Origin of the sequence: Citrobacter sp. UYEF32 (assembly GCF_040546205.1) — a bacterium.
In the GTDB taxonomy this organism is placed as follows: Bacteria; Pseudomonadota; Gammaproteobacteria; order Enterobacterales; family Enterobacteriaceae; genus Phytobacter; species Phytobacter diazotrophicus.
This window is the reverse complement of the sequence record NZ_JBEPNI010000003.1, coordinates 288,091-345,761: the sequence shown is the minus strand read 5'-3', so window position 1 is coordinate 345,761 and position 57,671 is coordinate 288,091. Positions and strand designations below refer to the sequence as shown.

The following is a 57,671-nucleotide window of genomic DNA, read 5'->3' as shown; positions in this document are numbered from 1 at the left end:
CTTGCAGGAATGGTGATGGCGGAGAACACATCGGCCAAGTACACCCATCCTGCATCCATTTACGTAAAAAACAATCACCAATCGAAATGCTCTACTCCAGGCAACACATCACCAGCCGCATCGAAATGGATGGAGGTGATCGCATACTGGTGGCATAACGCCAGGATCAATCGACGACACGCTTTCGAGAGGCCAAGTCGTTTCAACCGAAGCACCGGGTATTGCCAAGCATCGAGCCGAATTAAATATCCCGTCCCCGTGAAATGTACCCACTCTGCATCACCATACTCTGCCATGTCATGTGAGAGTTGATACAGGCGTTCGTTGTCCTGGTCCGTTATGTGCGCAGTGCTGCACTGTATGCCGGTAAAGATACAGTGCAGCGGAAGTGCTGGAGTCATTAGCGTCATCCCCTGCCCTCCTTAATGTCTGGTTTTGCATAAGCTACTTTTAGCCCCGTCGCGTAACTTGCCCGCAAAACTTCCAGTGTGGTTAAAAACGGCGACTGTTCCAGCCATGCGAATCTATGCCTGTCGATACGCACCAGTTCATATCGTTCAACCAGAAAATTCACCGCATCGACTAAGGCAACGCCTGCCTCAATATGCTCACTGATAACGTTGCCATCATGAAAAGGTGTATCATCCAGAGTAAGCCCGTAGTGTTTATTCAGCAGATAAGTGAGTAAGGTCTGCCATACCTGCACGGGAGACAGACATGGTGAAACCGGCACCGTAACCGGCGAAGTTAACTGTTTCATACGTGATCCTTAATGAGTAATTTCAGGAGGAATGATGTGTCGGTATGCCGTAAAGCTTTTGGGCAACGATGAACTCGTTATTACTGATTTCGAACCAGATCCAGATATCGGAAACAGGTGTTCCGGCGGGAAAGTGGATAAAAGGCTCACTGATGTTCAGCGTACCTTCTTCTTCGGCTACGACAATATTTCTCAGTTCGAGCCATAAATCATTCAAGCGTTCAATGGGGACTGGCATATCTGCCACCTTTATTCTGGCTGTGGAGCCGGATAAACAGAAACGTAAACATAGCCACAGCTTCCCAGCATGTCGGCTTCGCAAACGAGACCTTTATTTTCCAGTCTGATGACATGAGTGTTATGCGGGTCCAGTCCGCCGGAACGCAGCGCGGCTTCCATCTGTCTGATAAATGTCGGGAAGTTGCGGTCCAGCGCACGTAATTGCACGGAGGAGAACGTGCCGTAAAGCCCGGGCCTGTCCCCCAGATAATGCAGGCGGTTTCCCTCCTGGACCAGGCGGGCACCAAAGCTGGGTGTGATGTCATGGCGCAGCCCCCATAGAGGGGAGGCAGGTGTGGCCATTATGATGTCTCCGGTGTGGTGTTCACTGTTCGTCTTCCTCACATCAGTCCGTGCTCGGCAAAGGACAGAATGTCACCGCGACCGGCGATGAGGTGGTCCAGCACGCGGACGTCAACCAGCCCGAGGGCCTGTATCAGTCGTTGCGTGATGGTTCTGTCAGCGTGGCTCGGGTCGGTGCAGCCGGAAGGGTGATTATGAGCCAGGATGACGGCAGCGGCGTTGTGACGCAGTGCCCCTTTGACGATTTCACGTGCGTGAACTTCAGTCTGGTTAATTGTGCCGAGAAAGACCGTTTCGCTTTCCAGCAGGCGGTGCTGGTTGTCGAGGTAAAACACCATAAAGACCTCGCGCTCAAGCCCGGCCATCTGCAGACGCAGCATATCCCGGACGGCATGGCTGGAGGTCAGCGTCTGACCGGGTGTTCTGAGATGCCGGTCGAGCAGGCGTAAGGCGAGTTTTACAATGCGCCGGGAAGCCGGGGGCATGTCCGGCGGGGCCGTCAGTAATAATTCAGGCATGGCAGGTTTCTCAGTCGGTGAGGGTCAGGATACCCCGGGATTCAGGGTGGATGAGTGCATAGTCGCGAAGGTGGTAATACTGTTCCGCCATGTCACCATGGGCGGTGATAAAGGACAGGTGGCTGTACGTCATCAGGCAGGCGGCAATGCCTGCCGCTTCGGCACCGAGCGTGGCGCGGTTATCGTTTGACTTACAGTACAGGTCATACGTCTCCTGGCTGTCCGGCGCCATAAATACACCACCGTTGCTGAGGGTGTAAAAATGCCAGTTGCTACCGCTGTATTCCCGGCACAGGCGGCTGAACCAGCTCAGGATAGTCAGCTCCGGCGATAACCACGGCGGGACGGTCCCGAAATGGAGCCGCCAGAAATCCAGGCGTTCATGTTCAGGGACAACAGAGACATAAAGTGCAGACAATTCGCGGCAGGCGGTATCCGCCGGAAGGGCATGCCCGGTTTTGTTCATGGTGTTTCTCCGTAATATGTAAAAAATCAGCAGGTCAGGCAGATGCAGAGCGGGATGGCAGGGTTAAGGAACAGTGAAGACGCCGGGGTGGCTATGAGCACAGTGACAGCATGTTTTCCGCCATCACCCACAGGGCCCGGTTAAGCTTTACATCGCCATCGATACCTTTCACGGCCCGGGTGTGCATGCGTTTACCCTGCGTGTTTTTCCCGTACAGTCCACCTTTCATCAGGTTTTCCTGTATGCGCTGGTAGGTGGTCCACAGGTCGTGGCTCTCATCCTGCCAGCGGCGTGGCGACAGGATTTGTGCTTCAGTCACTGGCCGGTGCTCCTCCCCGAACCGGTACGTGATGGCGGCTTTCGCCAGAGCCTGCTGTGCGGGGGGCGGCAATAGCAGTGACTGCATCGCATCCCGCTTCTCCTCCACCCGGTCAAACACCCCCAGCACTTCATAAGCCCCTTCAATGACTTTCCCGACGACATCCCCTTTATGGGGCACACGGACTTCGCCAAAACTTTCACCACAGACAAGCCCGTTCTGGCAAACAAAACGGAACAGACCCGGCAGCATCTGGTAGCTGCTTGAGCCGTCATGGCTGTTGAGCAGAATAATTTCCGGCACCTGTTTACCCGTAATCTGGCCTTCACGGCGCAGACGCAGCATGTGCTTCGTGTGCTCGCGTTTATTCGGGTCACGAACGCGGGTCTGGCAGGCAAAGAACGGCCGAAAGCCTTCACGCTGCAGGTTATCGAGCAGGGCGATGGTCGGGATATATGTGTATCGCTCTGAGCGTGATTCGTGCTTTTCTTCACTGAACACGCTGGGCACATAGTGCGCCAGTTCATCACGGGTTAACGGACGGTCGCGGCGAACAAGGTTCACCGCGCCAAAGCGGCTGGCTAAACGGCTCATAACGGAACTCCTTTAAATAGCGGGCATAAAAAAGCCACCCCGAAGGGTGGCCTGGACTGGAAAGCGGCAATATTCAGGGGATTACCGGAGGCTGGTTTTCCGGCTGTTCTTTATCGGGCAGCGCGGTAGAGTCTGCTGACGTGGTTTTCCCGGCACGATAAACCTGCAACTGTGCCAGAAGGGGAGCCTTACGCGACTGAAGGTAGTGCAGACACCACTCCCGCTTCACCACCATTCTTACCGGTGCCGGTAAAAGCTCCCAGGCTTTACTGAGCACTGATTCCACAAAAACATCGTCATTTAATTTATCTTCCGCAATATTCAACAGGCCATTAATAACAATGTTCTCCAGCAATGGCTTATATTTCGCAAAACCGGAGCTTGCTGATTCATCGCCGCTTATATTCCCGTTATCCGGAAATGCGGCGTCCGTATTATCAGCCTGTGATTTTTTACGAAAAGATGAGAACCTGTCTTTAATGACGTTAAATTTTCCTCTCGTTATTTCTGACATAACGCTTCCATCCTTATGGCATAACGAACTTTATCCTGCGAGAGTGGACAGCTTTTTCACTAACCGCAGCACGCTGAAGGTAGTAAGACCGGCCCCTAGGGCTTTTACTGCGACAGACGTACTGCGCATCAGTACCGTGCCGGTGACGCAAAGTACGATGTCCAGGTTGTAACTGAATGCGTGTGGCTGATTATTTGTTTTCATTCCCTTCACGCTGTCAGTGGCAGCGTCCCCCTTCGCCCGTGCAGACCCATTTCCCTTCTTTCCAGGTCTGGGAATAGAAGGTGCCGCCGGGACGGGCTGTCACGGAACGCGTCCTCATATTACCGGTGGGGGCATCCTCCGAGATTTCCAGTACACCGTCCTGACCGGATGTGGTGGTGAACGATGCCCTCTGATGACGCGGACTGACTGACTCAATACGGGTAATAGCCTTACAGGTATCCGTTTCCCCACCGAGGCGAAGGGACTCGTTCGCCAGCGCGCAGCCCTGGCTTTTAAGATCGTCAGTTCCCCCGTTACCGCCCGTCTCTTTAGCAGTACGGGCAGACCGGAAACGCACTGAATCATTGCGGACACGCGGGTCATCGCCCTGAAGTGACAGGTATACCGGGCAGTCGTTGTCACCCACGCGGCACGCATGGGCCACGGCATCCTGCACCGGCCAGCCTTTGAAACCGATATACTCTGCCCCCACCTCATCCACACACCAGGTACGGTCCATTTTGCCATTGATGGCCGGAACCGCCGTCATCACACAGGTGACCGCTTTTACTGGCTTGCCATCATCACGCAAAGCCCTGTTCTGAGGATTGCTGTTGTAATAAGGGGCAATGCCGGTCCGGCTGTAGCCTTCATTCTGCACGGCATTGATATCAACCGGGCCTTTCAGGCCGGCCATTTTGTTATTGACCTGCATCAGCGCATTACCGCCCTGTTCGGTCAGGAAAAAGGTGTAACGCTCCTGGTAAAGCTTTCCGTAGACCTCCAGCGCGGAGGAAACAGCGGGTGCCAGCAGGCAACCGGCACTGACGGTGAGTAAAAGTATTTTTCGCATGAAATATCCTCTGTCAGAAAATTAATGGTTAATACAGTCCTGCCACGAAACATCCCGGAGGGCTTCAGAAAGCCTGGAGGTACTGAAGTCTTTTGAGATGGCGGAATTCATTGAAATGACCCTGATGGCACCGCCATTGCCCGTGTTCTTAAGGGCGTTAAAGGCGGACTCATTCAGGGAATAGTTCTGATGGTTAATGCTCAGACCGGGCTCAGACAGTCCACTCGCGGATGACACCCGGTAGTTTTCATCCGGTACGCTGTAGGACACGGCCAGATGGCCACTGCCACAGCTCAGAGTGATGACCTCACCTGAGGGGTTACGGGCGTTCAGTTCGAACTCCATGCTGCTGATATTCCCGTACCATTCGCCCCACTGCTGGTCAGCCACTACCGCCAGCGCACTGAAGCTGAACAGCAAAGAGCCTGCCAGAACGCCTTTTTGAAGACTGGACATGCGTCCTCCTTATTGGATGATTTAAAAGAAAAAAGCCGCTCTCCCGGTAAGCAGGAGAACGGCTTATCGTAGTAATTTATGTGGTCAACGGATAATCGCTAATACAGATCGATAAACCGAAACCGATCGTTTTTATCTATTACAAAAACGATCAATAACTTAATATTGATAGATTAAAACTATCATTAATTTGTGTATCGATCGGTGTTATAGATCAGTCGAGTACATCAACCCAGCAGACATTTGTCAGGTTGGTTCGCTGGTGTAATATAGGTGTGAAATTTTCTGCAATAGAGCGGATATATCAGGACTGCCAGCGATAGCAGCCCCAGGATAACTGAGTTACGATAAGAATATTAACAAGTTATTTATCCCTGTTTTGAGAATTATATGCCCCTTCAATAAGGTAGCTCACCATTTCAGCAATACTTTTATTATACTTCGCGGCCATAAAATCCAGCTTCTCTTTTACATTTTTTGGCAGTCTGGTATTCAGTACACTGGTGTTTTTGCTATTATCCCTGAACTTTTTTTGACTCCATGCTTTTTTAAATTCAGACATGAAGTACTTTTTCCCAATGCCATCATCAGGTGCAGTATCCCATACACCGTACATTGCCAGTTCGGTTTCTTCCTTTGATACCGGGGTTAGATTTCTATGTTCAAACAATGCATGGGGATAGTTTTTTATGTAACGCCATGCCCATGCAATATTTTCATCCGTTCTGTCTTTTATAAATCCAAAAGGATCTTTCTGATTGTATATTTCTGACCATCTTTCCTTTAGCTGAATAATAATCTGAGATTTAATTTTTGCGGGAGTAAAACCTTGCGCAAAAACCTGGGCATCTATATATCTGTCAATTATCCACTGGTCAAAATACTGGACAATAGCCTCCAGTCGCATTTGATGGGATGAATTAACACTGAGGGGAGCAATGCTTCCTGGTGGTGTAACCGGATAGGGCATGGTTAATTCAGGGGTATTTACTGACGAGGCGGCCGATGGAATATTAACAGTCATCACCTCAGGCTTGAGGAAAAAGTGCCAAAACCAATAAGTTGCTCGTTTGCTTTTATAAAGCCAGTGAAATTCTTCTATTCTCACCAGCGAATAGTCACATATTTTTTTCATGTTACTGATAAAATCAGCCCGCTCCACTGAAGATTTAAGATAATAGCTAAGCGCTTTATTAATGGATCGACACACCTCATCAGAACTATAACCTTCAGAGTCAACAATGATTCTCTTTTCTCTCAGATGTCGAATATAGAAATGACATCTTCGCATATCTCTCTCTGAAATATTGTCACCAGATACTTTCATAAAGTGTGATACTCCGTCGGTTATGATTACTACGTAATGATTACGTATAAATTACGCTTCATTGTACATGATAAATTATGTATTTTTACATAGTAAATACGCTATTTTTTACAAAAGTAAAATACATCACAGATGCTGTCTTTACTGGATAGTGACTGTGAATCTCCACATTTTCACAGGAGGAATCGGGCTCATGAGCATATCTTCCTTCACTGTATTACTCGAATGCGAGTCGAGAAGAGAGCTCTTCCTTTGTTCCTGCTTGTGAACCTCATTCCGGAATGCAGACTAGTATCAGTCCCTGTGAATATACCAACAGCCGTATATTGCATGTAACGAGTTTTATATGAATATCTATATACCACTAGCCAAATATAGAAATGTAAAGCCTGACATAATCGCTCCATGACATGAAAGGATGCCGACCGGTGTCCTCCGGAATATACTGGAGACCTCTCATGAGCATGATTGATATTCACAACGATAAATTTGTAGATATGGCATTCATTACTGCGTTAACTGGTTTATCTGACAAGTGGTTCTATAAACTGGCACAGGAAGGTAAATTCCCTAAACCGATTAAATTTGGTCGTAGTTCCCGATGGACTGAACGTGAAGTGACTGAGTGGCTTGAGGAAAAAATACGGTCATCAAGAGAAGAGAAAAATATGGGTGATTAATATGAGAATAGTCACTAACTTTACAATGTGTTTTTATACCCTCATCCCTTGTGATGTATGAGATTGGTGTTTATTACAATGTCGGTTCTTATTTTATTGTAATTATACACTCATAATACATCACTGATATATCCCTTCTACAAGTCATCAATCAATATTAAGCTATCCCATAAACACATATCAGAGCAACTCCGACATGGAATCAGGAACATATCAACATGGAATTATCAGAGTCATTCTTATCATCGCATGCTGAATTGCACCCCCAACACATAGAGGTATCCAGCGACAATGATGCCATATACAAAACAGAGCAACTGGATGCTTGTCTTAAACTTATTAGTAAAGGGCAGTCATTGCCCTTTACTGTTCTGTATAACCGGGTTGGCTACCGACAAAATGACAATGCTCGCATGCTTCTTGATGCCATTCGTTATCTGGACATGATACAGAAAGAATATCTTGAAATGCGGACAGTCAATCCTCGCATTGCTGTCTTTCAGCGGTTATTAAATGACTCGAACTTATCTTATCGTATTGTGGATGGGAAAATAGCTGGTACGGATCAGGTAACAACCGCTGAGATGCTCAATAAACTCACTCAGGATTATCGCCATGCCACTAACACGTCAGAATTTAAACAAGAGTACAGGAAACATAAACGAGCTTCGGTGAAAAACCTTAAAGGGGTACAGAATTATATCCGGCATCTGCAATCCCGCCATGCACGGTTGTTAGTTCTGAGGGTTGATCTATCCTGGGCCAGCGAATATGCCTCAGATATCACTGCTAATATGGCCCGGGAACATCGGCAGAAGCTTTTTCTTGATATGAAAAAGAACCCTATATTCCGTCATGTCCTGGGAACAGTATGGAAGCTGGAGTATGGCCCATACCGTAAGTTTCACTATCATGTACTCTTCTTCCTGAACGGTGACAAAGCACAGCAGGATGTCAACATAGCCAGAGCATTTGGTGAATGCTGGAAAACCACCATCACTGCTGGTAAAGGCATTTATTACAACTGCAATGCCCATAAGGAACGTTACGACAAATGTGGTCTGGGGAAAGTGCATAGGGACGATGCTAACGCGCAGGAAGGGTTACTGAGGGCGGTGGAATACATAACCAAGATTGATGCCTGTGCACGGCTGTTGTTGCCGGATAATGCCAGGACCTTTGGACGAGGGGAAATCAAATCGCTGAAAGCCAGAAAGAGGAAATCGCCAAAGCAGAATCAACCGGATACCCAAATTTAGGCATTTAGTTAACTGCCAGGCCAAGCATCCGGGATGCCTTCTTTGCCCAGGAAGTGAATGCGTAAGAATTTTTTATATTCAATATGCTGCAACTCGTACTGAGGATTGATTAAGTCAAAACAGTAAATACGCTTACCTCTCAAAATGAAGGAGTAGTAAATGTCAGCGAGAAGTTCTATTTTCATTTATTACCTCCAATCCTAGGTAGATTGACGTTAGCAGGCGGTCAATCAAAGATTCGCAGAGTACCTCAGGCATATCTCGCATTCATGGAACCAGTTGATACAATAACCTTAACTTTTAGGTGGAGAAAGATACATGGCTTACGAAGCTCAGATCAGCCGAACTAATCCGGCAGCGTTTCTTTTCGTCGTCGATCAGTCAGGTTCAATGTCCGACAAAATGTCCTCCGGCCGCAGCAAAGCTGAGTTCGTCGCCGATGCGCTTAACCGAACTTTAATGAACCTCATCACTCGCTGCACAAAGTCGGAAGGCGTGCGTGACTATTTCGAAGTTGGTGTTTTGGGTTACGGCGGTCAGGGGGTTTCTAATGGTTTCTCCGGCCCGCTGGGAGGACAAGTCCTCAATCCCGTTTCTGCTCTCGAACGGAATCCGGCCAGAGTAGAAGATCGCAAACGGAAGATGGATGATGGTGCTGGCGGAATCATCGAGACAGCGATTAAGTTTCCAGTTTGGTTCGATCCGATTGCTAGTGGCGGCACACCTATGCGTGAAGCCCTTACCAGAGCAGCAGAGGAACTGGTGACATGGTGTGATTCCCATCCGGATAGCTATCCACCGACTATTTTGCATGTCACTGATGGAGAATCTAACGACGGAGATCCAGAAGAGATTGCAAGCCATCTGCGACAAATTCGCACTAATGATGGTGAGGTTCTGATTCTTAATATCCACGTCAGCGCCCTCGGAAATGATCCAATCAGATTCCCCTCCTCTGACTCTGGCTTACCGGATGCATATGCTAAGTTGCTTTTCCGCATGTCCAGCCCTCTTCCGGAGCACCTGGTGCGTTTCGCGCAGGAAAAAGGCCATACCGTAGGTATCGAATCTCGTGGTTTCATGTTCAATGCTGAGGCTGCAGAACTTGTCGATTTCTTCGACATCGGAACCCGCGCTTCTCAATTACGTTGAGTCAACAATGAAACTGGAATTCTCAGGGACAGTTCCAAAAGATCCTGAATGCCCTGAAGCAAATGAGGATAAATTTGCCTTCTCTGAAGACGGAAGAAGGCTTGCTCTCTGCGATGGGGCGAGTGAGTCCTTTAACTCAAAGTTATGGGCGGATCTTCTTGCTCGTCAATTTATTGCAGATCCGAAAGTCAATCGTGAATGGATAGCATCTGTTTTAGCAGAATATTCTGCCGTACATGACTTTCCCTCTATGTCTTGGTCCAAACAAGCGGCATTCGAAAAGGGCAGCTTTGCGACGCTGATAGGTGTAGAGCAATTTGAAGAGCATCAGGCGGTGGAAATTCTTGCTATCGGAGATAGCATCACCATGCTGATCGATTGTGGGAAACTCATTCGGACATGGCCCTTCGATAATCCTGAAAAATTTAAAGAGCGCCCGACACTTCTAGCTACGCTCACTGCTCACAACGATTTCGTCAGCGGAAGTAGTTTCTGGACACAGCATGGGAAAACTTTTTACCTTGAAAAATTAACTCAGCCCAAACTCCTCTGCATGACCGATGCGCTCGGCGAATGGGCACTGAAACGAGCGCTGGCAAATGATCCTGGTTTTATCGAATTACTTTCGCTACAAACGGAGGAGCAGCTAGCAGAAATAGTCCAGAAAGAGCGTGCAAAAAAACGTATGCGTATCGACGACTCAACGCTACTTGTACTATCGTTCTAACGCGGAAATAAAAATGCCTTACCCGTCTCTTGAGCAATACAATTTGGCATTTCAAGCGCATAGCAGAGTGCTAGGCGATCCTGAATTAAGGTCAGGTACAGTCGCAACGACAGGATTGGGGCTGCCACTCGCCATTAGCGGCGGCTTTGCACTTACTTATACGATCAAATCAGGCGTTAAGAAGTACGCGGTTCGTTGTTTTCACAGGGAATCAAAAGCGTTAGAACGCCGTTATGAGGCAATATCCAGGAAGATATCCAGCCTTCACTCCCCCTATTTCCTCGACTTTCAGTTTCAGCCACAAGGGATCAACGTTGGAGGAGTATCTTATCCCATAGTCAAGATGGCATGGGCTAAGGGGGAAACTCTAGGAGAGTTCCTTGAGGTCAACAGGCGCTCTGCGCAAGCAATAGTAAAACTATCTGCATCGATTGAAAAACTTGCCGCCTATCTTGAAAAAGAAAAAATTGCACATGGAGATTTCCAGACCGGAAATCTGATGGTTTCTGACGGAGGAGCAACCGTCCAGCTAATCGATTATGACGGAATGTTTGTTGATGATATTAAGACATTAGGAAGCTCAGAGCTGGGGCATGTAAATTTTCAGCATCCCCTTCGTAAAGCAACGAATCCGTTTAATCACACCCTGGACCGTTTCTCGCTGATTTCATTTTGGCTGGCCCTTAAAGCGTTGCAAATCGATCCGTCCATTTGGGATAAATCAAATTCTGAACTGGACGCAATCATTTTTCGAGCTAATGACTTTGTAGACCCGGGGTCATCATCTATCCTGGAAATGCTATCAGGCATTCAACAGCTTTCCACCTTTATAAAAAATTTCGCTGCAGTCTGCGCTTCACCGATGGAAAAAACACCCTCCCTTGGCGACTTCATTGCCGGTAGAAACATTCCCGTATCGCTAACCACGATTAGTATGAATGGTGATAGATCCGTCAACAGGCTGAAACCAGGTTACATCGGTGCCTACGCCGTATTATCAGCTATGGAGTATAGCGCCTGTCTTCAGCGAGTCGGCCATAAGGTTGAAGTTATCGGGAAAATTTTCGAAGTCAGTTTGAAGACAACGAAATATGGCAAACCATACATCGTCATTAACTTTGGGGATTGGCACGATAATATATTTAAAATATCCATATGGAACGAAGGCCTCAGGGTTTTGCCTGTCAAACCTGACTCCTCATGGGTGGGAAAATGGATTAGTGTCATCGGACTTATGGAACCGCCCTATCCTACCGGGAAGAACAAATATTTACATCTCTCAATAACTGTAACGACCATCGGTCAAATGACCATTCTTTCCGAAGCAGATGCCCGCTGGCGTCTTGCCGGACCAAATAATAACCAAAAAACGCAAACGTCTACAAAAAGCAATCAGGAAATTAGGGAGCGCATTAAGGGTAAGAGCACTACTGCAGCACCTCAACCTATGAGCGCCAAGACCACGTCTGCAAACCAGGCAATCCTCGACAAGATACGAGCATCAGCGCAACCTCCTACGCCAGCCAGAGTGCAAACACAGCATGTGGTGTCTGGTAAATCATCAACTCATTACGCAACACCGGCAAGAACTTCCGCTTCACAGCAGGTATCACCAGCTCAAAACACCCCGAGTAAAACTGTTACTTCAAATCAGCAAACCTCTAAAACAAATATTGTCCTAAAAATTTTAAAACGGCTTTTAAGATGGTTACATTAATCACAAAACGGACGACCTGCTTATTAAGATACTTATTTCCTAACCATCCCCAAAAATAAGGCAAAAAATGGGCGCAGAGAAAACTCTGTCAGTTATCGATGATCTTTTGACATACATGAAGGATGACATGGAAAACCTCGGAAAACGATCAAAACAGTTTCATTTGGATTCGATGTAAACCAGACTGCTCGCATTGCTATTGACGAGCAGCTTCACTGGTCTGAAGAGTGAGATATATATGACGGCATTTATGAGAATTGTGGCAGCAATATTAGTCGTAGTCTTTACTTCTCCGACGTTCGCGGTTGGATTTGACTACCTGTCAATCTCTGATGACGCAGGAAGGCCAATTGAAATAGGGATTTGGTATCCTAGCAAATCGGAAGCGCAACCGACCACGGTTGGCATGATCTCACAAAATGTTGCCATTGATGGCGAGGTAGACGGAAGCAGTTTGCCCTTAGTGATTTTCTCACACGGTAACGCGGGCTGGTACGGCGATCGATCAGATACGGCCCTATTGTTAGCCCAGCGCGGAATCGTAGCAATTTCTCTGACTTATCCAGGAGATAATTACAAGGATAGCAGAGACCGAATTAAGCGCTGGTTGATAAGCCGTCCCGAGGTCACCAGTCTGGTGCTAGATTATGCTTTGAACACTTGGAGTGGTCATGATCACATTGATAAGTCGGCGATCGGTTTTTATGGCTTTTCTGCTGGTGCGTATACAGGGCTTGTTGAACTCGGAGGAGTGCCGGACTGGACACTATTCGCTCAACATTGCTCCAGTCACCAGAATGAGATGATCTGCCAGCAGGGTGGCGCTGCCTATTTGTCCAGTCCACAAGCAGCAATCCTTCCGCCATCAACATGGCATCATGATCCGCGTTTTAAAGCAGCTGTTCTGGCTGCTCCAGCATTTGGCTTCGCTTTTGACCCGAAGTCGCTTCAAGGAATTACTGTGCCTGTCGAACTATGGGGCGGTAGCAAAGATGCTAATGTGTCCTTTGCAAGCACGGTTCCATATCTCAAGGACCACATGTCTAATGTCGTAGCAGTACACGAGGTTGCGAATGCTGAGCACTATTCGTTTCTACGGCCTTGCAGCGACGCATTAAAAGCAAAAAAACTCGAAACATGTTCCGACTTGCCGGGATTTGATCGATCCAAGTTCCAGGAAGAACTCAACCAGGACCTGCTTCATTTTTTTCAGTCAAAGTTGCAGAAGAACCTTTGAAGTAACTTTTTTAATTTTGATTGCGTTTCCTTTAGCCCCAGTCGCAAAACATTTTAAATAATGTGAGAAAAACCATAAACGGCCCCCTGATCGTTCCGAGCATCCCTAACGGTCAGGAGTTTGTACTCAATAGGCGAAATCACCTAGCTGTCTGGTCGGTTGTTTCCTTTGCCGAGCAGCAAGTGTTATCAAAGCAGAGGAAATAGATGAAGGCAGCCACTTAATAATGGCTCTTTTAGTTCATTGGTAGCATGGAATCGTGTAATCTGCAGGCAGATAAACTGCGACTGTCGATTCGCTGCTTATTCCTTTAAGCATTTTTTTCGTCCCGTCCTTTGGTGATGTACAAAACCGTCCGGTTTCGGTTATTAATTTCCTGTGGAAAATTACGGTATGTCACACGTTTTTGTCTACTACCGGAAGTCCGGCACAGAACAGATCACTGAGAACCAGCAACGAGAAATTGGAATCCCCGCTTTTATCGCGGTTCAGTGGTCGCTGGGGAACGACCTGGTTTTGCCCGTCTTCTTGATCGTATGGAAAATGGCGATGCGCTAATTGTCATCAGACTGGAGCATCCCGGTCGCGATGGGAGGGATGTACGAAAAGCTGTAGAGCCACAGGCGATATAATATATCCAGGGTCACTGTCTGGATCTAGGCGGTGTTGGCCTTACCAGTCCAGCAGTAAAAATGTCAATGCAGGTCATTTCTGCTTTTCCGAGTTCGAACAGGACCTGTTGCTTGAGCGTATTCCCGCTTCAGGTTAAGGTTGCGGGCTTTCGCCTGCACTGAGTAAGAAACAAAAACACACAGCTACTGAACATCTTAATGCCGGAATAAGTATCAGCGTAATTGCCCATATCAGAATGAGCTTTTCCTGGTCTGTTTCAATCATTACAAGACGGTTACTTGTGTTAAATCAAAATTTATATTTTAAAGTGCCGTTTTATATTCTTTCTGTACTTGTGTTATTTATTCATTTGATATTTTCTCTTTCTTTTTTATCTATTATCAACTATATTAAATGAGACATTCCACTTTGTAATACGGTGAGTAAAATTATTAATATAGATCAGCCGTACTAATCCCGAATCAACCAGCTTTCTTACTTAATATCAGTCATCAGTACGCGTAGTCCGGATGTGAAAGCCAGACCGTCATGAGCACGGTGAAAACATCTCCGAAGGATTTTCCGGAGACATGTACCTTCCTTTTACGTTATGGTTCCGCTCCTCGCTTATAACAGACCTAGCAGTTCTTAGGTCTGTCCGCTCTGTTCCAGAAGCGGAAGTGATGACCAAGTTTAAGCATCATTCTTGGCTTGTATAAGAATGGCACTGATCTGGCGGTCAGTAAAACTCCATCGCTTCATCGAAATGCCCTAAAACCTTAGATTAGGAGAAAGTTCTATTTATGCCAGCAGTGATATTTCGGGGGGATTACCTTTGCGCTAAATAAACCGAAAACCGATGCTGATGAATCTCTAACTCGGTGGTCAATTTTTGTTGACCACTACACAATGGTCTGAATGAAGCATCAGATGTATCAGGAGGACCATCCTTAGACACGACAAAACCTGTGATACTTACCGTGGATTCCTCGATGAAGGAACGGTAGTATAGCTATTTTGGGTGATACACACAGTGAATGTCATTGCTGTAGTTGAAGTGAGTAAGAGCGCTTAAGATTAAGTTGAGAAAAAATGAAACTACTTGATAAAAAGTATTACAACCTCGAACCCAAATATGAGTACCTTAAGGACTCATTTATTTTAGGACTAGCATGGAAAAAAACAGATAGTTTTGTAAGAACTCACAATTGGTATGCAGATATTTTAGAACTGGACAAGTGTGCGTTTGATATTAGTGATGAAGTCAATAATTGGTCAAACGAGATCTCAAAGGACGCTCTTTCCAAAAGTGATATTGAATTGATACCGGCTCCAAAAGGAGCAAGCTGGTTCATTAATGAAGGTAAGTGGACTACCAATAAAGATAGTAGAAAGATAAGGCCTTTGGCTAATATATCTATTAAGGATCAGTCTGTTGCTACAGCAGTAACGATGTGCCTTGCTGATGCTATAGAAACAAGACAGAAAGACTGTTCATTGAGCAATCTTGGCTATGCCGAGCATGTAAAGAACAAGGTTGTTAGTTACGGAAATAGGCTTGTCTGTGATTGGGACAATGAAAGGGCAAGATTTCGTTGGGGAGGAAGTGAGTATTATAGGAAGTTCTCTGCCGATTATCGAAGCTTTCTACAAAGACCTATCTATATAGGCAGGGAAACTGTAAATAAAGTTAGTGGAATTGATGATGTATATATTATCTGCTTGGATCTAAAAAATTTCTTCGGCTCTATAAAAATAAATCTTCTGTTAGAAAAAATAAAAAAAATATCCTCTAATCATTATGGATCTAAATTCATAAATGATAATGAATTTTGGACTTTGGCGAATCGTATTTTAAGTTGGAATTGGCCTGAGGAATCTTTATCTTTACTTAAGAGTTTGGATATAAAAGAAGAAAATGTTGGCCTTCCCCAGGGATTAGCTTCTGCTGGTGCTCTGGCGAATGCATATCTCATTGAGTTTGATGAATCTTTAACTTCTAAGCTTCGTACTAAGATAAAAGATAGCCAAATAATACTGCATGATTATTGTCGATATGTTGATGATATTAGATTGGTGATTTCTGGAGAGGCACTAGAAAGTAATAAGATTAAGGAATCTATTCATGTATTCATTCAGAGCATTCTCGATGACACATTGGATCAAAATCAGTCAGATAACGAACCATACTTAAAAATTAACGATAGCAAAACTTATATTCTTGAGCTTTCAGATATTGACAACGGAAGTGGGCTTACAAATCGAATCAATGAAATTCAGCATGAAGTAGGAGCTTCGAGTATCCCAGAGCGTAACGGACTCGATAATAATATACCGGCACTTCAACAATTATTAATGACCGAACAGGATAATTTTTCAGAGGATGTTGATAGTTTATTTCCTGGTTTTAAAAATGATAAGTCGATAAAAGTTGAATCTGTACGTAGATTTTCTGCCCATAGGCTGGAAAAAAGTTTGGCTAAAAAAAGCAAGCTAATTTCACCTGAGGAGAGAAAGCAATTTGATAATGAATCTTCACTGATTGCAAAAAAATTATTAAAAGCCTGGCTAAAAGATCCATCGATTATGGTTATCTTTCGCAAAGCGATAGCTATAAATCCTAATCTAGATGCTTATAGCGCCATTCTTGGAATTATTTTTTCAAGAATACAACGCAATCGTGATAAACGTGATAAATATATAATGTTGTATCTTCTTTCTGATATATTTCGTAGCGTCGTTGATGTCTATCGGACCCTACAATCAGAATACGTCGCCGATTATCAAAAATTGATGGGTGAAGTTACATTATTTGCCCAAAAAATACTTTCCTGCAAATCTTTTATTCCAAACTACGCATACCAGCAAGCATTACTTTATCTCGCAGTGATCAATAAACCGTTTATAGCTAGTAATAAAGCCTCTTTTGATCTTGCAAGGCTTCAAAGCGTCTTAATTAAACAGCATTTAGAACCGTTGAATAGTAGTGATGGATACCTATTTGAGGTATCTGCTCAAATCAGTAAAGACTACCGAGCAAATGCTGCTTTTCTACTTTCTCATACAAATAATAACAAAGTAGTAGACTTAATTATAAAAAAATTTGCTTTCCGAGGAGGTGAATTCTGGAATACCATTTGGAAAGAAATTGTAAGGATGCAAGATAAAGAAAGGATTAACGAATTTAGATGGGCCATAGCAAAATATGAGTCAAAACCAAATAGTTCGGAGCACTATCTTTCATCAGTGATCAGTTTCAAGGAAAACCCATTTAGATACGAACATGCCCTTCTCAAGCTAGGTGTAGCATTAGTTGAACTTTTTGATGATACAGAGAAAAACGTATGGCAACCTGATGGTAAGCAGTATTCCCCACATGAAATAAGAGTAAAATTAGACGGTAACTCAACCTCATGGGGTGAATTATGGCGTCCAAATATTAGTATTTCATGCTCGATAGATAAAAAAGGTGAACCTGGTAAAGACCCACGCTATGTAAGCCCTGAGTGGTTGGCAAATTATCCACAAACTCAAAATGATGAACAAAAACTCTATTGGGTTTGCAGTGTGCTAAGAAGTGCAGCTTTAGGCAATGTAGATTATACACAAAGAAATGATTTAAAACTTGATAAAGCTAATTATGATGGTATCCATTCTCAGTTTTACAAGCGACGTATGGGAATGTTACATACACCAGAGTCAATTGTTGGTTCATATGGAACTATAACTGATTGGTTTGCAAGTTTTCTTCAGCATGGATTGCAATGGCCAGGTTTTTCTTCTTCGTATATAAACCAAGATGATATATTGTCAATTACTAACCTTAGTGAGTTTAAAAACTGTTTGTTGGAAAGGCTAGGCTACTTAAATACGCAGATATGCATTTCATCGAATGTTCCAACCTTACCGACTGTTGTCAATAGGCCTGAATTAGCATCCAACCATTTTAGAATTGTTACGGTTCAGCAGCTATTTCCTAAGGATAATAATTTCCATCCTTCTGACGTGACATTGGCTAATCCCGATGTGCGCTGGAAGCATAGAGAGCACCTTGCGGAAATCTGTAAGCTAACGGAGCAGACTTTAAATGCAAAACTTAAAACTGAGTCTAGAGATCATACAAGCACAGCTGATCTGATCGTTTTTTCTGAGTTGGCAGTTCACCCAGAAGATGAAGATATAGTTAGAGCGCTGGCATTTAGAACCAAAGCCATCATTTTTTCCGGTTTTGTCTTCTGTGAACAAGATGGCCGAATCGTTAACAAAGCTCGTTGGATTATTCCAGACTCTTCAGAATCTGGGACCCAATGGCGTATCCGTGATCAGGGGAAGCATCATATGACCAGTGATGAAGTGGCTCTTGGCGTTCAAGGATATAGACCATCCCAGCATATTATTTCAATTGAGGGTCACCCTGAAGGACCATTTAAATTAACTGGTGCGATTTGCTACGATGCAACAGATATAAAGCTTGCGGCAGATCTGAGAGATTTGACTGACATGTTTGTCATTGCAGCATACAACAAAGATGTAGACACATTTGATAATATGGCTTCAGCACTACAATGGCATATGTATCAGCATATTGTTATTACGAATACGGGAGAGTATGGTGGTTCAACTATGCAAGCCCCGTACAAAGAGAAATATCATAAATTGATTTCTCATGCTCATGGGACTGGTCAAATAGCAATTAGTACTGCTGATATAGATTTAGCAGCATTTAGGCGGAAGCTAAAAATATATAAAAAGACCAAAGCCCAGCCTGCTGGATATAATAGAAAACATTAAGGGTTATTATGGATACGTTAGTTAAGTTAGCTACGATTGTTTCTCCATTAGTTAGTGCTGGAGTAGCTATTTGGGCAATTTTGGTTGCTAAAACAACCATCAGTGAAAGCAAAGAAATTGCCAAGAAAACCATTGCTGATACGGCCTACCAGGCATATTTGCAATTAGCCATGGAGAACCCGCAGTTTTCGAAAGGCTACAGTGCAGATTGCAGACAGGAGCGAGACCCTATGTATGACCAATATGTTTGGTACGTGGCCAGGATGATATTCTGTTTTGAGAAAATCATTGAGGTTGAAGTAAACTTAAAAGATAGCTCTTGGGCAAATACGTTGGAAAAACATTTGAGGTTTCATTCTGAACATTTTAAGAAAACTAATGTTATCGAAGAGGCTCTCTATATTCCCCCTATTTTGGATCTCATAAGATGTGCGGCTAACTAAGAACCTATCCCAATAGGAGTGTATTCTACACTATAAGCCCACTGGAAAATGTAACATCCCAAGATAGTTTTTGGGGTTGTTTCCCAGTGGGTGGTAAGTGTCATGATAGTTTTCACCCCCGGTGGGGCTGCAGAGCATTTTATGGGGCGGGTGTTACATTGCGCGATAAATTTGGAATCGTGGCTTTAATTTCCGCTCCTCGCTCTTCTCTGACCTCGCGGCGTTTCAGGCGGCCCGCTCCGTGCAAGGAGCGGGCGTTAACGACCAAGCATCGGCGGCAATTGAGCGCAGCGGAATTGCCGTCCGAGTGCAACTCCTTTTTATGTGATTACTGCATTGATTCGTTTATATCTTTGGGTAAAGGCCTCTCTGCCACCTTCCATCACTCGGCATATCTCATCGCGTATGGAAGGCTCTTGAAGCCCCCCTTGCGTCACAATTCTGGTTTGGCCAGACCGAATATCAAGGGCAATGACGTTTTCCGCGTCACCATTCACGACGATGTTGGCGTTGTGCGTGACCACTAAAACCTGCCGTTTTTGTTTGATCTCCCTCAATTGCGTCACGATCAGATCATAGATTAAGTGGTTGTCAAGATCGTCCTCAGGCTGATCAAGTACGAGAGGCTCATTGCCATATGAAAGGATAAAAGCAAGGAGAGCAGCCGTTTTTTGACCCGGAGATCCTTGCTCTACGGGTTTGAAAGTCTCTCCGTTCTTAAGGCTATATCTGATATCCAGAGAATCACCTGGAAACCAGCACTGAATCCGATCTATCTGTTCCGGAGATAACCCCTGAATGTGGGATACAAAACGTCGATCTTTGGAGGAAGCCACCGCTAAAATATCGTTTTCATGGATTGCAAGTAGCGATGATTTCAATGACTTAATTTTATCATCCATAGTTTTGGATTGGTCTTGCGTTAGATTAGCCAGCAAGCCCTCATCCCCGTCAACTACCCCAATGTCGCGGTCAAAGCCGCCACTGCCTCGGCCGATCAGGTTACGGAATTCTTCCTCAACCGTGAGCTTGTTTCCAAACGGAACGACATTGATCTGTACATATGAATTGCCGACGAGGGTCTCCTTGAGGAAGTCCTCACGAAGCTTGGTTATCATGGCCCGATGCTCATGGAGCTTGACCAAGTACTCTTCCGCGCTCTTCTGATGCTGCGCAAGGGTTTCTCTCTTTTTGTTGAATCCCTTGAGCTTATCTTCGAAATCTTGTCGCTGCTTAACCAGAACACCATATGCAGATGGATCTCCTGCATCTGCTGCGCTGAGTTGACCGAGGAGGCCGGTGTATTCCTGGTTCGCCGCTGTGATTCTTTTCGATATTCCCAAATCTGTCCGCGCTTGATTCCACGAGTTATTCGCATCATCAATCCGCTGCGCTATTGAGCTCATCTCTATCTGGAGCTTCTCAAACTTCGCACGGATGCCCTCGACGGTATCGATGAGTTCTTTGTCATCCGCATTCCCAACGTCGAAATATTGTAAATCCAATTCTGGTGGCAATAGGCTTCCTGAAATATCCCGGACCAGTTCAGCGGAACCTTCCCAAGTCTTTACCCAGGAGTCCATGGCCTTACTCTGGTTCTGTCTGAGTTGGTAAGCCTTAAGGACATCCGCGTGGCCCGCCTTTTCAAAAACATCGAGCTTGCGTTTAACGTCCTCAAGCTGACCTTTGGTTACCGATTCCTCCTGAAGTCCGGCCTGAACTTCACGCTCCTGGGCGCGAAGCGAGAGATATTTGGAAACCAATTCATCCCACTTAAGCTGCCAATCACGATGATTGACCGCCGGGGCATCATCGACAACCTGCAAGAGTGCCTGGGGATGCTTCGCCAATTCGAATATCTGTTTCTGGCTGTAAATCCTGACAGGAAATCGCTGTGCTATGTCTCCCTCGGAAGCGCTCCAGATTCCGGGAGCGGTCTCTTCCTCGATGCCGTATATGTCGTCGGTGTTAGACCAGGTTATTCGGAAACGGCCACCGTCTTTTCGAAAACCGACAGTAATTTTCGTGGAATCTTTTAACAGCCCTTCATCCTGGCGGTCTTTCGACGTTTGACTGTATTTGGTAAATTCCTTTTCAAGACTCTTGGGGATTTCTCCCTTTCGTTTGAGAGCAATCCGCAGGAATTCCAACGAAGTCGATTTTCCAGTGCCCCGTCCACCAATGATGGTGTTGAGCCACGGGTTCAATTGACAAGATAAGGATTGCCCTCGCCCCAAGTACTTCGCATCGTCAACCACGATACTTTCGATGGAGAGTTGTCCATGGATATTGGGGTCACCAGTGAAGTTGTCCGATCGCTTCAGTGAAAGAGCCCCATCAATGAGCGCCAGCCGTAATCCGTCATAAGATGGCTCCGACATTTTTACCCAAGTGAAATGGCTACCAGGGTAGCGTTGATCTCCGGTACCGGATGGATGATGGGAATCGCTTCCAAGAACCTCTGCCCAATTCAAATTCTTGCCAATGTAGAGCTGCGGTTTTGCCTGAGCAAGGTCCGTTACCTCCATGGCAAAAACACATTTTTTATCAAGCACCTGTTCCAGTGTGTTGCCGGTACAGACCGTAAAAAGCCCGCTGGACTGATCTACATGAGCAGGTATTGCAAGCCCACCTGACCTGGCAATTTCGTCAATCACCTCAACTGCCGAGCATTCAGAACAGCCGTCGCTCTTTCCTTTGGTGGCGCGATACCTGACCGCACCAAGCAGTGAGTCGATATCAGAGGTTGTCTTGTCTTGGCCGAAAATGGCCAGAATATGGATATTCCCCTGAACGGTAAGCTCAATGCCTGGGAATAAGTAGAGTGGTCGATAATCTTCATGACCTTCAGATGCCAATTCCTGGAGTGCCAGCTTGAGTGGATCAATCCAGGCGCCTGAATTATGGTCCGTTATAGCGACGCAATCGATGCCTTGTCGCATGTAGTTGAGCAGCCAATCTTTATGAGTAATCTGTTTATACTGAGCTTGGTTAGGCCCTTTCCCATAATCGTCCGATGTCGGAGTGTGATTATGGAAGTCGAATTTCCACCACCGAGAACCAATCCAGTTCATTTGTACTGTTCCTGTTCTTTTTATTAGTACGGCTGTGCAAGGTCGCTAACTTTGCAAACTAGATTACCTTGTAAGGTTGGAAAGTCCAATGTCCGCAATTCGCTCTCAGCAAACCTATAGTGAGAAACTGACCGTTTTGGTCCAGAGATGACGTTATGACACGGTTGGCAGGATATCTAAACATGCTTGGTGCGCTCAGACGGGATACTTACACTGGCACCGTGCCGCTGTTCTGTCAGTTGTTTTCCGTCACCGTTATATTGCGGCTTTGCATCTGATCTGTTTGGTCAGCGAACGTCAATCGCCGCCGCTCAGCACGCGCCCGCCGGTAGTCGTGGAGAAGTTAGCGCCGTCCCGGCCCAAGGTATCGTTACCCTGCAACAGGTCGCTAATGATCATTGTTTCAGCCCATGCTAGCAACAAGTTGACTCTTACAAAACTAGGGAATAACATAATAACCTTACATTTTATGAGGATAATATGTATGAGTTATTCAAAACCGGCAGTTTTAGCGAAAAGTTCTGCATACAAGGCGGAATGCCGTCCTAACAATAAACCCAGCGGCAGACCCTGCAACCCTCCAGGACCTGGCAATCGTTAATTTCGCACTCTGACATACAGCGAAGCGGCGACAGTTTTCGTCGCTTCTTTATTTATATACAGCCGGAATATAATCTTATGTATTTTAAACTCAAATCAAATGTACTATTCAGGAATTACGGTCATTATGGCTATATTACGGATGATAGAAACTACAGATATGTAAAAGATGAGGTGATAGGGGAACGGATTGTTTCAGAAAGTGGAGCTGTGTTTTTATCTACTTTAAATAAGACGCCAAAATCTACTCTTGATATATGTACTGAACTACTTGATAAGTTCAAGGATGTCAGCATTGAAATAATAAGAGATGATGTCGAAGAGTTTTTCTCTGAGTTAGTTTGTGATGGTTTTTTGTGTAAAGGGGAGACTTCTGCTGAATGTAACAGCAATGATTATGTTTTTACATATAAAGATATAAATAGTAAAGTAAAAATCGACATAAGTAAGGATGATACATACAATACAAATGAGTTCCTTGAAAAGCATGAAAGCGAAGTAAACCGCTTGACCAGCGTACATATAGAAATCACCAGTAAGTGTAATGAGCGATGTATTCATTGTTATATCCCTCATGAGAAAAAAATAAAAACACTGGACACAAAAAATATCTATGCTTTGTTGAAACAATGTAAAGACATGAATGTGCTGCATATAACTCTGAGCGGAGGGGAGCCTATGTTGCATAAAGATTTTTGTGACATATTAAAGCAATGCAGGGAGTATGATTTTGCTGTCAGCGTTCTTACTAATCTCACGTTCCTGACTGATGAAGTCGTGACTGAGATGAAGCTGAATGGATTGTTGGGGGTTCAGACATCGCTGTATTCAACAGATCCGGTCATTCATGATTCAATAACAAAAATGAAAGGAAGTTTTAAAAAAACTAAATCATCAATACTTAAGTTGGTCGAAAATGATATACCGTTACAGATCAGCTGTCCAGTAATGAAACAGAATAAAAATTGTTATCACGATGTCATTGAATGGGCAAAAACATATGGGGTTGCTGTCAGTTATGATTATGCTTTGATTGCCGAATATGATCATTCAAATAAAATCATCTGTAATCGACTCTCATTAAATGAAGTCAGTAAAATTATCAAGGATAAACATTCTGATGATAAAGCTTATCTTGATAAATTGAAAGATGACCTAGTTAATAAGAGTCATGTTGATCCAGAAGATCCTATCTGTTCGATTTGTAGTGTATCTGTTTGCATTGCTGAGAACGGAAACGTTTATCCCTGTGCTGGCTGGCAGTATTGTGTTTTAGGTAACATTCTGGAAACATCATTAAATGATGTCTGGCATTTTTCTAGGAAAATAAATTTATTAAGAATGATAAAAAATAAAGACTTCCCCGAATGTATGCAATGTGATCTTAAAGGTATCTGTTCAATGTGCATGGTAAGAAACGCAAATGAAGATTGTAATGGTGATTATTTGAATATCAATGAATATTTTTGCAATATAACAAAAATAAAAAAAGAACTGTTAAACTAAAATCCCCCTAAAGATGCTGATAGGATCGATCCATACGGCCCTTAGCCTAAGGCAATAGGCACAAATTAGTTTGCTCCCGAGTGCTGAAAGAATCTGCGGGGGAGCAGATTGCCCTTATTACGTAGCTAATTTACTGAAGGTACTGATTCAACCAGATACGAGTGCCTTCAATATCATACGCTTTTTCCCCATACCCTTTCGCAAGCAGGGACTCTGGTAAATACTCGTCATATTTATCCAAATACTTTTCTGGAACATCTGTGGCAAGGTCAAACGCTGATGGCAAGCCTGATAACAGCATGGCTTTAAGCGCGTGTTGAACGGTGGCTACACTTGAATTGTCGATCTCTATAACACCAGCAAATGAATTGGCTTTAAAGCCACAACGTATAAGCAAGGCTGTAATCGTATTCACAACTTTATCCCCCATCCAGGGGATTACGTAACAGTGTTGCCCACTCGTAATAAAATACTCATTTTGCAGGTTATAACGCTGGAAGTTACTACAGCCTTCTGCAAAGAGGCCTCTGGCGGTAGAGTCGGCATAATCTACTCTCTTGCTACCTATCGCTATGCGGTAATCATTTTCCCTATAGATAGCGAGCATCTCCTGACGAACGGCATCATGAACAGACATTCCTCCCCCACTAAATTGTGGTGGCTGACCGCCTTTGGTTGCCTCTACATAGATAACTTTTTTCTCTGTATCGATCTCTGTAACTTTCCAGCGCCGCCCACCGAAGATTATGTGTTGGTCTGGTAGCAGTGGTGAGTCCACAGGCACTGTCCCAAGGGTTCTGTTTCCTGTGACAATGCGGAATTCTTCTGGTGTATTGAACACGGCATAAAATGTGTAATGGTTAGTCAGTTTTTCCCCCTCTGCCCCAACAACCATTTCGCCGCTAGCAAGTTGAGTGAGCAGGCCACATGTTCCCATATGCTTAAGCAGGCTTTTGAAATCGCTTAAATCTACATTTCTAAACGGCCCTGTCTGGCATAGTTGTGACCAGAGCTGATCGGCACGAACTCCGCCCCATTGTGCGGTAATAGCAAGAATCTGGTGTAGCAGCGTGGAGTAATGCATCTGTCGAGCATCAGCTGGTTCAAACCATTGTTTAGAGATCATCAGTCTGATCATGGCCATCGACTGGACCAACTGCAGCCGTAGGTGGTCAACGATACTGCTAGTTACAGTAAGCTCATTTTCTGTAATTAGCATTCTCAGAACTGATGGGGAGTCGCGTCGCCCAGAACGCCCCATACGCTGACGCAAACTGGAAACAGAATGCGGAGGCGTAACTTGTATAACCGACTTAACCTTACCGATATCAATACCCAACTCAAGCGTCATTGTACAAATAGCTGTGGTGGGCAAATTTCCTTTCTGAAGACGAGTTTCAAGCGCCTCACGTAATTCCTTGGCAAGGGAACCATGGTGGGGAAAGAATTCATTGGGAACAATATGTTCTTCACACATGTCGCTCAGCGTTGCCGCAATACTTTCAGTACGCTTTCGACTGTTTGCAAAGACCAAATGAGAATCGCCACGGCAAAGTCTAAAAATGTCAGCGCAAACGTCATGTTCAGCTGGACTCTGAAGTTCTTCCCCTTTTTGAAGCACTTGCTCCAGATAACCTTTGACCTGGACCTGAAGAGTGGCTGTGCTATTACTATCTGTAACAGTTACGCAGGATAGTCGTTTGTCCGGGCGCAATAGTTCGGGCACTTTCTCCAGTTCCCCCAGAGTGGCACTCAACGCTACGCGGAGAATTGGATTTACATGGCGTCCTAGCACATGGTCAATTCTATTGAGCAGAGAAAGCAGCTGTACGCCACGCTCTGAGCCAATAAAAGCGTGAAACTCATCAATAACAATGTATGCAACTGAAGAAAACGCCTGTTTGAGCCAGCCCATTGAGTTTATGAGCAAAGACTCAAGTGACTCAGGTGTAATAAGTAAAATGCCAGCCGGGTTCGTCCGTACCTTCTTTTTTTTGCTTTGTGGTACATCCCCGTGCCAGGGAGTCACTGGCATTTTCAATGCATCTCCAAGGCTCTCAAGACGACGGTGCTGATCGTTAATCAATGCTTTCAACGGGCTGATATAGACGATGCCAAATCCATTAGTGATATCTGCAACCGCCGAACAGGCAGGAAGAAAGAAAGCCTCTGTTTTACCCGCTGCTGTACCTGCACTAATTAGCACGTCTCGATCACGGGCTAAAATTGCCGGGATAGCACTCTCCTGCAAGGGCCTTAATGTAGACCAGCCCTGCTTGTAAACCCACTTACGGACGCGGGGATCGAGACTATCGTAGGCACTGCTCATAGCTTAAAGTTCGCCAGGCCGTCGTCATCGCTTTCCTCCACAATGGCGTCATCCATATCGCTGGGTCTGTCCTCTTCAATCGCCACACCCTCAATTAGTGCTTGCCAGTTCATCGTTCTGTTTTGTTCCAGCACGGCCAGCATATCCAGGAAACCTTTTATGGTATTACGGGGGGTACGGAAGTAAGCGTCTCCAATGGTTTTACTGCAGTGATGCAGAAATCCAGTTAGTGCCTCATCTGGTACCAGATAATTATCTGGCTCTCCGCCTGCATAAACATGGCGAAGATTTTTCAGTAAAATATACAGTTCCTCAGGGGTGAGGCTGGCGAGATGTAGAGTTGGAGATGAGTAGTCAATCACTCCTGCTTTTTGCGCGAACCGGTTTTCCGCCAAACGCGATTGGAGCGCCTCATAGCTGTAAAGACCTTTACGCGGATCGAAAAGAAACTCTGGAGTTCCCCCGAGGATAAAACCTATGTTCTCGGCGGAGCCTTGCAGGCAATCATTCAGGATCCGCAAAATCTGTTCGTAGTTCGCTGTTCTTGCTTGCGTATTATTCAGCTTAAAGAGGTTTACCATTTCGTCGAGGCTGACCAAAAGACCGGCATAGCCTGCCTGGCGGACAAAAAGGCTCATCAGCTTCAAAGAATCATAGAATGAAGCGTCTGAGATAATAGTCCGAACGTCGAGATCGTTACGGGCATCAGTTTTGGTGGTGTACTCTCCCCGCAACCAGCGAATGGCATTGGATTTTAGCGTTTCGTTATCCTGCTCGTGCCCGCGCCAGAATGCATCAATGACCTTCGCAAAGTCATATCCGCCCACCATATCTGACAGAGCTGCCAGACGTTTATGAATAACTGATGAAACCTCGGAGCCGTCCGTGTCAGCTTCCTTTCGTGCCTCCGTAACGAACCTTTCAACAACGCTAAGTAACGCATTACCATCCGGCTTGTTTCTGGTGGACATGTTTTTCATAAGCTCTGAATAGAGATTACGAGCCTGACCTCCCGATGAGTGAATACGTCTGTCAGGAGAAAGGTCAGCACTGACTGACACCAACTTCTTCTCCAGCGCAATAGAGCGCACAACACTCAGAAAGAACGTTTTACCTGAACCATACTCACCGATGATAAGTCTGAAGCTTGCGCCACCGTCAGCAATCCTCTCAATATCCTGATGGAGAGCGGTTATCTCATTCACGCGGCCAACCTGGATATGCTGAATGCCTATCCTTGGCGTTACACCTGATTTAAGTGACTGAATAATAGCGTCGCGTTCTTTCACTCTTATACGTGTTACAGACATTCACTATCCCTCTAATTCTTTGGCAATTTCCAGATCAACCCAGATATCATCATCGGCATCGTCCAACACCGGAGCATCAACCACCGCATAGGACCAGTCATTGATCACCTCAAGCGCACCGCCGAGCATCAAATTCAAATTTCCGCACAGCTCTGTCGCCTCTTTCCGGGACCACTGTTCTTTCTCCAGCAAACTGCGATAAAGCTGGCTATGTGCGGGGTCAAGGCCTCCCTCCTCCGTTAATGAGGCTGGAGCGCTTTCTGATTCTTCCGGTTCTTCTTCGGTGAAAATCGTGTTCAGTAATTTACGAACATCATCCGTGGCAGATTCGTGGTGGGCAAGTACATTAGCATCCAGTCTGAACCCTGCCGTTGGCTGCTCAGTTGGTACAGACGAAACGAGATCATGTTCAGTTGCGGAATGCTGATGGATATTGCTTGATACAGATAATGGATCCAGACCCAGGCTTGAATAAATCTTCTCAAGCTGTTTGATTTCGGCAGGCGCTATTGTGCCATCCGAGCAGGCAACACTAACAATAACTTTACCCACTGCTGATTTTTCCGCAGCCCCCATCAACTCAATCCTGCTTTTCATTCCCGTCATATTGGCAGGGGTATGTAACTGCCACGTTAAATATGCGTGTAGAGAGCGCTTTTCATCATCAGTGAAGCCAGTATTGTTGTTGATAGCATTCTCAAGCACTTTCTGTTCGGCTTGATCAAGAGAATTATCAATCAAGGCGACCATCGCCCCTAATCTGAGCGTCATTACTGCTGAGATAAATTCAGGAGAAGGTGAGAAGCGTCCATCTTCACCGGCAGGGAACAGAACAAGAGCGCCATCGACGTCTGCCTTCACATGGTGGTAATACGGATCAGGTGCCAGGCAGTAACCCATTTTCTGTGCAAAGGCCTGCATCAAGTCGGCCTCTTTTTTATTAATCTTCGCTGGGCAGCTGGCATTCATATGGGCCCAAAAATCAGCAACTGAGACTAACCCCTCCTTATTGAGGATCGCCTCATCAGCCCAGAGTTTGAATGAGTTTAATATTTTTTCTGCACTTTCATTAACGATCTCTGAAGGCAGCAACATAATTGCAGCAGTATCATTTACTGAGGTGCCTTTCCTACCAAGGTAGCGACTATATGCATCAAGTTCATCTGTACATATATCGGCAAGGGCAATAATTTTCTGAACCGGGCCCTTCAATGCACTTGGGTCAGGCAAGTCAGGAACAGGAAGACGAATGCCTCGCAAACTGGGGCTTGCAGGTGTGTAATCTAACCGCAGACGTGTTTTATTCGCCTTAACGACCATCCCTTCACCATATTTGAGGGTGTAACGCCGTTTGAAAAGCGCAGCAAACTCTTTGGCACATCGGCGAGCGGGGGTACGCAGCGCATATTCGGTATGGTTTATTACCCAAGCCAACGCCAGTTCGGCTGATACAGGCATTCCCTCATGTACAGTTTTAGCCAAAGCCAGTTTAAATTGCATGCCATTACTGAAACCTGATGCACTATCGAGATCTGTGGCTAAATCCATGTCCGGCCGCAGAATAGACATGGCTTCGAGTAATTGGGTCGAATATCCACGGAAGGAACGGTTCTCACTGAATACCGACCTTAACCGACCGACTTCATTGAATAGGTTACGGAATTCAGCATCAGGGAAATTTTGTTCTGTGGAATCTACAAGCGCTTTTCTTTCCAGACCGTAGAGATATATGAAAACATAGCCTATTGGACACGATGGGTCAGACCTGTCACTGGCAATCCAACTGATATACGCACCACGTGCTTCTGGGGAAAGAGAGGAAAAACTTGGCCAGTATCCTAATGAACTGTCTTCGTAAAGATAAGAAGTGGGTTGTATCTTACATGTGTCATCAATTAATGATGCCTCACTTCCCTCGTCATAATAGCCGTTTAGCTCCTGTCCAGTGGGCTTCATACGTTGCCCCAGATAAATGTGACCACCGGTGATTGTTACACCAGCTACAGTTATCATCTCACCCGGAAGAACCCATCGAGCCAATGCACCTGCTGACTTTGAGGTATTCCGGTAATGATTGGTTGTCACCCGAAATTCGACACCCCGCCCGCTGCTCAGTGTAAAAGTTGCCAGGTTGTCATCTTCGCTATCATCTTTTTGCACAACCGTCTCTTTTTTCTTGGTGTCAGCGCTCCATTCTGTTGCTTTTGGTAGTGCTTTGACGGTTCTGGAAACTGGAGATCCTGCAGATTTATGCTTTTTCTTTTTGAAAAACAAAAAATAAATAACATAAATCGCTGCTAAAAATATCCATAACTCCATGAGCATTAACCTTAAAAATGACTTTTCACATGCACCGACCGAATGGCGAGAGAAAGTAGGGGCAAGGGGAATATTCTTAAAATAATACTTCTAAATTGCGAAGGTTAAAAGCAAATCGCAATAAAAATCAACTCACTGATTCAAATAATAAAAATCATTGAATAGTATGCCAACAATCTACGTCAATGTGGTAAGAGATCAGACAACCGCAACCAATTAACTTAAAATTAATTGTCGGAAAATCATCTATTTCACGCAAAAGAAATATCAAAAAGAAAACCTGCACACTTTTTTGCGCAGGTTCCTTTTCTTCTACGCCTCTTTTCTGCGAGGTAAAGAAGAGCCGTTTGTTAATGATTCTAGATAATCAGCATACCACTGTAGCATCCCTCTCCTGTTCTCTAAATGCTGTGCATGGTTATAAGTCCCACGAATGGTATTTTTATCCACATGCGCAAGCTGCAGTTCAATCCACGCAGTGTTAAATCCTTCCTCATGAAGAATCGTACTCATCGTATGCCTGAACCCATGTCCAGTTGCTCTTCCATGATAACCAATTCGTTTTAGTACCTGATTTATGCTGGCTTCACTTATTGGTTTAGCAATGTCGTTACGTCCCGGGAAAACCAGATTATACCTGCCAGTTATCATCTGGAGTTCACGCAATGCCTCTATAACCTGATCAGATAAAGGCACCAAATGAGGACGCCGCATCTTCATCCTTTCGACCGGAACCTCCCAAACTCGCTTGTCAAAATCAAACTCTTTCCATTCAGCCAGACGAAGTTCAATGGTACGAACCCCCGTTAACATCAAAATGCGGGTCGCAAGCCGTGTTATTGGACTTCCCGAATAAGCCTCTAAAGCCTTCAAGAAATCTGGCAACTGGTCAGACAGTAGATGAGGATAGTGAGTTGATTTCGCCGTAGTTAGGGCACTAGCAAGTTCGGCAAAGGGATTGGTTTTCGCTCTACCCGTAACAATGGCATAAGTGCAAACCTGTTTGCAGGCCTGACGAACCTTCCTCAATTTATCGAGTACGCCACGCTTTTCAAGTTTGCGTAATGTGGTTAGAGCTTCTAACGGTTCAATCTCTGCTATTGGTCGTTTGCCGAGGTCAGGAAATATATCGTTCTCAAATGCCTCCATCAGATCTTCGGCATACCCCTTTGACCAATTGGGGTGCTTGTATTCATGCCATTCCAGTGCAACAGATTTGAACGTATTTTCTACAGCGACTTTACGCGCCTGCTTCTCTACTTTTTTCTTCTCACTGGGATCAATGGAATTGGCCACTTGCCGTTTTGCTTCATCTCTGCGCTGCCGGGCCTCGGACAACGAGATTTCCGGGTAAACACCGAGTGCCAACATCTTTTGTTTCCCATCGAAACGATATTGCAATCGCCAGTATTTAGACCCATTGGGATGGACCAGCAGATGCATCCCTTCCCCATCAGTAAGCTTATAAGGCTTGTCCATTGGCTTCGCACTTCTTACCTTCACATCGGTTAATGCCATTTGAGGCCCCCATGCTGGCTGTTGGTACAAGATTTTATCGAACGGGGAGATACCATCACATATACCAACAAATACTACTTGATGTACGTTGATACGAGTAGAGCTCGGTAGAATAACGACGCGCTAAATTCAGCCAATACCTTGAATTTTAGGCATAAAAAAAGACGTCGGTTGACGTCCGTTTACTTGAAAAAGGTACGCCCTACAGGGTTCGAACCTGTGACCTACGGCTTAGAAGGCCGTTGCTCTATCCAGCTGAGCTAAGGGCGCACTGATATCCCTTACGGGAGAGTTGCGGATCGGGATTATACGGTCAACACCTGTCGAGTCAATGACTTTGCTCTCAGATGCTCGCGAAGTGAGCACCATTGCGCACTTTCACCGCCCTGCCTTTACGCACGAAACATAAACGGTAACTGACAGCGCCGCCCACTTCTGACAAAATATACACATCCCCACTTCTTTTTAGTTACAGATGGAATCTTCTCTCTGATGGCAGCAAAGATTATAGATGGTAAAACGATTGCGCAGCAGGTGCGCTCTGAGGTTGCTGAAAAGGTGAAAGCCCGCCTGGCAGCCGGAAAACGCGCCCCTGGTCTGGCCGTTATCCTCGTCGGTAGCAACCCTGCGTCGCAGATTTATGTCGGCAGCAAACGCAAAGCGTGTGAAGAGGTGGGTTTCATCTCCCGCTCCTACGATTTGCCGGAAACCACCACCGAAGCCGAACTGCTGACGCTTATCGACAAGCTCAATGCCGATAACGAAATCGACGGTATTCTGGTTCAGTTACCGCTGCCTGCCGGTATCGATTATGTCAAAGTGCTGGAACACATTTCGCCGGATAAAGACGTCGACGGTTTCCACCCGTATAACGTTGGCCGCCTGTGCCAGCGTGCGCCGCGTCTGCGTCCGTGCACCCCGCGCGGTATCGTGACGCTGCTTGAGCGTTACAACATTGATACCTACGGCCTGAACGCCGTGGTCATCGGCGCATCTAACATCGTCGGTCGCCCGATGAGCATGGAGTTGCTGCTGGCCGGTTGCACCACCACCGTGACCCACCGCTTCACCAAAAACCTGCGCCACCATGTGGAAAACGCCGATCTTCTGGTCGTTGCGGTTGGCAAACCAGGCTTTATTCCGGGTGAGTGGATCAAAGAAGGCGCCATCGTGATTGATGTTGGCATCAACCGTCTGGAAAGCGGCAAAGTGGTTGGCGATGTGGTTTACGAAGACGCCGCCGCACGTGCCTCGTATATCACGCCGGTGCCGGGCGGTGTAGGCCCGATGACCGTCGCAACCCTGATTCAGAACACACTGCAGGCGTGCGAAGAGTACCACGACGTGGAGAAAGCATAAGATGGCAACATTCTCACTGGGCAAGCATCCGCACGTTGAACTGTGCGATCTGCTGAAACTGGAAGGCTGGAGCGAAAGCGGCGCGCAGGCGAAGATCGCTATCGATGACGGTCTGGTCAAGGTCGACGGCAAGGTCGAAACCCGTAAGCGTTGCAAGATCGTTGCCGGGCAAACCGTTGTATTTCAGGGACAAAGCGTCACCGTAGTCGCCTGATATCCTTTCTACAGGCCCGTTCACCGGGCCTGTTTCCCCTCCCCATTTCCCTTAGTGTCCGCACGGTCAATAATTGATCGCCTTCAAATAATCACATTTTGCTATGACTGAAAGTGAAATTTCAGTTGCGGAGAAGAATCGCTTCTAACACGATAAGTAGAACGTTTTACTAGAACGTTCTACTCACAATAAATGTGCGTATTTCGCGCAACAAAAAAGCATGGATTCGGGGGAATCACACGATGAATGTGTTATCAGGGTTTATTAAATCACTCTCAAAGTTGTCCATGATTGGGCGTGCGTTAATGCTGCCCATCTCATTACTGCCGGCCGCCGGTCTGCTGCTGGCGTTTGGCGATAAGTTTCATTTACCGCTGATGATGAATGCCGGTGGGGTTATTTTCGATAACCTGCCGCTGCTGTTCGCCATCGGCTCGGCGGTTGGTCTGGCCTCTGAATCCGGAATTGCCGCCCTTTCTGCGGCCGTGTCGGTGTTTGTCACCAACATTACCATCAGCACCGTGCTATCGATTACGCCGGAAATGGCTTCACAGGGCGGGAAATATGCGATGGTGGTCGGTATCCCGTCGCTGCAAATGGGGGTGTTTGGCGGCTTAATCTGCGGCATCCTCGCAGCCTGGTGCTATAACCACTTCCACACCATGCAGTTACCTGAATTTTTGGGCTTCTTCTCCGGTAAGCGTTTTGTCGCCATCGCCACCGCGTTTATGTCGTTTATTCTCGGCCTGCTGCTGCCCTACGTCTGGCAACATATCCAGGCGGGCATTGACGCGCTCTCCGTTATCGTTAACGGCGATAATCAGGCAGCCTCAACCTTTATCTTTGGCCTGACGGAACGTGCGCTAATCCCGCTCGGTCTGCACCATATCTGGTATCCGTCGTTCTGGTACTCCTTCGGTGACTACACCACTCAGGCAGGCCAGGTTATCCACGGCGACCAGACAATCTGGTTCAAAATGCTGGAAGAAGGCACCAGGTCATTCAGTAGCGACACCTATCAGAACGCCGGCAAATTCATGCAAGGCGAGTTCCCGCTGATGCTGTTCGCACTGCCTGCCGCCTGTCTGGCGATGTACCACGAAGCGCATACCAAAAACAAAAAAATCGCTGCGGGTATTCTCTTCTCCGCCGCGCTAACCTGCTTCTTAACGGGCATCACTGAGCCGGTCGAATTTACCTTTATCTTCGTCGCGCCGATTCTGTATGTGTTCAATGCGATCATGGCGGGCCTGGCCTACATGTCCATGTACCTGATGCACGCGCATATCGCGAAGTCGTTCTCAGCCGGTCTTATCGACTACATTTCGTTTGGTATTCTGCCGTCGTTTAATGGCTATGAGACAAACTACCTGAATGCGGTGATCATTGGCGTGCCGATGGCGCTGATCTACTACTTTACTTTCCGCTTTGTTATCCGTCGCTTTGATGTCAAAACACCGGGCCGTACCGAAGTGTCTGCGGACGCGAAAGACAAAACGGACGAGGAGTTGGTTACCGAGATTGTTGACCTGCTGGGCGGGGCGAAAAACATTGATTCCATTGGTTCTTGTATTACCCGCCTGCGTATTGAAGTGCTGGACGGCAGCCAGGTGAATAAAGAAGGACTTAACGGTGTGGGCGCACGCGGCGTGGTCTTTGTCGGGGATAAAGGCGTGCAGGTGATCTTCGGCGCCAGAGCCCAGTTTATTGCTCAGGCTATGGCGACATCGCTTGGCAAATAACCTTGTGCTGGTAAGGTGAAATAAGTCTCCTGTATTTATGCAGGAGGCTTTACTATTTCTGACTGATTATTCTGTACTTTCAGGGAGCACGATTGAAAAAGGTCAGCATCATTGATGTCGCTAAACTGGCGGGCGTTTCGGTTTCAACCGTCTCTCTGGTGTTGCGCCAAAAGGGAAAAATCTCCGATGCCACCATCGAGAGAGTTCAGTCGGCTATCAATGAGCTTGGATATGTGCACAACGTCGCGGCCGCTAATCTGCGCGCCAATACCTCGAACCTGATTGGCCTGATCTTGCGTGATTTCAGCGACAGCTTTTCCATCAAGGTGATGGCGAGCATTGTCCAGGAGCTGGAACGTAAGGGCTATATGGTCTTCCTGGGGCAGCCGCTGGATGATCATGAGCACCTGGAACGCTGCCTGCTCTCTTTTAAGCAACAGGGCGTAGCGGGCGTGATATATCTCTCATCGGATCCCCTTAATCCGCATTTACCGGAAAAAATCAGCCAGTGTCCGCTGCCGATGGTGGTAGTGTCCCAATCCATGCCTGCCGAGAGCTGCAATCTGGTGATGCGCGATAGCCGCCAGGCCGCAAGCCTTGCCACGCGCTACCTTATCGAACGCGGGCATCGCAGCATCGCCTATATCGGCGGTCTGGAAAAAGACCTGGTACGCCACCAGCGTTTGTTGGGCGTACACAGCGCCCTCAAGCAATACGGTATGGTGCTACGCGATGAGTATGCTCCCGCCTGCAGTGAATCGACTGAATCAGCCAGCCTGGCAACGCGTCATTTGCTTGAAAAAAACAACACCATCACCGCCCTGCTATGCCATTCGCCGAACGCGGTGATTGGCTCTATCAGCGGTATTCATCAGGTGGGGCGCACCATCGGTAAAGATGTCTTTCTGACGCAACAGGTGGCGCTGATAGGCTTCGAGGATATGCTCCACGTGAACCTCACCTCCCCCTCTTTTACCTATGTTTCGTCGGCCAGTGAAGAGGCGGGCCGTCAGGCTGCGGGGCTGATTATACGTAAGCTGAAAGAGCCAGATTTGCTGACGCAGACGATTACCCTCTCCGGGCAACTGGTGGTGCGGGAATCCGCATAATAAAGCGAGTATTGGCCCGCATTTTTAATGGATGTATATACTGAGCCATTCGCGTTGCATTACGGCGGCAGCATTCGCCACATCCCCCATTTTTTCAGGTGTCATGGCGCACTCTGCCGGATAAGTCACCCTATGCATCAGAGCGGGTATTTCGGTTTTTGTATAACATCACCCTGTTCATACGGCAGAGCAACTATCAGAAAACGCTGATGTTAATTTCCTGCCGCATCGCAAAAATAATTTTTTCTTTATTCCCTGACTTTTCAGAAAACACACATCCGGCGATGTAAGCCGTCTCGTTTATACTCTTTTCTTTTGTTCAAGGACTGACAATGCCAACCGTTATTACTCACGCCGCCGTACCACTTTGCCTGGGATTGGGACTGGGCAACAAGGTGATTCCCAGGGGATTATTGCTGGCAGGCGTTGCCCTTGCGATGTTGCCGGATGCCGATGTGCTGGCATTCAAATTTGGCGTGGCGTACGGCAATGTGTTTGGTCATCGCGGCTTCACCCATTCGCTGTTATTCGCCTTTGTAGTGCCGATTCTGGTGACATGGCTGGGGCGACGCTGGTTTAAAGCGAGCCTGATGCGCTGCTGGGCTTTTTTGACTGTCTCATTGCTGTCGCACAGTTTGCTGGATTCGATTACCACCGGCGGCAAAGGGGTCGGCTGGCTTTGGCCGTGGTCAGATGAACGCTTTTTTGCGCCCTGGCAGGTGATTAAGGTCGCGCCTTTTGCCCTGTCGCGGTATATGACGCCTTACGGGCATCAGGTGATCATTTCGGAATTGCTGTGGGTGTGGGTGCCGGGGCTCATTCTGATGGGCGTGCTGTGGCACTGGCGGTCCCGATAACTCAGGCGGCGTAACCGCCTTATCCGCTGTGGCGAGAGGGGAACATCGCGTTCCCCTCAGGAGCAGTAATTACTTACGGCGCCAGGTCGTACCCTGTGGGCCATCTTCCAGCACAATGCCCATCTCATTAAGACGGTCGCGCGCCGCATCTGCTGCTGCCCAGTCTTTCGCTTTACGCGCATCCAGACGCTGTTGAATCAACGCTTCAATCTCAGCCACTTCGCTATCATCTGCCTGCGCACCGCTTTGCAGGAACGCATCGGGATCTTGTTCCAGCAGCCCCAGCACAGAAGAGAGCTTACGCAGATGCGAGGCCAGCGCATTCGCCGCCGCCATATCTTCTGATTTCAGGCGATTCACTTCACGCGCCATATCAAACAGCACCGAATAGGCTTCCGGCGTGTTGAAGTCATCGTTCATGACCTCAACAAAGCGCGCTTCAAACGCCTCGCCACCGGCCGCCGCAACAGACCTGTCGGTACCGCGCAGCGCGGTATACAGACGTTCCAGCGCTGAACGCGCCTGCTTGAGATTCTCTTCGCTGTAGTTCAACTGGCTGCGATAGTGGCCGGACATCAGGAAGTAGCGAATAGTCTCGGCGTCGTAATATTTGAGCACATCACGGACGGTAAAGAAGTTACCCAGCGATTTGGACATCTTCTCGCGATCGACCATCACCATGCCGGAGTGCATCCAGTAGTTCACATACTCGCCGTCATGGGCGCAGGTTGACTGGGCAATTTCGTTTTCATGGTGCGGGAACATCAGATCAGAACCGCCGCCATGAATATCGAAATGGTTGCCCAGTTGTTTGCAGTTCATCGCGGAACATTCAATGTGCCAGCCCGGACGCCCTTCGCCCCACGGCGAGGTCCAGCTCGGCTCGCCCGGCTTGGACATCTTCCACAGCACGAAGTCCATCGGGTTACGCTTCACGTCAACGACGTCTACGCGCGCCCCCGCCTGCAACTGGTCGAGATCCTGGCGCGACAATTGACCGTAGTTCGGGTCCGTCGGCACAGAGAACATCACGTCGCCATTGTCAGCAACATAGGCGTGACCACGCGCGATCAACTGTTCAGTGATTTCGATGATCTCATGAATATGGTGCGTCGCACGCGGTTCCATGTCCGGGCGCAGAATATTGAGGGCATCAAAATCTTTGTGCATTTCCGCGATCATTCGGTCAACCAGCGCCACAAAGCTTTCGCCGTTTTCATTGGCGCGTTTGATAATTTTGTCGTCAATATCGGTAATATTGCGCACGTATTTCAGCTTATAGCCGATAAAACGCAGGTAGCGAGCGACCACATCAAACGCCACGAAAGTACGGCCATGACCAATATGACAGAGATCGTAAACAGTGATACCACACACGTACATGCCGACTTCCCCGGCATGGATAGGTTTGAATTCCTCTTTTTGGCGCGTCAGTGTATTGAAGATTTTTAACATCGAAGATTCCATGTAGACGTGTGTGGAACGGAAAAACGCATATATTACCTGTAATTCAATCCCGAAGCAGCACACTTTGCAAGGTGATCCAACCTCCCGGTTATGCTATAACAAGCGACTATCACTGACCCACAGTCGGGTCTGCGCACTACTCTACCGGAACAGGATGCAAAAATGGTTACTTTCCACACTAATCACGGCGACATCGTAATCAAAACTTTTGATGATAAAGCGCCTGAAACAGTTAAAAACTTCCTGGACTACTGCCGTGAAGGTTTTTACAACAACACCATTTTCCACCGTGTCATTAATGGCTTTATGATCCAGGGCGGCGGCTTCGAGCCGGGCATGCATCAGAAAGCAACCAAAGACCAGATCAAAAACGAAGCTAACAACGGCCTGAAAAACACCCGTGGCACGCTGGCAATGGCGCGTACTCAGGCTCCGCACTCCGCAACTGCACAGTTCTTTATCAACGTCGTGGATAACGACTTCCTGAACTTCTCTGGCGAAAGCCTGCAGGGTTGGGGCTACTGTGTGTTTGCCGAAGTGGTTGAAGGCATGGACGTGGTAGACAAAATCAAAGCCGTTCCTACCGGCCGCAGCGGTATGCATCAGGACGTGCCGAAAGAAGATGTCGTGATTGAAAGCGTGACCGTCAGCGAGTAATCGTGGCGACACTTTTTATCGCAGACCTTCATCTGCAAACAGAAGAACCGGCGATCACCGCCGGTTTTCTGCGTTTTTTGACAGGCACAGCCCGACAGGCTGACGCGCTCTATATTTTGGGCGACCTGTTCGAAGCCTGGATTGGCGACGACGACCCCACTCCCCTGCACCGAGACATCGCCGCCGCCATTAAGGCGCTGGTCGACAGTGGCGTGCCCTGTTACTTCATCCATGGCAATCGCGACTTCCTGCTCGGCCAACGCTTTGCGCGCGAAAGCGGCATGCAGCTTCTGCCGGAAGAGAAAGTGCTCGATCTGTATGGTCGCAAGGTGCTGATTATGCACGGCGACACGCTCTGTACGGACGACGCAGGCTACCAGGCGTTTCGCGCCAAAGTCCACAAGCCCTGGCTACAGAGGCTGTTTCTTGCCCTGCCGCTGTTTGTTCGCCAACGTATCGCAGCCAGAATGCGCGCGGGAAGCAAAGCCGCCAACAGTAGCAAATCGCTGGCCATTATGGACGTTAATCCGCAGGCAGTGGTTGCCGCGATGGAAAGACACCAGGTTCAGTGCCTGATTCACGGTCATACTCATCGCCAGGACGTGCACGAGCTTATCGCAAACGGTAAACCCGCCATGCGCGTTGTCCTCGGCGCCTGGCACACCCAGGGCTCTATGGTGAAAGTGACCGCAGACGACGTCGAGCTGATCCCTTTTCCGTTCTAAGAATTTGAACCGCTGATGCGCATGCTCCGCAACAGCGGATTGCAGCATTCATCGCCACGCAACCGTTTTCCTTGCCCGTTTTCCGTGCTATTCTTTGTGCCCTCAAAAGCTGTCCGTAGTCACACCCACAGGAGTTTTCTTAACGCATGTCTTCTGTTAACCAACCGGCGCGTATCGCCATTGTCATGGGATCGAAAAGCGATTGGGCGACCATGCAGTTCGCCACCGAAATTCTCGATATCCTGAATGTCCCGCACCACGTTGAAGTCGTCTCCGCTCACCGCACCCCCGATAAACTGTTCAGCTTTGCCGAAAGCGCCGAAGAGAACGGTTTTCAGGTGATCATTGCGGGTGCAGGCGGCGCGGCGCACTTGCCGGGGATGATTGCAGCGAAAACATTAGTGCCGGTGCTGGGTGTGCCAGTACAGAGCGCCGCGCTGAGCGGTGTGGATAGCCTCTACTCTATCGTCCAGATGCCGCGCGGTATTCCGGTCGGTACGCTGGCCATTGGCAAAGCCGGGGCCGCGAATGCCGCCCTGTTGGCCGCGCAAATTCTGGCCCAGCACGACGCCGAACTGCATCAGCGCCTGGCCGAGTTCCGCCGCGCCCAGACCGATGAAGTGCTGGAAAACCCGGATCCACGGGGTGTGGCATGAAACAGGTTTGCATTTTAGGTAACGGTCAGCTTGGTCGGATGCTGCGCCAGGCAGGCGAACCGCTGAGCATCGCCGTGTGGCCCGTAGGGCTCGATGCAGACCCGGAAGCGGTGCCGTTCGCCCAGAGCGTGATTACCGCAGAGATCGAACGCTGGCCGGAAACCGCGTTGACCCGCGAGCTGGCGCGTCATCCGGCGTTTGTGAATCGCGATGTGTTCCCGATTATTGCCGACCGCCTGACGCAAAAGCAGTTGTTCGACAAACTTAAGCTTGCCACCGCACCGTGGCAGTTGCTGGCAGACAAAAGCGAATGGCCTGCGGTCTTCAATACGCTGGGCGAGCTGGCGATTGTCAAACGCCGCGTGGGCGGGTACGACGGCCGTGGTCAGTGGCGTCTGCGTGCAGACGAAACGGAACAATTGCCGGAGGATTGCTACGGCGAATGCATCGTTGAGCAGGGTATCAATTTTTCCGGTGAGGTATCGCTGGTGGGCGCACGCGGCCATGACGGCAGCACGGTGTTCTATCCGCTGACTCACAATCTGCATCAGGATGGTATTCTGCGCACCAGCGTGGTCTTTCCGCAGGCCGACATGCGCCAGCAACAGCAAGCGGAAAGTATGCTCTCTGCCATTATGCACGAGCTGAATTATGTGGGCGTGATGGCGATGGAGTGCTTTGTGACCCCGGCGGGCTTGCTGATCAATGAACTGGCGCCACGTGTGCACAACAGCGGCCACTGGACGCAAAACGGCGCGTCTATCAGTCAGTTTGAGCTGCATCTGCGCGCGGTGGTGGATTTACCGCTGCCGCCACCGGTGGTTAACAGCCCGTCGGTGATGGTGAACCTGATCGGCAGCGATTTGAATTATGACTGGTTAAAACTGCCGCTGGTGCATCTGCACTGGTACGACAAAGAGGTGCGTCCGGGCCGTAAGGTGGGGCACCTTAACCTGAATGACAGCGACACCGCCCGCCTGAGCGCGACGCTGGAAGCGCTGGTGCCTCTGCTGCCGCCGGAATATGCCAGCGGCATCGCCTGGGCACAGGCAAAACTTGCCTGACGGGCTCCCCGGCGGCGCTGCGCTTGCCGGGGCCAGGGTTCAGCTTGTTGCCCGGATCAGGCGGTCACGCCGCCATCCGGGTACATCTCAATGCCTGTCGCGCTTGTCCGCCCTTTGTGCCAGCCAGTCGCCCAGCATCTGCACGACCTGCACCAGCACAATCAGTGCGACCACGGTGACAATCATCACCTGGGTTTCGTAGCGGTAGTAACCGTAACGGATAGCCAGGTCACCGACACCACCACCGCCCACGATCCCCGCCATCGCCGAGTAACCGATCAAGCTCACCAGCGTGATGGTTAACCCACGCAGCAGGCCCGCGCTGGCTTCCGGCAACAGCACCGTGCAGATGATGCGCATCGGGCTGGCGCCAAAGGCTTCCGCCGCTTCAATAATGCCTTTGTCCACTTCACGCAACGCGCCGTCCACCAGACGGGCATAGAAGGCAATCGCCGCCACGGACAGCGGCACCGATGCGGCAATCGGCCCGATGGTGTTGCCAAGCAAAAACTGAGTTAACGGCAGCAGCAGAACCAGCAGGATGACAAAAGGCACGGAGCGGATGATGTTCACCAGCACGGAGCTGATGAGATAGACCGCGCGGTTTTGCCAGAAGAGATTTCGGTCGGTCACGAAGATCAGAAACCCCAGCGGCAGGCCACCGATGATCGCCAGCACCGTTGAGATGCTCAGCATCTGGAAGGTTTCACCAAACGCGAGGCTCAAATCGGCCAGTAAATTATCCACGGATCACCTCCACCTGAGCGGTACGGTTACGAATGTAGTCTACCGCCTGTTCGACAACAGCCGGGTCTTCTGCGGTAAGTTGCACCACCAGAATGCCGAGCGCACGCTCACCGATATACTCGATTTTCCCGTGTAGAATGTTAACCGCCACACCAAAGTTGATGGCCGCATCGGAGAGAACCGGCTGCTCAGCAGAATCGCCAATAAACAGGATTTTCAACAATTGCCCCGGCAGGTGCTCCCGCAGACGGTCCGGCAATGTCAGATTCAACGTGCGTGAAACCAGTTGTTGAGTAAAGGCATGCTGCGGATGGGCGAAAATATCAAACACATCGCCGGTTTCTACCACCTTGCCGCCGGACATGACCGCCACGCGATCGCAGATGGATTTGATTACGTTCATCTCATGGGTGATCAGCACGATCGTGATACCGAGCTGTGCGTTGATCTGCTTGAGCAGTTCGAGAATAGTGGCCGAGGTTTCCAGATCCAGCGCCGAAGTCGGCTCATCGCACAGCAATACGTCCGGGTGGTTAGCGATAGCGCGGGCGATACCGACACGCTGCTTCTGCCCGCCGCTCAGTTGTACCGGGTAGCGGTTTGCTTTGTCGCCCAGCCCCACCAGTTCAAGGATTTCCGTAACGCGCGGGGCGATTTTGCTGCGATCCCACCCCGCCGCTTTCAGGCTGAACGCCACGTTTTGCGCGACGGTGCGGGTATGCATCAAGTTGAAGTGCTGGAAGATCATGCCGATACGCTGACGGGCTTTACGCAGCGTCAGGCCTTCCATTTTTGAAATCGCCACACCGTTCACTTTGACGCAGCCTTCACTCGGGCGTTGCAGGGCATTCAACGTACGCAACAGGGTGCTTTTCCCCGCGCCGCTGGTGCCAACAATGCCAAAAATCTCACCGGGCGCAATACGCAAGCTGACGTTGTCCACGGCACGCATGGGTTTCGCTCCCCGTACGGCGGGAAAATCCACGCACACCTTATCTATCTCAATCATGTGTCCCTCAAATAGCAAAAGGCAGGCCGCAGCCTGCCTGTTAACCCAGCGCTGCCTTTACTTCTTATCAGCGGCAGTCATCCACTCCGGTTTCTGGAAGGCACCGTAAACATTTTTCGGATCGTCAATCACCGCACGGTAAGCCGGAGATTTCACGACCTCAACAATGTCTTTGGCGAAGGGTTTATCCGCATCTTCACTGCGTACCGCAATGATGTTTTTGAGGTTCTCATCCAGATGTTCTTGCTTGATCGCAGTAGAAAGATCCAGCCCAGCGGCAATAGCGAAGTTACCGTTGACCAGGGCTGCGGTAGCGCTATCCAGCGTACGCGGCAACTGTGCGGCTTCCAGCGGTTTAAACACCAGCCCTTTCGGGTTGCTGGCGATATCGCGTTCAGAGGCTTTGATCGGATCGATATTGTCTTTAATAGTGATCAGATCCAGCGATTTCAGGAAACGCAGGCCACGGGCCAGGTTAGTCGGATCGTTGGACAGCGTAACGATGTCGCCTTTTTTCAGCTCATCGAGGCTTTTAATTTTGTGGGAATAGAAGCCCATGCCCGCCGTCGGTACGGTGATCAATTTGGTCAGCTTCAGCCCTTTATCCGCAGTGAATTTATCGAAATAGAGCGAGTGCTGGAACAGGTTGGCATCAATACTGCCATTCGACAGCGCCATATTCGGCTGCACGTAGTCGCTGAATTCGCGCACCACGACTTTGTAGCCTTTTTCTTTCAGTGACGGCTCAATGGCCTGTTTGACCATGTCGCCATATGGCCCCGGCGCAACGCCGAAGACAATGGTGTGCGGATCGCTATTGGCCTGCGCGGAAGATAAACCGCATGCCAGAAGTAGCGCCCCAACGGTGGCGCGTAAACCGAGACGACGTCTCATACATTCTCCCTAACGAAGTGTGTCTGCTGTGTGGCGCACCGTCGACGCGGCACGCTCCATATTCATTACAGGGATAAGATGGCATAAACATAACGCAGCGGTAATTGAAATAAATTCATGTTGTTGTGAAGTATGTCACTGAATGATGGGAGATTTTGCAAAGCTAAGGCGATGAAGCATAAAGAAAAGCGAAATTCGGTCGCCTTCCTTTATGCTTTTTTTAGATAAGCAAAGTGAGATCTTTGCTAAGCAGAAGTGCAGGACGCTAATTCCGGGGTCAGTTGGCCTTATCGGCGCAGGCTGGTTGAACACGGACAGCGCGCAGAAACCGGAACGGACACGCAGAACGTGGGGTTTCGAGCATTGCCCGGGTTCAAACTGGCAAGTCAGATAGCCAAATGCCAGGAATTTTAGAAGTCGTAACGCAGACGCACTAAGTTCATATCGCCCAGATCATCGGTGCTGGAGGTAAACACGTGTTCGTAATCCACGCGGAAACCATAATCCAGTTGGAAGCTGATACCTACACCGTTATCGATACGCTGATAGTTGCGTCCATTCACGTATTCGATGCGATCGCCCATAAAGTACGGCTGGACAGATTTCACAGCGTACTGATTAACTGGGATCTTATAACCGGCGAAATATTCAACGCCCCACGCATCACCCGCGAAGTAATTGTGAACCGTGTTTTTCTTGCTCAGCAGGAAGTTCTGATACCAGCCGCCGCCAGCGGAGAAGGTCCAGTTATCCGGTGTCCAGCTCAGCGCAGTACCGAGAATATTCTGGTCGTACGTTTTGCTGTCGTCATTGCCCGGATTGCGCATTTCGGCACGGGTATAGTTCCAGGCCGCGCCCCATGTCAGGGTGTTAGTCAGATGGTAATCCAGGCCCAGCGAGCCACCACCTTTACGTTTGTAACGCAGACCGTTACCCGGCAGATATTCGTTATCATCGAACAGATATGAGGCGTAAAGATCTGCATCCCCGAACGTATTCTTATATTTCAGCATATTGCGTGAGCGATAAGAGCCATCATAGTCGCCGTTGATACCGTTACCCGGCGCCTGACCAATCATGTCGTAATCCCAGATATCGGTTTTCGCCCCTACCACATCATAGTAAATGCTGTTTTGCTGACCGTAGGTTAATGTCCCCCAGGTTTTGCTTTTCAGTCCGGTATAGAGCATACGGCGCGTGGTGTCGTGGGCACCTTTTGCATAGTGGTTATCCCAGTCAAACACCGCCGGAATATTGACGCCCAGCTCGTAGTAGTTAATCCAACTGATGTCATCAAACAGGTAGTAATCACTGGCGAAGCGGAAACGGGTACCGCCGTCGAAGCCGTTACGTTTGTAAGAGCCTTTATCCCCATCTCCCGTCATCATATTGAACTGCGGACGAATACTGCCGCCCACGGTGAAATTCAGACGGCTTAACGGATCGCCCGCCTGCGGATCTTGTTTCAACAGCGTGATCTCTGCTTGCGTTGCAAATGAGGTCATCGCCAGTGCCGCGCCGATCGTTATCGCCAGCGCTTTTATTTTATGTGCCATGCTGTTTCCTTGGTTAATAAGCAGCCAAATAGTTGCCAGCTGAATATTAACGCCGATTAAGCACGCCATGTTGTCGAGTTTTTCGTACTTTGTGCGCTTAAAAATCAGGTAGTTAGCAATTTGTGCACTTAAAAAAATACACGCCGATTATTTAACCGACGTGTAATCAAAATGACATGATTTTACTGGTTAAACTGGCGGAACAGCGCTTTCCCTTTGAGTAGCCGTGTGCCCAGCCAGCCACCGCATGCGGATAACAAAACGGCGCCGCACAGCGGTAACGTTAACCACAACCGCCAGTCCGGCTCCCAGGGGAAATCAAAGACTTTTGTTTGCAGCACCGCCAGCGCCGTTTCCGCACCGATCGCCGCCACCAGCCCGGAGACAAGCCCGAGCAAGGCAAATTCACACCACAGCGTGGTGCGTAACAGTCGCTTGCCGGCGCCGAGCGTGCGATACACCACCAGTTCCTGATGACGCTGGCGCATCCCCACCTGCACCTGGGCCAGCAACAGCAGCACGCCGCACAGGGTGACCAACACAACCATCACTTCCAGCGCCCGACTCACCTGCTCCAGCACCTGACCAACCTGTTTTAAGATAGCGCCAATATCCAGCAGGCTGATGGTGGGAAACTCGCGGTTAAGCTGGGTCAATATACCGTTACCATTCTGCCAGCGGAAACTGGTCAGCCAGCTTTGCGGCTGTCCGTCCAGCGCCCCCTGCGGGAAAATAAAGAAGAAGTTGGGACGCAGACTTTCCCAGTCCACTTTGCGCAGGCTGGTGACTTTAGCGGTGAAATCCTGGGTATCACCCATAAAGGTCACGCTGTCGCCGAGCTTAAGCTTAAGGCGTTTTGCCAGTTCTTCTTCGACCGAGACCTCACCGGGTTTTGGTGGCCAGGAGCCTGCGGTAACCGGGTTGTGGTTTGCATCCGCCCCCTGCCACGTCAGATTCAATTCGCGGTTCAGCGCCTCATCCGGGTTCCCTTCCGTACTTTGACCGTTTATCTGCGTCAGTCGGGCACGCACGATAGGCCAGAACGCCTGGGTTACCACCTGGTGTTCAGAGAGAAACGCTTTCACCGGTTCGACCTGCTCCGGGGCAATATTAATGAGGAAATAGTTCGGGCTTTCCGGTGGAAGCTGTTGCTGCCAGCGGTCGAGCAGATCGCCACGCAGCACCAGCAACATTGCCAGCAGCATGAATGACAGCGAGAAAGCCGATAACTGACTCAGCGTCGACCATGGCTGGCGCAGCAGACGATTGACCGCCAGACGCAGCGGCAATGTTTTGAGGGTAAGCTTTTTCATTACCCGCAGCAGCAGCCAGCCGACTACGCCGCACAGCAATGCCAGGACCACCGCCCCCGCCAGCACCGACCACAGCAGCATGCTGGCCCCCATCAGCCAGGCCAGCAGCAACACAGACACGATACTGATAACGGGAATATAAAATTTCAGCGGCCAGACATCCGCGACAGCGTCACGCCGCAATACCCGCAAAGGCTGCGTTGCCAGCAGCAAGCGCCAGGGCCGTATCCCCACCAGCAACGAAATCACCAGCATGGCGCCAATCGACCAGAGCCACGGCCAGCCGCTGGCGGCAGGGAGTGCCACCGGCAGAACCGGCTTGAGCAAGATCAGCAGGATTTTTTCAAACAACAGCCCCATCGCGCCACCGGTGATGGACGCCAGCGCGAGCACCATCAGCCACTGCCCGATGATCAATTTGCGTAACTGCGCCCTGCTCGCCCCCAGCGTTTTGAGAATGGCCACCAGGTCGTAACGACTGCGACAATAGTGCCCCATCGCGACAGCCACCGCCGCGACTGACAGCAGCAGGGTTAACAACGCCGACAGCAGCAAGAATTGCTGGGAGCGCTGTAATGACTTGCCGAGCGCGCCGTCATCCTGCTCAAGGCCATACCAACGATGTTCCGGCTTAAGCTTCGGCAGTAACCATTTTTCGTAGGCCTCCAGTTGTGCGGGTGTCCCGGCAAATTTTACCCGCCAGGTGACGCGGCTTCCCGGCTGTACCGCTCCTGTTTTCGCCACATCCGCCGTATTCATTAATAATCGCGGCGCCATTTCGAAGGGGTTAAAACCGGAATCTGGCTCCTGCACCACCTCCCCGGCGATCCGCAGCGTGGCATCCCCCACATCAATCGAGTCGCCGGTTTTCAGGTTTAGCAGCGCCATCAACCGTGGGGCCAGCAGCACCGTTCCGGCCAGCGGTTTGACCGCAGGCGGCGTGGTTTGCAGGTCGCCATAGAGCGGATAACTGTCATCCACCGCTTTCACGTTTGCCAGTTGTGGTGTGTCACCGGCGAAGGTCATCGTGGCAAATGAGATTTGCTCGCTAACTTTAAGCCCCTCTTTTCGCGCCTCTTCCAGCCACGCCTGCGGAATTTCACGTGAACTGCGCAACGCCCTGTCGCCAGCCATAAACTCGCGGCTCTGCTGGCTTAATCCTTTTTCCATCCGGTCGCTGATATTGCCCAGTGCCAGCACACAGGCCACCGCCAGGCTTAGCGCCAGCCAGACAATCAGCAATGAAGGAGAGCGCCATTCGCGCCAGAACCAGCGGGCGATCATGCTTCCTCCCGCAGTTCGCCGTTCACCAGACGTAAACGCCTGTCGCAACGCGCCGCCAGTTGAGGATCGTGCGTGACCAGAATCAGGGTGGTGCCATATTGCTGGTTCATCGAGAAGAGCAAATCAGCAATCTTATCGCCGGTCTGCCTGTCGAGATTGCCGGTGGGTTCGTCGGCAAACAGCAGCGCCGGGCGACCATTAAACGCACGGGCCAGCGCCACACGCTGTTGCTCGCCGCCGGAAAGCTGCGCGGGAAGGTGATCGAGGCGTTTCCCCAGCCCCAACTCTTCCAGTAACCCTTTAGCACTGGCACGACTCTGCGCGCTGTTTTCACCCCGCAGCAGCGCCGGAAGCTCGACGTTTTCCAGCGCATTCAGGGTGGGGATCAGCATAAAAGACTGGAAAACAAAACCGACGTGCGCGGCACGCAGCTTTGCCCGCGCCTCTTCATCCATCGCGTGAAGCGGCTGGCCCAGCAGATTCACTTCGCCGCTACTGCCATCATCAAGCCCGGCAAGAATCGCCAGCAGTGTTGACTTACCCGAGCCTGATTCACCAATCAGGGCGATGGTTTGCGCCCGTTTGACAACAAGCTCAACTCCGGTGAGGATGGAAAGTTCATGCTCCCCCTGACCGACGGACTTCTTAAGATGATGAACTTCAACAATGTTTTCCGCTGGCATTTGGCCTTCCTGTTTTTGCTTCTGTTTAGCCTGCGTGCCGCCGCTGCGGACACGTTACTGGTTCTGGGAGACAGCCTGAGCGCGGGCTATCGCATGGCGGCCAATACCGCCTGGCCTGCGTTGCTCAACGAGAAGTGGCAACAAAAACCGCCCGTCATCAACGCCAGCATTAGCGGCGACACCTCGCAACAGGGGCTGGCACGCTTACCCGCGCTGCTTAAAGAGCATCAGCCTCGCTGGGTGTTGATTGAGCTGGGAGGTAACGATGGTCTGCGCGGCTTTGCGCCCCAACAAACAGAACAAACGCTGCGTACCATTTTGCAGGCGGTAAAAGCCGCAAACGCCGAACCCTTGCTGATGCAAATACGGCTGCCCGCCAACTATGGACGCCGTTATACTGAGTCATTTAGCGCTATCTATCCTAAGCTCGCCAAAGAGTTTGATATTCCTCTGTTGCCGTTTTTCATGGAAGAGGTCTATCTCAAACCCCAATGGATGCAGGATGATGGGATCCACCCGAACCGTGACGCTCAGCCTTTTATTGCCGACTGGATGGCGACCCGGTTGGCTCCATTAGTTAATCACGACTCCTGATTTATCAGGGACGCTTTCAGGTAAAGTTATGCAAAAAACGATCTTAATAACAGGATGTTCCAGCGGTATCGGTCTGGAAAGCGCCCATGAACTCAAGCGTCAGGGCTTTCGCATCCTGGCGGCCTGCCGCAAAAGCGAGGATGTTGCACGTATGAATCAGGCCGGATTTACCGGCGTACTGTTGGATCTCGACCTCCCCGAAAGCGTAGAACGTGCCGCTGACGAGGTCATTGCCCTGACGGAAAACCGTCTGTATGGCATTTTTAATAACGCGGGCTTTGGCCTGTATGGCCCGCTATCTACCATCAGCCGCGAGCAAATGGAAAAACAGTTTTCCGCCAATTTTTTTGGCGCACACCAGCTCACCATGCGCCTGTTACCCGCCATGCTCCCGCACGGCGAAGGCCGCATTGTGATGACTTCCTCGGTAATGGGGCTGATTTCGACCCCCGGTCGTGGCGCTTACGCGGCCAGTAAGTACGCCCTGGAAGCCTGGTCCGATGCGCTGCGTATGGAACTGCGCCACAGCGGCATCAGGGTCAGCCTGATTGAGCCGGGCCCTATCCGCACCCGCTTTACCGAGAACGTCAACCAGACGCAGAGTGACAAACCGGTGGAAAACCCCGGTATTGCCGCACGTTTTACCCTCGGCCCGGAGGCGGTTGTCGCCAAAGTACGTCATGCTTTTGAAAGTCCGAAACCCAAACTGCGTTATCCAGTCACGGTCGTCACCTGGGTGGTAAGCCTGCTGAAACGCATACTGCCGGGACGCGCAATGGATAAAATTTTACACGGGTGAGTTGAAGGCACAGCGCCTGTCCCCATGTATCAATAAACACTTAAACAGAGAATGACTCATGTCTGTACAGAACATCGTCAACATTAACGAAGCAAACCTTCATCCGACGCTTGAACAGTCAATGACCACGCCGGTGCTGTTCTATTTCTGGTCCGAGCGTAGCCAGCACTGCCAGCAGTTGACCCCGGTGCTGGAAAGCCTGGCGGCGCAATATAACGGGCAATTTATTCTGGCGAAGGTGGACTGCGATGCTGAGCAGATGCTTGCGTCACAGTTTGGTTTACGTGCGATCCCAACGGTTTACCTGTTCCAGAACGGCCAGCCGGTCGACGGTTTCCAGGGGCCGCAGCCAGAAGAGGCCATACGCGCCCTGCTGGATAAAGTCCTGCCGCGCGAAGAAGAGTTAAAAGCGCAACAGGCCATGCAACTGATGGAAGAAGGCAAACATGCCGAAGCGCTGCCGCTGTTGAAAGAGGCCTGGCAGTTATCGCAGCAGAACAGTGAAATCGGCCTGCTGCTGGCGGAGACGCAAATTGCGCTCAACCGCTCTGATGATGCCGAAGCGGTGCTGAAAACCATTCCGCTGCAGGATCAGGACACCCGCTATCAAGGGCTGGTGGCGCAAATCGAGCTGCTGAAAAAAGCCGCGGACACCCCGGAAATTCAGCATTTGCAAGAACAGGTCGAGAAGAACCCGGCGGATGCGCAACTGGCAACGCAACTGGCGCTGCAACTGCATCAGGTTGGCCGCAATGAAGAGGCGCTGGAGCTGCTGTTCAGTCATCTGCGTAAAGATTTAGGCGCAGCAGACGGTGAGGCGCGCAAAATGTTGCAGGAGATCCTGGCCGCGCTGGGTACCGGCGATGCACTGGCCTCGAAATACCGTCGCCAGCTCTACTCCCTGCTTTACTAGTCCCGCCCGCTAAATTTGGGGGTCGCGCTGTTAAGATCCCCAAATTTGGTTAGAATGACATCAAATTAAACAGGAGGTTTATTTGATGCTCATCGTCATCCCCGTTCTTATCTTCGTCGCGCTGGTCATTGTAGGCGCGGGTGTCAAAATCGTTCCGCAAGGATATCAGTGGACGGTAGAACGCTTCGGTCGTTATACCCGTTCTCTCCAGCCGGGTCTGAGCCTTGTGGTACCGTTTATGGACCGTATTGGTCGTAAGATCAATATGATGGAGCAAGTTCTCGATATCCCATCCCAGGAAGTCATTTCCAAAGATAACGCCAACGTCACCATCGATGCGGTGTGTTTTATTCAGGTTATCGACGCCCCGAAAGCCGCCTATGAGGTGAGCAATCTGGAACTGGCGATCATTAACCTCACCATGACCAACATCCGTACCGTGCTCGGCTCGATGGAGCTCGACGAAATGCTCTCTCAGCGCGACAGCATCAACACTCGCCTGCTGCATATCGTGGACGAAGCCACCAATCCGTGGGGCATCAAAGTCACCCGTATCGAAATCCGCGATGTTCGCCCACCGGCGGAGCTGGTCTCTTCAATGAACGCCCAGATGAAAGCCGAACGTACCAAGCGTGCTTACATCCTGGAAGCCGAAGGGATTCGCCAGGCGGAAATCGTCAAAGCGGAAGGTGAAAAGCAGGCCAAAATCCTCAAAGCCGAAGGTGAACGGCAGTCGGCGTTCCTTGAAGCAGAGGCCCGTGAACGTTCGGCAGAAGCAGAAGCACGGGCGACCAAAATGGTCTCCGAGGCGATTGCGGCGGGCGATGTGCAGGCAATTAACTACTTTGTGGCGCAAAAATACACCGAAGCGCTGCAACAAATTGGCTCTGCTAATAACAGTAAAGTCGTGATGATGCCGCTGGATGCCAGCAGCCTGATGGGCTCGATTGCCGGGATCGCGGAGCTGGTAAAAGACAGCACCAGTGAACGGAAAAAATCATGATAGCCGTGCTCTTTGAACATGCCTACATTTTCTGGTTGAGTCTTGGCGGCCTGCTTCTGGCCGCTGAGATGCTCGGCGGCAACGGCTATTTGCTGTGGAGCGGCGTGGCGGCAGTGGTCACCGGCCTGCTGGTCTGGCTGGTTCCGTTCGGCTGGGAATTACAGGGGGTGATCTTCGCGGTACTCACGCTTATCGCCGCCTGGCTGTGGTGGCTGTGGTTATCCAGACGGGTACGTGACCAGAAACCGGCAGATGCGTCGCTTAATCAGCGCGGACAGCAACTGGTGGGCCGCCGTTTTATCCTCGATAATGCGCTGGTCAACGGGCGCGGGCACATGCGGGTGGGAGACAGCTCCTGGCCGGTGAGTGCCGGGTCAGATTTACCGGCAGGAAGCAAAGTCGAAGTTATCGCCGTCGAAGGCATTACGCTGCACATCAAAGCTGCGGTCGAATAATCGTAATAATACGCAAGGAAAGATGGTGAAAAAAAGCCACCTCACGCTGGGCCTGTGCCTCTCATTTGCCACCAGCAGCGCTGCGCTGGCGTCAATGGATATGGATTCTTGTGCCTGGGCGAGCCCGGGCTGTTTTCTGGTCAGCCCGCCGGTCCTTGGCGTGGCTAACGATACCCGCGATAACCTGCTGCGACTGCTGGATGAGCAAAAAGGCTTTTCATCCCTGCGCCAGCCTGTCCCGACGGATATTACCCGCAGCCGGGATTTCTATTTCGGCATGCATATGCTGGATTACGATCCCCCGGTGGATGACGACTCGGACACGACGCCTGGCGAGGATCCCCTCAGCCAGCAAATCGCGACCCTGGGCCTCGACGCCGAGGCAATCACTCACCTGACGGCGTTGCAGGACGAAAACGAAAACCGCTTTGTGTCGCTCAATAGCGATACGCTATCGGATTTTTTCGCCGCGCTGCTGGCCGATACAACACTGACCCCCGAGCTACGTCAGACGCTGGCGAAGACGCGCCTGCTTGTCGATGGCAGCAGCAATGCTCAGGATGAACTCAACAAACTCACGGTTCCGGAAGGCTCTGCCGCTGCGTTTCGTGACTATTTGCAGGCCGCAAATCAGTTTTACGCCGGGAATTACACCGCAGCCAGGCAGAGCTTTACCGCCCTTAGCACGAACCCGCAACCGTGGATCGCCGAAACCGCCAGCTATATGCTGATGCGTAACGCGCTCAACGCCAGCAGTGAAAATGCTAACGGCGAATACGGTGATTTTGACGTCACCAAAGTGGATAAAACCCTGGCGCAACAGGCGCGGGACAGCGCAGATACCTACCTCAAAAAATGGCCGCAGGGAAAATACGCCGACTCAACACAGGGGTTGCTGCGCCGTATCAACTGGTATCTGCAGGACTGGAATACGCTGGCAACACTCTATGAACACATTCTGCCGCAGGCTGCCGACAGCGATGCGCTGAGCGCGCTGATTAACGAAAGCGACAATAAGTTGCTCAGCAAAGACCTGACCTGGGGAGACGGCTATTTTCTAAGTGCGCCCGATGCGTCGTTGCTGACCTTTATCCAGACGCTCAGGCTGATGCGCGATAATCAGTGCGAAAATCACGCCCACTGTGTCGATCAGACGTATCTCGATGGCCTTAAAGCCGATTTCGAAAAAAACAAACGCGCCGATCTGTGGAACTATTTGCGCCTGATGCTCGCTTACAACAAGCAGGATTACGCGACGGTGGTGAAAGACATTACTCCGGCGCAGAGCCTGCCCGAGCACAATATCCTCGCGTTTAGCGAACAGGCGCTCTACGGCGATGCACTGATGGGCCAGCAGCAATGGAATGCCGCACGCGATCACTGGCTGCACCTGCTGGATCTCAGCAAAGATGTTGAGCAACAACAGTTACTGCAGGCGAAGCTGGCGGCCACGCTGGTCAACAGCAATGCGCTGGAGAAGATTTTCGCTCCCGATAGCCGCATCACGAATCTGCGCTATCGCTCGCTGGTGCTGAAAACCAAAGCCACTCCTGAGCTGTTACGCCAGCAGGCGGGCAAGGGGCCAAACAACGAAGAGCGCACCATTGCCCTGCATACTTTGCTGACGCAGGATCTGGCACAGGGCCACTATGCCGACTGGTTACAGGATAAATCCCTGCTCACGGCCATCACCGCCGCCATTCCCGGCGAAGCGTTTGACGATGTGGATGTCAGCGTCTTTAAATGGACAGGCACAGACCCGGAAAAAGCCTATGCCTGCGCATCGTTGAATGACACCGTTGGCGTGCTGAGTAAGAATCCGCAGGATGGCCATGCCCTTAACTGCCTGGGTGAGTTTTTCCGCACCACGCAAACCGAAGTCAGCCTGGCGAAAGACCGTGGCGGCAACGATGCGCTGGATGTCGCCACACGTCAGGACGATTTTTCCGGAAAACCACATCGTCTGGCGTGGTACCAGCAGGTGATTAACGACACGAAGGCCGAACCGGAAGACAAGAGCTATGCGCTTTACCGCGCGGTGATGTGCTATGCGCCATCGGGCTACAATGATTGCGGTGGCGAAGATGTCGATAAAGCCGTGCGTAAAGCCTGGTTCCTGCAACTCAAGCGCGATTATCCAGGAAGTGTATGGGCGAAAAGCCTCAAGTATTACTGGTAATCGCCTTTATCAGTTCCCTGTTTATGTCTGTGGCGAATGCCGCAGACGGGCAGGATTTTTGGCTATGGTCGGGCGTTAAGACAGGTGACGCACTGCGCGACGCCCGCACCGTCTATCTGCATCAGGGCGATGTGATTGCCCTCTCAGGCACCGCCGTATTTGAACGCAAAGGATTACCGGTTAGCCGCCTGACGTTTCCCCATATCTGGCTGACCGTGCGCCTGACGACGCTGGATGTTTCTGATGAGATGCTGGCACGCCTGAACCGTCTGTTACTGCGCTGGCAGGCCGCCGGTAACAACGTGACGGGTCTGCAGATTGATTTTGATGCCGCCACGCACCGCCTCGATCATTACGCGCAGTTTCTGCACCGGTTGCGGGAAATCCTCTCGCCGCAGTTCGCGCTGGGGGTGACGGGGCTGCTGGACTGGGCGAAAACCGGCAGCGTGAAAACGCTGAACGCCCTGCCGGTGGATGAACTGGTGGTGCAAAGCTATCAGGGGCGCAACACCGTCGAGGATTATACCGCCTACCTTCCTGCGCTGGCCGGGTTACGCATTCCGTTTAAAGTCGGACGCGTGCAAAACGGCGTCTGGGATCCGCAAGAGGAACAGCGCCTCGCCGCCTCGCCATGGTATCGCGGCACGGTGATCTTTATGCTCAACCCTTAGCGTGTGCCTTGTGATGGCAGCAGCCGGAAAGATTATCAATAATCGGGCAGTCGGCGCTGTCATCGCCAGGGCAGGATTCCGCCAGCGACATAAGCTGCTTACGCATCGCTTCAAGTTCGACAATATGACGCTCAATTTCCGCCACTTTTTGCAATGTGCGGGCTTTGACATCCGCGCTGTGACGGGCCGGATCGTTAAACAGATTCACCAGTTCGCCACACTCTTCGAGGTTAAACCCCACCTGGCGCGCCTGGCGTAGCAGTGTCAATTCATTGATGTGTTGCTGCGTGTAGCTGCGGTAGCCGTTTTCCCCGCGCAGCGGCGGCGTCACCAGCCCTTTATCTTCATAAAAGCGAATCGCTTTGCTGGTTAAGCCGGTCTTTTTCGCCACAATACTGATATTCACCTTTCCCCCTTGACCTTCCCCTTGATGGAAGGTTTAACCTGTTACACAGTTAGTACATGTAATTAATCAGGTCAATCTTTATACGACCCATCATACAGGAAATTAATTATGTCTCACATTACAGAGCTGGAGCTGGACGGACTGTCCTGCGGCCACTGCGTTAAACGTGTTAAAGAGAGTCTGGAACAACGTGCTGACGTTGAGCAGGCGGACGTTACCCTTACCCATGCGCAGATCACCGGCAGCGCCGACGCTTCGGCGCTTATCGATACCATCAAACAAGCCGGGTACGGAGCGAGCATTAGCCACCCAAAGGCTAAACCGCTGGCAGAGTCATCTACCCCGTCGGAAGCACTGACAGCGGCCACTCCTGAGCTTCCGGCAACGGATGACCTTGATGACAGCAAGCAACTGTTAATCAATGGCATGAGTTGCGCCAGTTGCGTCTCCCGCGTCCAGAAAGCCCTCCAGGCGGTTCCGGGCGTCACGCAGGCACGGGTCAATCTGGCGGAGCGCACTGCGCTGGTGATGGGTAGCGCCTCCGCACAGGATTTAGTGAGCGCCGTCGAAGGTGCCGGTTACGGTGCGGAAGCCATAGAAGACGACATAAAACGCCGCGAACGTCAGCAGGAAACGGCCAACGCGACCATGAAGCGTTTTCGCTGGCAGGCCATTGTCGCCCTGCTGGTCGGCGTACCGGTGATGGTCTGGGGGATGGTGGGTGACAACATGATGGTCACCGACGCCAACCGCTCCCTGTGGCTGTTTATTGGCCTGGTGACGCTGGGCGTGATGATTGTCGCGGGCGGCCATTTTTATCGTAGCGCGTGGAAAAGCCTGACCAACGGCACCGCCACCATGGACACCCTTGTGGCGCTCGGTACCGGTGCAGCCTGGCTTTACTCGATGAGCGTAAACATCTGGCCGCAGTGGTTCCCGATGGAAGCACGCCATCTCTATTATGAAGCCAGTGCGATGATCATTGGTTTGATCAACCTCGGCCATATGCTGGAAGCGCGTGCGCGCCAGCGGTCCTCAAAAGCGCTGGAAAAATTACTCGATCTGACGCCCCCCACCGCCCGTGTGGTAACCGAAGAGGGAGAGAAAATGCTCCCTCTCGCCGACGTTCACCCCGGCATGACGCTGCGTTTAACCACCGGCGATCGGGTGCCTGTCGATGGAGAAATAAGCCAGGGCGATGCCTGGTTTGATGAAGCCATGCTCACGGGCGAGCCGATTCCCCAGGAGAAAAGCATTGGCGATGCCGTGCACGCCGGAACGGTGGTACAGGACGGTAGCGTGCTGTTTACCGCCAGCGCGGTAGGCAGCCAGACAACGCTGTCGCGCATTATTCGCATGGTGCGGCAGGCGCAAAGTAGTAAACCGGAAATCGGGCAACTGGCCGATAAAATTTCGGCGGTGTTTGTGCCCGTCGTGGTAGCGATAGC

General features: G+C 49.7%; 50 protein-coding genes, 1 tRNA gene and 1 pseudogene (1 of these 52 running past the window's edge). 27 read left to right on the top strand and 25 right to left on the bottom strand.

Annotation, left to right across the window (positions count from 1 at the left end; translation table 11 throughout):
• Nucleotides 1-74: 74 nt before the first annotated feature.
• The 11 genes from ABIB59_RS09880 to ABIB59_RS09830 form a co-directional block, all read right to left on the bottom strand.
• Nucleotides 75-410, bottom strand: coding sequence for a DUF5983 family protein (locus ABIB59_RS09880; RefSeq protein ID WP_354035225.1), 336 nt, complete (start codon nucleotides 408-410; stop codon nucleotides 75-77).
• A complete protein-coding gene (locus tag ABIB59_RS09875) occupies nucleotides 407-760 on the bottom strand; it encodes a TA system toxin CbtA family protein (RefSeq protein WP_354035223.1) in 354 nt (117 codons plus the stop codon). Before ABIB59_RS09875 ends, ABIB59_RS09880 begins: the two co-directional genes overlap by 4 nt.
• Before the next feature lie 22 nt (nucleotides 761-782).
• A complete protein-coding gene (locus ABIB59_RS09870) occupies nucleotides 783-998 on the bottom strand; it encodes a hypothetical protein (RefSeq protein WP_354035221.1) in 216 nt (71 codons plus the stop codon).
• An 11-nt stretch (nucleotides 999-1,009) separates the two neighbouring features.
• Nucleotides 1,010-1,342 (bottom strand): type IV toxin-antitoxin system YeeU family antitoxin, encoded by a 333-nt coding sequence (locus tag ABIB59_RS09865; protein ID WP_354035219.1) that lies wholly within the window; start codon nucleotides 1,340-1,342, stop codon nucleotides 1,010-1,012.
• A gap of 38 nt (nucleotides 1,343-1,380) precedes the next feature.
• Nucleotides 1,381-1,860, bottom strand: coding sequence for a RadC family protein (gene radC / locus ABIB59_RS09860; RefSeq protein ID WP_354035217.1), 480 nt, complete (start codon nucleotides 1,858-1,860; stop codon nucleotides 1,381-1,383).
• Between the two features lie 10 nt (nucleotides 1,861-1,870).
• Nucleotides 1,871-2,326, bottom strand: a complete 456-nt coding sequence (locus ABIB59_RS09855) for an antirestriction protein (protein WP_354035215.1) — start codon at nucleotides 2,324-2,326, stop codon at nucleotides 1,871-1,873.
• A 91-nt stretch (nucleotides 2,327-2,417) separates the two neighbouring features.
• A complete protein-coding gene (locus ABIB59_RS09850; RefSeq protein WP_354035213.1) occupies nucleotides 2,418-3,239 on the bottom strand; it encodes a DUF932 domain-containing protein in 822 nt (273 codons plus the stop codon).
• A gap of 73 nt (nucleotides 3,240-3,312) precedes the next feature.
• Nucleotides 3,313-3,753 carry a hypothetical protein gene (locus tag ABIB59_RS09845; protein WP_354035211.1) on the bottom strand — a complete coding sequence of 147 codons (441 nt, stop codon included), beginning with the start codon at nucleotides 3,751-3,753 and terminating at the stop codon, nucleotides 3,313-3,315.
• Nucleotides 3,754-3,970: 217 nt separating this feature from the next.
• Nucleotides 3,971-4,810: a hypothetical protein gene (locus ABIB59_RS09840; RefSeq protein ID WP_354035209.1), complete on the bottom strand. Its 840-nt coding sequence runs from the start codon at nucleotides 4,808-4,810 to the stop codon at nucleotides 3,971-3,973.
• A gap of 21 nt (nucleotides 4,811-4,831) precedes the next feature.
• Complete coding sequence (locus tag ABIB59_RS09835; protein WP_354035207.1) at nucleotides 4,832-5,266, bottom strand: hypothetical protein; 435 nt, start codon at nucleotides 5,264-5,266, stop codon at nucleotides 4,832-4,834.
• A 364-nt stretch (nucleotides 5,267-5,630) separates the two neighbouring features.
• Nucleotides 5,631-6,593, bottom strand: coding sequence for a hypothetical protein (locus tag ABIB59_RS09830; RefSeq protein ID WP_354035205.1), 963 nt, complete (start codon nucleotides 6,591-6,593; stop codon nucleotides 5,631-5,633).
• A gap of 458 nt (nucleotides 6,594-7,051) precedes the next feature.
• On the opposite strand from ABIB59_RS09830, the gene ABIB59_RS09825 reads away from it, so the two are divergent.
• From ABIB59_RS09825 to drt1b, 9 genes and pseudogenes are all read left to right on the top strand, one after another.
• Nucleotides 7,052-7,273 carry a helix-turn-helix transcriptional regulator gene (locus ABIB59_RS09825; protein ID WP_354035203.1) on the top strand — a complete coding sequence of 74 codons (222 nt, stop codon included), beginning with the start codon at nucleotides 7,052-7,054 and terminating at the stop codon, nucleotides 7,271-7,273.
• Between the two features lie 218 nt (nucleotides 7,274-7,491).
• Nucleotides 7,492-8,532: a YagK/YfjJ domain-containing protein gene (locus ABIB59_RS09820; protein ID WP_354035201.1), complete on the top strand. Its 1,041-nt coding sequence runs from the start codon at nucleotides 7,492-7,494 to the stop codon at nucleotides 8,530-8,532.
• Between the two features lie 318 nt (nucleotides 8,533-8,850).
• Nucleotides 8,851-9,684, top strand: coding sequence for a TerY-P anti-phage system-associated VWA domain-containing protein (locus ABIB59_RS09815; RefSeq protein ID WP_354035200.1), 834 nt, complete (start codon nucleotides 8,851-8,853; stop codon nucleotides 9,682-9,684).
• A 7-nt stretch (nucleotides 9,685-9,691) separates the two neighbouring features.
• Complete coding sequence (locus ABIB59_RS09810) at nucleotides 9,692-10,411, top strand: hypothetical protein (protein ID WP_354035198.1); 720 nt, start codon at nucleotides 9,692-9,694, stop codon at nucleotides 10,409-10,411.
• A 13-nt stretch (nucleotides 10,412-10,424) separates the two neighbouring features.
• A complete protein-coding gene (locus ABIB59_RS09805; RefSeq protein ID WP_354035196.1) occupies nucleotides 10,425-12,128 on the top strand; it encodes a serine/threonine protein kinase in 1,704 nt (567 codons plus the stop codon).
• Between the two features lie 238 nt (nucleotides 12,129-12,366).
• The gene (locus tag ABIB59_RS09800; protein ID WP_354035194.1) at nucleotides 12,367-13,365 is read left to right on the top strand and encodes an alpha/beta hydrolase family protein; all 999 of its coding nucleotides are present in this window, start codon (nucleotides 12,367-12,369) and stop codon (nucleotides 13,363-13,365) included.
• Between the two features lie 393 nt (nucleotides 13,366-13,758).
• Nucleotides 13,759-14,224 (top strand): annotated as a pseudogene (locus ABIB59_RS09795) (recombinase family protein); the annotation flags it as partial.
• Nucleotides 14,225-15,069: 845 nt separating this feature from the next.
• The gene (drt1a, locus tag ABIB59_RS09790) at nucleotides 15,070-18,768 is read left to right on the top strand and encodes an antiviral reverse transcriptase Drt1a (protein WP_354035192.1); all 3,699 of its coding nucleotides are present in this window, start codon (nucleotides 15,070-15,072) and stop codon (nucleotides 18,766-18,768) included.
• 8 nt (nucleotides 18,769-18,776) lie between these two features.
• Complete coding sequence (drt1b, locus tag ABIB59_RS09785; RefSeq protein ID WP_354035190.1) at nucleotides 18,777-19,211, top strand: antiviral protein Drt1b; 435 nt, start codon at nucleotides 18,777-18,779, stop codon at nucleotides 19,209-19,211.
• 320 nt (nucleotides 19,212-19,531) lie between these two features.
• On the opposite strand, the gene ABIB59_RS09780 is transcribed toward drt1b, so the two are convergent.
• On the bottom strand, nucleotides 19,532-22,285 hold the full coding sequence (locus ABIB59_RS09780) for a TrlF family AAA-like ATPase (RefSeq protein ID WP_354035189.1): 2,754 nt from the start codon (nucleotides 22,283-22,285) through the stop codon (nucleotides 19,532-19,534).
• Between the two features lie 678 nt (nucleotides 22,286-22,963).
• On the opposite strand from ABIB59_RS09780, the gene ABIB59_RS09775 reads away from it, so the two are divergent.
• Nucleotides 22,964-24,391 carry a radical SAM protein gene (locus ABIB59_RS09775; RefSeq protein WP_354035187.1) on the top strand — a complete coding sequence of 476 codons (1,428 nt, stop codon included), beginning with the start codon at nucleotides 22,964-22,966 and terminating at the stop codon, nucleotides 24,389-24,391.
• Nucleotides 24,392-24,521: 130 nt separating this feature from the next.
• Here the strand turns inward: ABIB59_RS09775 and ABIB59_RS09770 are convergent, their stop codons facing one another.
• From ABIB59_RS09770 to ABIB59_RS09750, 5 genes are all read right to left on the bottom strand, one after another.
• A complete protein-coding gene (locus ABIB59_RS09770; RefSeq protein ID WP_354035185.1) occupies nucleotides 24,522-26,720 on the bottom strand; it encodes a DEAD/DEAH box helicase in 2,199 nt (732 codons plus the stop codon).
• Nucleotides 26,717-28,030: an ATP-binding protein gene (locus ABIB59_RS09765; RefSeq protein WP_354035183.1), complete on the bottom strand. Its 1,314-nt coding sequence runs from the start codon at nucleotides 28,028-28,030 to the stop codon at nucleotides 26,717-26,719. Before ABIB59_RS09765 ends, ABIB59_RS09770 begins: the two co-directional genes overlap by 4 nt.
• Nucleotides 28,031-28,033: 3 nt before the next feature.
• The gene (locus ABIB59_RS09760) at nucleotides 28,034-30,349 is read right to left on the bottom strand and encodes a TerB N-terminal domain-containing protein (protein WP_354035181.1); all 2,316 of its coding nucleotides are present in this window, start codon (nucleotides 30,347-30,349) and stop codon (nucleotides 28,034-28,036) included.
• 312 nt (nucleotides 30,350-30,661) lie between these two features.
• Nucleotides 30,662-31,867, bottom strand: coding sequence for a tyrosine-type recombinase/integrase (locus ABIB59_RS09755; protein ID WP_354035179.1), 1,206 nt, complete (start codon nucleotides 31,865-31,867; stop codon nucleotides 30,662-30,664).
• A gap of 196 nt (nucleotides 31,868-32,063) precedes the next feature.
• Nucleotides 32,064-32,137 (bottom strand) — tRNA-Arg (locus tag ABIB59_RS09750).
• A gap of 222 nt (nucleotides 32,138-32,359) precedes the next feature.
• Between ABIB59_RS09750 and folD the strand changes: the two genes are divergently transcribed.
• From folD to ABIB59_RS09725, 5 genes are all read left to right on the top strand, one after another.
• A complete protein-coding gene (folD, locus tag ABIB59_RS09745) occupies nucleotides 32,360-33,226 on the top strand; it encodes a bifunctional methylenetetrahydrofolate dehydrogenase/methenyltetrahydrofolate cyclohydrolase FolD (protein ID WP_041852424.1) in 867 nt (288 codons plus the stop codon).
• Nucleotide 33,227: 1 nt separating this feature from the next.
• Nucleotides 33,228-33,440 carry a ribosome-associated protein YbcJ gene (gene ybcJ, locus ABIB59_RS09740; RefSeq protein ID WP_041852425.1) on the top strand — a complete coding sequence of 71 codons (213 nt, stop codon included), beginning with the start codon at nucleotides 33,228-33,230 and terminating at the stop codon, nucleotides 33,438-33,440.
• A gap of 242 nt (nucleotides 33,441-33,682) precedes the next feature.
• Entirely contained in the window at nucleotides 33,683-35,182 is a 1,500-nt protein-coding gene (locus ABIB59_RS09735; RefSeq protein ID WP_354035177.1) for a PTS transporter subunit EIIC, read from the top strand.
• A gap of 92 nt (nucleotides 35,183-35,274) precedes the next feature.
• Nucleotides 35,275-36,291: a Mal regulon transcriptional regulator MalI gene (gene malI, locus ABIB59_RS09730; protein ID WP_071195796.1), complete on the top strand. Its 1,017-nt coding sequence runs from the start codon at nucleotides 35,275-35,277 to the stop codon at nucleotides 36,289-36,291.
• Nucleotides 36,292-36,623: 332 nt separating this feature from the next.
• Entirely contained in the window at nucleotides 36,624-37,148 is a 525-nt protein-coding gene (locus tag ABIB59_RS09725) for a metal-dependent hydrolase (RefSeq protein ID WP_071195797.1), read from the top strand.
• Nucleotides 37,149-37,217: 69 nt separating this feature from the next.
• Here the strand turns inward: ABIB59_RS09725 and cysS are convergent, their stop codons facing one another.
• Nucleotides 37,218-38,603, bottom strand: a complete 1,386-nt coding sequence (gene cysS / locus ABIB59_RS09720; protein WP_041852429.1) for a cysteine--tRNA ligase — start codon at nucleotides 38,601-38,603, stop codon at nucleotides 37,218-37,220.
• 174 nt (nucleotides 38,604-38,777) lie between these two features.
• Between cysS and ppiB the strand changes: the two genes are divergently transcribed.
• The 4 genes from ppiB to purK all read left to right on the top strand — a co-directional run bounded on the left by ppiB (nucleotide 38,778) and on the right by purK (nucleotide 41,717).
• Complete coding sequence (ppiB, locus tag ABIB59_RS09715) at nucleotides 38,778-39,272, top strand: peptidylprolyl isomerase B (RefSeq protein ID WP_041852430.1); 495 nt, start codon at nucleotides 38,778-38,780, stop codon at nucleotides 39,270-39,272.
• Between the two features lie 2 nt (nucleotides 39,273-39,274).
• Entirely contained in the window at nucleotides 39,275-39,997 is a 723-nt protein-coding gene (gene lpxH, locus ABIB59_RS09710; RefSeq protein WP_354035174.1) for a UDP-2,3-diacylglucosamine diphosphatase, read from the top strand.
• 146 nt (nucleotides 39,998-40,143) lie between these two features.
• The gene (gene purE / locus ABIB59_RS09705; RefSeq protein ID WP_107222575.1) at nucleotides 40,144-40,653 is read left to right on the top strand and encodes a 5-(carboxyamino)imidazole ribonucleotide mutase; all 510 of its coding nucleotides are present in this window, start codon (nucleotides 40,144-40,146) and stop codon (nucleotides 40,651-40,653) included.
• On the top strand, nucleotides 40,650-41,717 hold the full coding sequence (purK, locus tag ABIB59_RS09700) for a 5-(carboxyamino)imidazole ribonucleotide synthase (RefSeq protein WP_071195799.1): 1,068 nt from the start codon (nucleotides 40,650-40,652) through the stop codon (nucleotides 41,715-41,717). Before purE ends, purK begins: the two co-directional genes overlap by 4 nt.
• A gap of 87 nt (nucleotides 41,718-41,804) precedes the next feature.
• Here the strand turns inward: purK and ABIB59_RS09695 are convergent, their stop codons facing one another.
• The 6 genes from ABIB59_RS09695 to ybbA form a co-directional block, all read right to left on the bottom strand.
• Nucleotides 41,805-42,464, bottom strand: a complete 660-nt coding sequence (locus tag ABIB59_RS09695) for a methionine ABC transporter permease (protein WP_041852434.1) — start codon at nucleotides 42,462-42,464, stop codon at nucleotides 41,805-41,807.
• The gene (gene sfbB, locus ABIB59_RS09690) at nucleotides 42,457-43,473 is read right to left on the bottom strand and encodes a virulence-associated ABC transporter ATP-binding protein SfbB (protein ID WP_071195800.1); all 1,017 of its coding nucleotides are present in this window, start codon (nucleotides 43,471-43,473) and stop codon (nucleotides 42,457-42,459) included. The genes ABIB59_RS09695 and sfbB overlap by 8 nt, the downstream gene beginning before the upstream one ends.
• Before the next feature lie 57 nt (nucleotides 43,474-43,530).
• The gene (locus ABIB59_RS09685) at nucleotides 43,531-44,367 is read right to left on the bottom strand and encodes a MetQ/NlpA family ABC transporter substrate-binding protein (RefSeq protein ID WP_354035171.1); all 837 of its coding nucleotides are present in this window, start codon (nucleotides 44,365-44,367) and stop codon (nucleotides 43,531-43,533) included.
• A gap of 410 nt (nucleotides 44,368-44,777) precedes the next feature.
• Complete coding sequence (locus ABIB59_RS09680; protein ID WP_071195943.1) at nucleotides 44,778-45,923, bottom strand: porin; 1,146 nt, start codon at nucleotides 45,921-45,923, stop codon at nucleotides 44,778-44,780.
• Nucleotides 45,924-46,105: 182 nt separating this feature from the next.
• Nucleotides 46,106-48,520: a putative ABC transporter permease subunit YbbP gene (gene ybbP / locus ABIB59_RS09675; RefSeq protein ID WP_354035169.1), complete on the bottom strand. Its 2,415-nt coding sequence runs from the start codon at nucleotides 48,518-48,520 to the stop codon at nucleotides 46,106-46,108.
• Nucleotides 48,517-49,203 (bottom strand): putative ABC transporter ATP-binding protein YbbA, encoded by a 687-nt coding sequence (gene ybbA / locus ABIB59_RS09670; protein ID WP_071195803.1) that lies wholly within the window; start codon nucleotides 49,201-49,203, stop codon nucleotides 48,517-48,519. The genes ybbP and ybbA overlap by 4 nt, the downstream gene beginning before the upstream one ends.
• Here ybbA and tesA point away from each other — a divergent pair.
• The 7 genes from tesA (at nucleotide 49,174) to ABIB59_RS09635 (ending at nucleotide 55,817) form a co-directional block, all read left to right on the top strand.
• Nucleotides 49,174-49,797: a multifunctional acyl-CoA thioesterase I/protease I/lysophospholipase L1 gene (tesA, locus tag ABIB59_RS09665; protein WP_071195944.1), complete on the top strand. Its 624-nt coding sequence runs from the start codon at nucleotides 49,174-49,176 to the stop codon at nucleotides 49,795-49,797. The genes ybbA and tesA overlap by 30 nt on opposite strands.
• Before the next feature lie 28 nt (nucleotides 49,798-49,825).
• Nucleotides 49,826-50,596 carry an SDR family oxidoreductase gene (locus ABIB59_RS09660; protein ID WP_354035166.1) on the top strand — a complete coding sequence of 257 codons (771 nt, stop codon included), beginning with the start codon at nucleotides 49,826-49,828 and terminating at the stop codon, nucleotides 50,594-50,596.
• Between the two features lie 58 nt (nucleotides 50,597-50,654).
• Nucleotides 50,655-51,509, top strand: coding sequence for a co-chaperone YbbN (locus ABIB59_RS09655; RefSeq protein ID WP_041852440.1), 855 nt, complete (start codon nucleotides 50,655-50,657; stop codon nucleotides 51,507-51,509).
• Nucleotides 51,510-51,594: 85 nt separating this feature from the next.
• Nucleotides 51,595-52,512: an SPFH domain-containing protein gene (locus tag ABIB59_RS09650; RefSeq protein WP_041852441.1), complete on the top strand. Its 918-nt coding sequence runs from the start codon at nucleotides 51,595-51,597 to the stop codon at nucleotides 52,510-52,512.
• Complete coding sequence (locus tag ABIB59_RS09645) at nucleotides 52,509-52,967, top strand: NfeD family protein (RefSeq protein ID WP_041852442.1); 459 nt, start codon at nucleotides 52,509-52,511, stop codon at nucleotides 52,965-52,967. Before ABIB59_RS09650 ends, ABIB59_RS09645 begins: the two co-directional genes overlap by 4 nt.
• A gap of 22 nt (nucleotides 52,968-52,989) precedes the next feature.
• Nucleotides 52,990-55,146, top strand: a complete 2,157-nt coding sequence (locus ABIB59_RS09640) for a PA5441 family protein (RefSeq protein WP_354035164.1) — start codon at nucleotides 52,990-52,992, stop codon at nucleotides 55,144-55,146.
• Nucleotides 55,116-55,817 (top strand): DUF3142 domain-containing protein, encoded by a 702-nt coding sequence (locus ABIB59_RS09635; protein WP_071195806.1) that lies wholly within the window; start codon nucleotides 55,116-55,118, stop codon nucleotides 55,815-55,817. The genes ABIB59_RS09640 and ABIB59_RS09635 overlap by 31 nt, the downstream gene beginning before the upstream one ends.
• On the opposite strand, the gene cueR is transcribed toward ABIB59_RS09635, so the two are convergent.
• Nucleotides 55,807-56,223: a Cu(I)-responsive transcriptional regulator gene (gene cueR / locus ABIB59_RS09630; RefSeq protein ID WP_071195807.1), complete on the bottom strand. Its 417-nt coding sequence runs from the start codon at nucleotides 56,221-56,223 to the stop codon at nucleotides 55,807-55,809. The two genes, ABIB59_RS09635 and cueR, sit on opposite strands and share 11 nt — an antisense overlap.
• A gap of 108 nt (nucleotides 56,224-56,331) precedes the next feature.
• Between cueR and copA the strand changes: the two genes are divergently transcribed.
• On the top strand, nucleotides 56,332-57,671 hold the 5' portion of the coding sequence (copA, locus tag ABIB59_RS09625; protein WP_335256739.1) for a copper-exporting P-type ATPase CopA. 1,162 nt of this gene lie beyond the right edge of the window; 1,340 of the gene's 2,502 nt are visible here — the first part of the coding sequence; it begins with the start codon at nucleotides 56,332-56,334; its stop codon lies beyond the right edge, outside the window.

Bases quoted from the DNA above. Each gene is read 5' to 3' on its own strand.
- ABIB59_RS09765 (WP_354035183.1), bottom strand. From the start codon at position 28,030: ATGTCTGTAACACGTATAAGAGTGAAAGAACGCGACGCTATTATTCAG.
- ABIB59_RS09820 (WP_354035201.1), top strand. From the start codon at position 7,492: ATGGAATTATCAGAGTCATTCTTATCATCGCATGCTGAATTGCACCCC.
- ABIB59_RS09655 (WP_041852440.1), top strand. From the start codon at position 50,655: ATGTCTGTACAGAACATCGTCAACATTAACGAAGCAAACCTTCATCCG.
- ABIB59_RS09755 (WP_354035179.1), bottom strand. From the start codon at position 31,867: ATGGCATTAACCGATGTGAAGGTAAGAAGTGCGAAGCCAATGGACAAG.
- tesA (WP_071195944.1), top strand. From the start codon at position 49,174: ATGAACTTCAACAATGTTTTCCGCTGGCATTTGGCCTTCCTGTTTTTG.
- ABIB59_RS09645 (WP_041852442.1), top strand. From the start codon at position 52,509: ATGATAGCCGTGCTCTTTGAACATGCCTACATTTTCTGGTTGAGTCTT.
- ABIB59_RS09805 (WP_354035196.1), top strand. From the start codon at position 10,425: ATGCCTTACCCGTCTCTTGAGCAATACAATTTGGCATTTCAAGCGCAT.
- ABIB59_RS09810 (WP_354035198.1), top strand. From the start codon at position 9,692: ATGAAACTGGAATTCTCAGGGACAGTTCCAAAAGATCCTGAATGCCCT.
- radC (WP_354035217.1), bottom strand. From the start codon at position 1,860: ATGCCTGAATTATTACTGACGGCCCCGCCGGACATGCCCCCGGCTTCC.
- ABIB59_RS09760 (WP_354035181.1), bottom strand. From the start codon at position 30,349: ATGGAGTTATGGATATTTTTAGCAGCGATTTATGTTATTTATTTTTTG.
- sfbB (WP_071195800.1), bottom strand. From the start codon at position 43,473: ATGATTGAGATAGATAAGGTGTGCGTGGATTTTCCCGCCGTACGGGGA.
- ABIB59_RS09775 (WP_354035187.1), top strand. From the start codon at position 22,964: ATGTATTTTAAACTCAAATCAAATGTACTATTCAGGAATTACGGTCAT.
- ABIB59_RS09650 (WP_041852441.1), top strand. From the start codon at position 51,595: ATGCTCATCGTCATCCCCGTTCTTATCTTCGTCGCGCTGGTCATTGTA.
- ABIB59_RS09870 (WP_354035221.1), bottom strand. From the start codon at position 998: ATGCCAGTCCCCATTGAACGCTTGAATGATTTATGGCTCGAACTGAGA.
- ABIB59_RS09825 (WP_354035203.1), top strand. From the start codon at position 7,052: ATGAGCATGATTGATATTCACAACGATAAATTTGTAGATATGGCATTC.
- ABIB59_RS09815 (WP_354035200.1), top strand. From the start codon at position 8,851: ATGGCTTACGAAGCTCAGATCAGCCGAACTAATCCGGCAGCGTTTCTT.
- ABIB59_RS09660 (WP_354035166.1), top strand. From the start codon at position 49,826: ATGCAAAAAACGATCTTAATAACAGGATGTTCCAGCGGTATCGGTCTG.
- ABIB59_RS09875 (WP_354035223.1), bottom strand. From the start codon at position 760: ATGAAACAGTTAACTTCGCCGGTTACGGTGCCGGTTTCACCATGTCTG.
- ABIB59_RS09850 (WP_354035213.1), bottom strand. From the start codon at position 3,239: ATGAGCCGTTTAGCCAGCCGCTTTGGCGCGGTGAACCTTGTTCGCCGC.
- ybbA (WP_071195803.1), bottom strand. From the start codon at position 49,203: ATGCCAGCGGAAAACATTGTTGAAGTTCATCATCTTAAGAAGTCCGTC.
- ABIB59_RS09835 (WP_354035207.1), bottom strand. From the start codon at position 5,266: ATGTCCAGTCTTCAAAAAGGCGTTCTGGCAGGCTCTTTGCTGTTCAGC.
- drt1b (WP_354035190.1), top strand. From the start codon at position 18,777: ATGGATACGTTAGTTAAGTTAGCTACGATTGTTTCTCCATTAGTTAGT.
- ABIB59_RS09685 (WP_354035171.1), bottom strand. From the start codon at position 44,367: ATGAGACGTCGTCTCGGTTTACGCGCCACCGTTGGGGCGCTACTTCTG.
- ABIB59_RS09680 (WP_071195943.1), bottom strand. From the start codon at position 45,923: ATGGCACATAAAATAAAAGCGCTGGCGATAACGATCGGCGCGGCACTG.
- cysS (WP_041852429.1), bottom strand. From the start codon at position 38,603: ATGTTAAAAATCTTCAATACACTGACGCGCCAAAAAGAGGAATTCAAA.
- ABIB59_RS09635 (WP_071195806.1), top strand. From the start codon at position 55,116: ATGGGCGAAAAGCCTCAAGTATTACTGGTAATCGCCTTTATCAGTTCC.
- ABIB59_RS09725 (WP_071195797.1), top strand. From the start codon at position 36,624: ATGCCAACCGTTATTACTCACGCCGCCGTACCACTTTGCCTGGGATTG.
- ABIB59_RS09865 (WP_354035219.1), bottom strand. From the start codon at position 1,342: ATGGCCACACCTGCCTCCCCTCTATGGGGGCTGCGCCATGACATCACA.
- purE (WP_107222575.1), top strand. From the start codon at position 40,144: ATGTCTTCTGTTAACCAACCGGCGCGTATCGCCATTGTCATGGGATCG.
- ABIB59_RS09880 (WP_354035225.1), bottom strand. From the start codon at position 410: ATGACGCTAATGACTCCAGCACTTCCGCTGCACTGTATCTTTACCGGC.
- ABIB59_RS09780 (WP_354035189.1), bottom strand. From the start codon at position 22,285: ATGAACTGGATTGGTTCTCGGTGGTGGAAATTCGACTTCCATAATCAC.
- ABIB59_RS09845 (WP_354035211.1), bottom strand. From the start codon at position 3,753: ATGTCAGAAATAACGAGAGGAAAATTTAACGTCATTAAAGACAGGTTC.
- ABIB59_RS09640 (WP_354035164.1), top strand. From the start codon at position 52,990: ATGGTGAAAAAAAGCCACCTCACGCTGGGCCTGTGCCTCTCATTTGCC.
- ABIB59_RS09840 (WP_354035209.1), bottom strand. From the start codon at position 4,810: ATGCGAAAAATACTTTTACTCACCGTCAGTGCCGGTTGCCTGCTGGCA.
- drt1a (WP_354035192.1), top strand. From the start codon at position 15,070: ATGAAACTACTTGATAAAAAGTATTACAACCTCGAACCCAAATATGAG.
- ABIB59_RS09830 (WP_354035205.1), bottom strand. From the start codon at position 6,593: ATGAAAGTATCTGGTGACAATATTTCAGAGAGAGATATGCGAAGATGT.
- ybbP (WP_354035169.1), bottom strand. From the start codon at position 48,520: ATGATCGCCCGCTGGTTCTGGCGCGAATGGCGCTCTCCTTCATTGCTG.
- ppiB (WP_041852430.1), top strand. From the start codon at position 38,778: ATGGTTACTTTCCACACTAATCACGGCGACATCGTAATCAAAACTTTT.
- folD (WP_041852424.1), top strand. From the start codon at position 32,360: ATGGCAGCAAAGATTATAGATGGTAAAACGATTGCGCAGCAGGTGCGC.
- ybcJ (WP_041852425.1), top strand. From the start codon at position 33,228: ATGGCAACATTCTCACTGGGCAAGCATCCGCACGTTGAACTGTGCGAT.
- ABIB59_RS09770 (WP_354035185.1), bottom strand. From the start codon at position 26,720: ATGAGCAGTGCCTACGATAGTCTCGATCCCCGCGTCCGTAAGTGGGTT.
- ABIB59_RS09855 (WP_354035215.1), bottom strand. From the start codon at position 2,326: ATGAACAAAACCGGGCATGCCCTTCCGGCGGATACCGCCTGCCGCGAA.
- ABIB59_RS09735 (WP_354035177.1), top strand. From the start codon at position 33,683: ATGAATGTGTTATCAGGGTTTATTAAATCACTCTCAAAGTTGTCCATG.
- ABIB59_RS09800 (WP_354035194.1), top strand. From the start codon at position 12,367: ATGACGGCATTTATGAGAATTGTGGCAGCAATATTAGTCGTAGTCTTT.
- purK (WP_071195799.1), top strand. From the start codon at position 40,650: ATGAAACAGGTTTGCATTTTAGGTAACGGTCAGCTTGGTCGGATGCTG.